Below are 55,469 nucleotides of genomic sequence, written 5' to 3' on the forward strand. Positions count from 1 at the left end.
GCAGGGCGTCGAACACGCTGAGCTCGGATGGGCCCAGGGGTTTTTCTTCGACGGTGCGTGCGTTTTCGAACAGCGAGTCGTAGGCAAAGTCTTCCCAAATCGTGCGGCTCGCGCCATTGCCGATCAGAATCCCACTGAAGGCGGTGCTGCTGCGCAGGGCGCTCCAATCTTCAAGGTGGGCGTCAATATCCTGGAAATCCTTCATTGCTGTGGGTCTACTCGAAATCGGCTGGATGGCGACTTTATCACGAGCCGGCGTTGATCCTGGTCAAGATGCCGCAGGCAGGTGAGGTTGATGCTGTAGGCATACACGTCATCCGAGGATTCGCCATGAGCAGCACCTTCTTCATTCCCGCCGTCAACATCATGGGCACCGACTGCCTCGACGAAGCCATGAATGCCATTCGCAACTACGGTTTTCGCAAAGCGCTGATCGTCACCGACGCGGGCCTGGCCAAGGCGGGCGTGGCCAGCATGATCGCCGAGAAGTTGGCGATGCAGGACATCGATTCGGTGATCTACGACGGCGCCAAGCCCAACCCCAATGTGGAAAACGTCGAGAAAGGCCTGGCGTTGCTGCAGCAGAGCGCCTGCGATTTCGTGGTGTCCCTGGGCGGCGGTTCGCCCCATGACTGTGCCAAGGGCATCGCCCTGTGCGCCACCAACGGCGGGCATATCAGCGACTACGAAGGCGTCGACCAATCCAGCAAGCCGCAGATGCCCCTGGTGGCGATCAACACCACCGCCGGCACCGCCAGCGAGATGACGCGTTTCTGCATCATCACCGACGAAACCCGCCACGTGAAAATGGCCATCGTCGACCGCAACGTCACGCCGCTGCTGTCGGTCAACGACCCGAGCCTGATGGTCGGCATGCCCAAGGGCCTCACCGCCGCCACCGGCATGGACGCCCTGACCCACGCCATCGAAGCCTACGTGTCCACGGCGGCCACCCCGATCACCGACGCCTGCGCGATCAAGGCCATCGAACTGATCAGCGCCAACCTGCGCCTGGCCGTACGCAACGGCAGCGACAAGGCCGCGCGGGAAAACATGGCCTATGCCCAGTTCCTCGCAGGCATGGCGTTCAACAATGCCTCCCTGGGTTTCGTGCATGCCATGGCCCACCAACTCGGCGGTCTCTATGACCTGCCTCACGGCGTGTGCAACGCGGTGCTGCTGCCCCATGTGCAAAGCTTCAATGCCAGCGTCAGTGCCAAGCGCTTGAGCGATGTCGGCCGCGCGCTGGGTGTCGACGCCAAGGGCACCACTGACGAAGAGGGCGCCCAAGCCGCCATCGCCGCCATTCGCAGCCTGTCCCAGGACGTTGAAATCCCTGCCGGCCTGCGCGAACTGGGTGCCAAGTTGCAGGACATTCCGCTGCTGGCGACCAATGCATTGAAGGACGCGTGCGGGCTGACCAACCCACGGCGCGCCGATCAGCGTCAGATTGAGGAGATCTTTCGTAGCGCGTTCTGACGGCGCAGCCTCAAGCTGCAAGCGTTAAGCTACAAGCTGTTAAGGTGCGAGTCTCGCACTGCATTCAACTTGAGCATGAAGCTTGCGGCTTGCCGCTGAGGTCCCCTTATGAGAGTTCTGTTATTCGGTGCCACCGGCATGGTCGGCCAGGGCGTCCTGCGCGAGTGCCTGCTGGCCGCTGACGTACAGGAAGTCGTCGCCGTCGGCCGCACGCCCCTGACCCGGGAACACGGCAAGTTGCATCAGGTGTTGCACAGCGACATGCTGGATTTCCAACCCCTGGAAAACCTGCTGCAAGGGTTTGATGCGTGTTTCTTCTGCCTCGGCGTGTCGTCTGCCGGCCTGAACGAAACCAAGTACACCCACCTCACTTATGACCTGACCCTCGTCGCCGCCAGCACCCTGGCGCGGCTTAATCCGCAGATGACGTTTATCTACGTGTCCGGCGCCGGTACCGACAGCTCCGAAGCGGGCAAGTCGATGTGGGCGCGGGTCAAGGGCAAGACCGAGAATGCCTTGCTGCGCCTGCCGTTCAAGGCGGTGTACCTGTTCCGGCCCGGGATCATTCAGCCGCTGCACGGTGTGCGTTCGAAGACGCCGTTGTATCAAGCCTTCTATTCCGTGCTCGGGCCAGTGCTGTCGTTGGTGCGTCGGGTCAAGCCGGGCTGGGTGGTGAGTACGGAGACTGTCGGCCGGGCGATGCTCGCGGCGGTGCGCCATGGCGCGCCGCAACCAGTGGTGGAACAGGCCGAGATCAATCGCCTGGCGTCCGAGCGCGCCTGATGTTGCACAAGAGCCTGGTGCGTCGCCTTGACTTGATCACCCTGCAGCTGTTCGTCGCGGTGTTCGAAGAGGGCACCCTGACCCGCGCCGCCGCCCGCGAAGCCATCGCCGTGTCGGCAGCCAGCAAGCGTTTGATGGAGCTGGAGCAGGTGCTGGGGGTGAGCCTGTTCGTGCGACGGGCCAAGGGCATGGACCTCACCGCCGCCGGCGAAACCCTGCTGCACCATGCCCGGCAGATGCTGTTCAACGTGGAAAAAATGGGCCTGGAACTGGGCGAACACAGCCACGGTGTTCGCGGTTATGTGCGGATGCTGGCCAATCTCTCGGCGATTATTCAGTTTCTTCCAGAAGACTTGCGGGATTTTTCCCAGCTGCATCCCGAAGTGAAAACCGACCTCGAAGAGCGCCCCAGCAATGGCGTGGTGCAAGGCGTGCTGGATGGGGTGGCGGACCTGGGGATCTGCTCCAGTGATACCGACACCAAGAGCCTGCCCAGCGTGACCTATCGCCACGACAAACTGGTGGTGTTGATGCCGGCGGATCACCCCTTGGCGCCGCGCGAAAGCCTGGCCTTCGCCGAGACCCTGGACAGTGACTACGTGGGCCTGCACGCCGCCAGCTCGATCAATATGCGCACCCACGCCGCCGCGCGCGAGGCCGGCAAGACACTGCGCCTGCGTATTCATGTGCCGGGCTTTGATGCGATGTGCCGGATGGTCCAGGCGAACATGGGCATCGGCATCCTGCCGCTGAAGGCCTATGAGTTGTTTGGCCGTGCCCTGGGCCTGCATGCCGTACCGCTGACCGATGCCTGGTCGGACCGCAGTTTGATCTTGGTGGTGCGCGATGAGGCGCAGTTGTCACCCGTGAGCCGGCTGTTGTTCGATTACCTGAGCGTTCGCATTCAGCGAACGCTCCTTGCCAACTGACGGTTGGATTTTTCCTGTGCCTGTCCTCTAGCCTTGGCTGCACATTCCAAGAATAAGAGGTACACCCCATGACGGCTCCCTTGAGCGGTATCAAGGTGATCGAGATCGGCACGCTGATTGCCGCGCCGTTCGCCGCCCGGCTGATGGCCGAGTTCGGTGCCGAGGTGATCAAGATCGAAGCCCTGGGGCAGGGCGATCCACTTCGTAAATGGCGAAAGCTGCATGAAGGCACCTCGCTGTGGTGGTACCTGCAATCGCGCAACAAGAAATCCCTGGCCCTGGACCTCAAGTCCGCTGAAGGCCTGGACCTGATCAAGCAGCTGCTCGGCGACGCCGATGTGCTGATCGAAAACCTGCGCCCCGGCGGCCTGGAAAAACTCGGCCTGGGCTGGGACGTACTGCACGCGCTCAACCCCAAGCTGACCCTGGTGCGTATCTCCGGCTACGGCCAGACCGGCCCGTACCGCGACCGCCCTGGTTTCGGTGCCATCGGCGAAGCCATGGGCGGGATTCGCTACACCACCGGCAACCCCGATTCGCCCCCGGCGCGGGTCGGCGTCAGCCTCGGCGACTCCCTGGCGTCGTTGCATGGCGTGATCGGCGCGCTGATGGCGTTGTTGCGGGTCAAGACCGGCCAAGGCGACGGGCAGGTTGTCGATGTGTCCCTGGCGGAAAGCGTGTTCAACCTGATGGAAAGTCTGGTGCCCGAATACGACATGCTCGGCCACGTGCGTGAGCGCAGCGGCGGTGCCTTGCCCGGTATCGCACCTTCGAATACCTACCTGACCGCCGACGGTGCCTATGTGGTGATCGCCGGTAACAGCGACCCGATCTACAAGCGCCTGATGACCACCATCGGCCGTGCCGACCTGGCCGAAGCCGCCGAATTCGCCCACAACGATGGCCGTGCGGCGAAAAGCGCTTTGCTCGATGCCGCCATCACCCACTGGACCAGCAGCCTGCCTATCGAGCAGGTGCTCAGCGCCCTGGAAGCCGCCGAAGTGCCGGCCGGGCGCATCTACTCCGTGGCCGATATCGTCAGCGACCCGCACTACCAGGCGCGCGACATGTTGCTCAATGCCGAGCTGCCGGGCGGTGTGTCGGTGAAGATGCCCGGCATCGTGCCCAAGCTCTCGGAAACCCCAGGCACCGTGAACTGGCAGGGCCCGAGCCTGGGCCAGCACACCGATGACATCCTCGGCAGCCTGGGCCTTACGGTTGCCGACATCCAACGCCTGAAAACCTCGGGAGTGGTGCAATGATCACTGACTATTCCGACCCGCTGATCGTGCAGGAAGTGTCCCCGCGCGATGGCCTGCAAATCGAACCGACCTGGGTCGAGACCGCTGACAAGATCGCCCTGATCGACCAGCTTTCCCTGGCCGGTTTTTCGCGGATCGAAGCCGGTTCCTTCGTGTCACCCAAGGCCATCCCTGCATTGCGCGATGGCGAACACGTGTTCCAGGGCATCGCGCGCAAAGCCGGGGTGATCTACGTTGCGCTGATCCCTAACCTCAAGGGCGCCCAGCGCGCCGTCGAGTCGCGCGCCGACGAACTGAACCTGGTGATGTCGGCCAGCCAGACCCACAACCTGGCGAATATGCGTATGCGGTGCGAGGCGTCATTGGCGGCATTCGGCGAGATCGTCAGCTTTGCGGCCGGGCACCCGGTACGCCTCAACGGCAGCATCGCCACCGCCTTTGGCTGCCCGTTCGAAGGCAGGATCGATGAAGACCGCGTGCTGCAACTGGTCGACGCCTATCTGCAACTCGGCATCCAGGGCATCAGCCTTGCCGACACCACCGGCATGGCCAACCCGCGCCAGGTGGAGCGCCTGGTCAAGCGCGTGTTGCAACGCGTGCCGGCCAGCGACCTGACCCTGCATTTCCATAACACCCGCGGCCTGGGCCTGTGCAATGTGCTGGCCGCCTACGAAGCCGGGGCCCGGCGTTTTGACGCGGCGCTGGGTGGCCTGGGTGGGTGCCCGTTTGCGCCGGGGGCGTCGGGCAATATCTGCACCGAAGACCTGGTCAACCTGTGTGAAGAGGTCGGCATTCACACCGGAGTCGACCTGCCGCACCTGCTGAACCTGTCCCGCCGCTTGCCGGCCTTGCTGGGCCATGAATTACCCGGCCAGGTGGCCAAGGCCGGGCGCAATTGCGACCTGCATCCGCCGCCGGACTACATCGCCGCCTTGTAACGCCATACCAGACAACAAAAACAATCGGACGCCTGTGAGCAGTCCGCTGGAGAGAAACCATGAGCACTCATACGTTGGAGGCCGGCGCGCGCCCGGCCGCTGAAATCGATGCCGAAAAAGCCCTGGTCAGCAAGGTCGCCTGGCGCCTGATGCCGCTGATCATGGTGTGCTACCTGTTCGCGTTTTTTGACCGCATCAACATCAGCTTTGCCAAGTTCCAGCTGCAGGCCGACCTCAGCCTGAGCGACACCGCCTACGGCCTGGGCGCCGGGTTGTTCGTGGTGGGGTATGTGATCTTTGAAGTGCCGAGCAACATGATGCTGTACAAGGTCGGCGCGCGGCGCTGGATTGCGCGGATCATGATGTCGTGGGGCCTGGCCACGGCGGCCATGGTGTTTGTCACCGCCGAATGGCAGTTCTATGGCCTGCGTTTCATCATCGGTGCGATGGAGGCGGGCCTATGGCCTGCGTTTCATCATCGGTGCGATGGAGGCGGGCCTATGGCCTGCGTTTCATCATCGGTGCGATGGAGGCGGGCTTCGCGCCGGGTGTGCTGTATTACCTGACGTTGTGGTTCCCGCAGCACTTCCGCGGGCGCATTACCTCGATGCTGTTCCTGGCGTCCGCCTTTGCCGGCCTGGTAGGTGCGCCGTTCTCCGGCCTGGTGCTGGAACACCTCGACGGCGTGCTGCAGATGCGCGGCTGGCACTGGCTGTTCCTGCTCGGCGGCTTGCCCTGCATCGGCTTGGGCTTGCTGGTGCTGACCCTGCTCAAGGACCGTATCGAAGATGCGCACTGGCTGACGCCGGCTGAGAAGACCCTGCTGTCGAGCCGCATTGCCCGGCATGAGCCGAACACACATGGCGGCTCACTGCTGTCGGCGATCCGCATTCCCGGCTTCCTGATGCTCGGGTTTATCTACTTCCTGATCCAAGTGGCGTCTTACGGCCTCAACTTCTGGGCGCCGCAGCTGATTCGCAGCGCCGGCACCCAAAGCCCGGTGATGATCGGCCTGCTCACCGCGATTCCCTATGTGTGCGGCGCGATCAGCATGGTGGTGATCGGGCGGCTGTCGGACGCGACCGGCGAGCGCCGCAAGTTTGTCTGCGGCTTGGTGGTGCTGGGCGCGGTGGGCTTCTTCAGTGCCGGGATCTTTGCCGATCACACCACCTTCCTGATCATCGCCCTGGGCATGTTGGGCGCCGGCATCATCGCGTCGATCCCGACCTTCTGGACCCTGCCACCCAAGTTGCTGGCCGGTGCCGGCGCAGGCGCGGCGGGCGGGATTGCGGTGATCAATACCCTCGGGCAGTTCGGTGGGATTGTCAGCCCGGTGATGGTGGGGCGGATCAAGGACCTTACCGGCAGTACCACCCCGGCACTCTATGTGATCGGCGTGTGCGCGCTGTTGGCGGCGGCGCTGCTGCTGTGGGGCCTGCCGCAAAAGCTGCGCACCCTCGACAAGGCCTGATCAGCCGGCGGTTGTCAGCGCTTGGGCCGGTGTGGCGCTGAACTGAATCAACGCCACGCCGCCCATCAACAACAACGCGCCAAGGATTCGGGGCGTTGTCAGTGGGCGCTCCGCCAAGCCAAACAGGCCGAAGTGATCCAGCAGCAGCGACGCGAGAATTTGCCCGGCCATGGCCAGGGCGATAAACCCCGACGCGCCCAGCTTGGGCAGCAGCGTCAACGCCAGCGCGATAAAGCACACGCCAAACGCGCCCCCGGCCCACATCCACAGCGGCGCCTTGGTGATAAATGCGAGACCGGGCAGCGGCAGGCGCAGCGCCACGATCACCGGCAGCAGCACGAGGATGCTTACCAGCAGCGACGCCAGGGTGGCCCACAGCGGGTGCCCAAGGCCGCGTCCGAGGTTGGCATTGATCGCACTTTGAAACGGTACCATCGCCCCGGCGATCACCGCCAATAGCAACAAACCGGCCCAATGCAACGTCGTCATGGCGAATCTCCCAGAGGTTTTGCTGGACTCTAGGCTATTCGTTGCGCAAATTTAAATTCCAAGTTTTTATACGGAACATGCAGCTTATGGATGATCTGCGCCGCATCGACCTTAACCTGTTGGTGGTCCTTGACGCTTTGCTCAGTGAGCAACACGTCACCCGCGCCGCTGAGCGTTTGCACCTCAGCCAGCCGGCAGTGAGCCACGCGCTGGCGCGCTTGCGCGATTTATTGGGTGACCCGTTGCTGGTACGCCAGGGCGGCACGTTAGTGCCCACGGCCCGCGCCCTGGAGTTGGCGGCGCCATTGGCCGAAGCCCTGGCCCAGGTGCAGGCGCTGCTGGCGCCGAATCGCTTCGACCCGGCATCGGCCAAGCGTCGGTTTCGTGTGGCGATGTCGGACTACAGTGCGGCGATTTTCCTGCCGGGTCTGGTTCGCGTCCTGCGGCGTGAAGCGCCCGGTATCGACCTGCAAATCATCCAGGCCAGCCGCGAAGGCATGGTGGATGGCGTGCTCAACGGTGATATCGACCTGGCTGCCGGCGTGTTCCCCGACATGCCCGCCGAGCTGCGCACCGCAGCGTTATTCGAAGAGCATTACACCTGCCTGCTGGACCGCAACAGCCTGCCGCAGAGCGGTGCGCTCGACCTGCCCACCTACCTGTCGCGCCCCCACGTACTGCTGGAAATGCGCGGCAGCGGTGCGCCGGAAATCGAGCGGGCACTGACCGCGATTCGCGAGCGACGGCATGTGGCGATCAGCCTGCCGCACTGGGGCGTGGCGCCGCAGTTGATCGAGGGTACGGACTTGATTCTCACCGTATCGTCGCGAGGCTTGCTGAATATTGATCACCCGCATCTGGTCGCCGTGGCGCCGCCGTTTCATATTCCGTCGTTTACCTTTGAACTGGCATGGCATGCGCGACGGGGCGGGGATTCGGGGTTGCAGTGGTTGATTGGGCAGGTGCAGGGAGGGTTACAGGGCTGAATGGTTGCTACCAGGATGTCGGTGGCTGGCGACGTGTATGAAAAATTCGCATCACTTGTAATCGTCCATCTCGAATCCGGTAGGGAACGATGTAAGGCCATCGAGGCACTACCCACTCCCGCGTTCCTGGCACTCGACCTTCCTTTCCCATTGCAGGAAATTCGGCGACATGTCCTAGCCCAACCATGATGGCCTGGACGAACTCATGGGCGGCTTTGGGGTTTTCCTGCGCAATGTACGCGGCTTCATCATCAAGGTTCTTGAGGGCTGTCCTCAGCCACTCAACCTGCATTGGTGCGCCATTTATCGGCAACGGCTTTTACCTCCGCAGCCGTCGCGAACTCGCCTGCGTCTGCTTCTTTCAATGCTTTTTGAATTTCTTCGATTTGCCACGCTTCGCGCGTCAAGTATTCGCGTAATGCATCGACTGCGAGAAAGGATTTGCTGCGCCCGGTCGCCTTGGCGAGACTGGCAAGCGTGGCGGCGATGTCTTCGGGTATGCGTAGGGACATAACAGACATGGGGAGCCTCGATGTAGTGATATGTAGTGCAACATACTACATTGTCATCTCTTCATGATTTACCCCCGTTCGTCAGGGGGATCCGATAAGGAAAATGCTCATGCTCTCAGGCCTCAATCACTTGACCCTGTCGGTCACCGATTTGCAGCGCAGCGTCGGGTTTTACCATGAGTTGTTGCAACTCAAGCTCGACGCCACCTGGGACACCGGCGCCTATTTGTCATTGCCGGGCCTATGGCTATGCCTGTCCCTTGATCCGCTGCGCGACTCGAAGCCGGCGGCCGATTACACCCACTATGGGTTCACTGTCGCTGCGAGTGATTTCGCTGCGCTGGTCTCGCGCCTGCGCTCCGCCGAGGTGCAAGCGTGGCGCGACAATCGCAGCGAAGGCGCCTCGTTCTATTTCCTTGATCCCGACGGCCATAAGCTCGAAGCCCATGTGGGCGACCTGGCTTCGCGCCTGCTGGCTTGCCGCGACCAGCCCTATGCGGGAATGCGGTTTTACCCATAGCGCAGGAACGTGCAGAATCCGTCCACCTTCCCATGCTTTGTCAGAGTCGCGACCATGACCCCCTCCTTGCTGCTTGCCGTCCTCGCTTCGGGTTTTATCTACGGTATTACGCCTGGCCCCGGGGTACTGGCGGTGTTTGGCATCGGCGCCGCCCGCGGCCGTCGTGCGGGGGCGGGGTTTCTGTGCGGGCACTTGCTCGGCGATGTGCTGTGGTGCAGTACGGCGCTGATCGCGATTGTGGGCGCGCGGGAAGTCGGCAGCAGCGCGTTCGATGTGCTCGGCGTGCTCAGTGGCCTGTACCTGTTCTGGCTCGGCTGGCGCGCGATTCGTACCCAGCGTCGCAGCAGTGAAGCCCCCCAGGGCGCGGCGCGGCATCCGTTCTGGCACGGCATCCTGTTCGGCTTGACCAACCCCAAGGCGTATCCGGTGGCCGTGGCGACATTTACTGCATTGCTGTCCAGTCGCTCCGAATTGCTGACCTGGTCGATGCTGCCGGCGTTGATCTTCCTGAGCTTCGTCGGTGGCCTGTTGGCCTACGCGATCCTGATCGGCGTGGTCGGTGCCCAGCGGGTGCGCACGGTGTATCAGCGCCATGAAATCCTCATCACCAGGCTCTGCGGCGTGATGTTTATCGGTTTCGCCATCAATGCCCTGGCCCATGCGTTGCCAGGCCTGTTCGGCAGTAAACCGGCCTGACTGGGCACGACCGTTCGTCGCGCGGGCAAGTTTTTTCTAAACCTTTGCCGCCCTGAAAATTCGAATTCAGGGCGAGGTGTCTTTCCCCGCACTTATTTTTGCCCTGGAGGAACCCATCATGAGCCGCATGGCTATCCGGTTACGCACCGCCAGTTTCGCGATGCTGCTGGGCCTCGGCGCCAGCAATGCTTTCGCCCAGTCGCCTGCTGAATTCATCGAGCAGGCTTCGGCCAAAGGCATGGCCGATATCGAAACCAGTCGCATGGCCCACGCCAAAACCTCGTCCCAGGAAATCAAGGACTACACCATCGAGGTGATCAACGAGCGCACCCTGGCCAACCAGCATTTGGCGGCGATCGCCAAGAAGCTCGACCTGCCCGTGGCCCCACGGGAGAAGATCGTCGACAAGGCCGAAACCCTGATGCCCGAACTCAAGGACGGCGACTCCTTCGACGCGGCCTACACCGCGCAGCAAGTGAAGGAAAACGAAGACGCCATTGCCCTGTTCAAGCGCGAAGGGGCGGCCTCGGATGTGCCGGAAATCAAGGCACTGGTGGATGAGACGCTACCCAAGCTGGAAGAGCGCCTGCAAAAGGCCCGAGCCCTGGCCTCGACCTACGGTAAGGGCCATCAAGGCGATGGTTGAGCCCTTCGCTTGATATGAAAAACGGCGGTTGGATCCTATCCAACCGCCGTTTTTTTACGCCTGGTTCAGGTCGGTTTTGTTCGGGGCTGCGTCATCGGCCGCGTGGCCGCAACTGCTGTTCAGGCTGACGGTGCCGGTGTTGCCGATGCTGCGGTATTCCTGGCGCAGTTTTTCCAGCTCCTTGCGGTCCAGGCCATCCAGGCTCAGCACGGCGTTCTGCGCATCCTTGGAGACGCGCAGCAGCTCGTCAATCTTGATGTGCAGGATGTCGTTATCGCGGTTTTGCGTGTTCTGGATCAGGAACACCATCAGGAAGGTAATGATGGTGGTCGAGGTGTTGATGATCAACTGCCAGGTGTCGTTATAGTGGAAGTACGGACCGCTCAAGCTCCACAGGAAAATCAACGCGACCGCCGCATAGAACGTCCGGGCACTGCCTGCCCAACGGGACAGGGATTGTGAGACTGCAGAGAATTTCATGACCGTTTTCCTTAAAGGTGAGTGATGAAAATACTGACCGCAGGTACGCTCTGAAATTTCTTTTTACATCTTGGGGTGTGAACAACGTTGTGCGTTTTTCTTCCGGACTTTTAGGAGTGAGCTTACGGCACGCCGATGGAGCGAGGGGCAAGACTGGGATTTTATCCGGGAACGCCCTATGCACGTTAACGCCGACTGTGACCTGACCGCGCTTTATCACCAGACCGAAGATCATTACTTCGCTGCCACTTGCTCGCTGCATCGTCGCTACAACGCCTGTATCAACGCTTATTTTACCGACGGGTATTTCGAGCCTGCGAACCTGTTGTTTATCCGTATAGGCAGCACCCCGATGGGGGATGCCATGGCGGCGCCCATGGAGCTGATTCGCTGTATCTTGATGAATACACGCATCGTGATTCATGAGGAAAAGGTCGCGCAGGTAGGTACGGTGCTGATGGGGCTCGGCTTTCAGGCAGCCGAAAAGACCACGGCGATGGCCCTCGATCTGTCGCGCCTTGTTTCATCGGAGCGTGACAGCGCTGTACAGGTCAGCTTGACTCGAAACCTGGAAGGCTGGGCGGCTCCCCTTGGCAATGCGTTTTTGCTCCCGCCTGAATGGGTTACGCGTTATCAGGCACGGCACCAGCGGGCGCTTGACGTGGGTCAAGCGCTTTACCACTTCACCTTGTCCACTGAGGGGCAGGTGAGGTGTTCGTTGACGCTGTCCATGTGCAATGGAGAGGCCCGGCTTAACGATGTCGGCACGATCACGGAGTTCCGCGCCAAGGGGTATGCCACGCAACTGATTCAAACCGCGCTGCTTCATGCTTCGAGCCTGGGGGCCCGGCGCTGTTTTCTTGAAGCAACGACGCAGGGTGTTTCGGTGTACCGCAAGTTGGGTTTCGAAGATTTATTCGACTACCAGTCTTTTGTCCGTGGCCCGGTCGCAGGCCAGTGATCAGAAGGTCATTTTTCCTTGACCACGGTCCTCGTGCGTCAACAGATACTGCTTGGCTTCGAGTCCTCCGGCAAACCCGGTCAAGGTGCCCGAGGCACCAATCACTCGATGGCACGGCGCAATGATCGAGATGGGATTGCGCCCATTGGCAGCGCCCACGGCTCGTACGGCTTTCGGGTTGCCAATTTGTCGGGCGATCTGGCTGTAGCTGCGGGTTTCGCCAAAGGGAATAGTCAGCAGCGCCTGCCAGACCTGTTTCTGAAAGTCGGTACCGGCGAAATCCAGTTCCAGGTCGAATGTGTGGCGAGTCCCCGCGAAGTACTCCTTCAACTGGCGCTCGGTTTCCAACAGCACCGGGCTGTCGTTGGCTTCGTGCAATTGACCCAGGCGCACGCGGTTGGCGCGCTCGACTTCCCACAGGATGGCACTGAGCTTGCCATCGCGCGCCACCAGGGTGAGTTCCCCGACAGGGGAGGGCATGAGCTTGTATTCGTAGGACATGAGCGGGCTCCTCGAAGGGCGGTTGTTAAACGCTACAGGCTTACGGTAATGCCATCCGCCGGACTGAACACTACGTTTCTTGCGGTGGAATTCTCACTGGCCCTGGAAATTCCAGTAAACCCAGTTGGAATAGTACGGGTACCAGTAGAACCAGGAAATCCTGTAGAGCCCCATGATGACTGAGGCCTCCCCGATGACGACCAGGGAAATCAGATTGAACAGCGTGACGATTGCAGCGAATGCGGTGACGCCTCGGCTGGCATGGCGCCTGGCAAACACTACGCCGTAGACGGATGCGGCGATGGATCCGAGCGCCAGCCCCAGCCCCAAGGGATACGGAAGCCGCACCAGCGCGACCAGCAGTGGTAACACCAGCACCCAGCCGAGCACTTGGCGCAATACGGGTGTGGATGTGTGTTGTTTGGGTTCAATCATGGCAATAACCTTGGCGCCGCAAGCTCAATGAAGCGACATCATCACGCTATGGATGCAGTGCCGCATTCAGACTTTGCTCCCGTTGCAGCTACCGATCCTGTTGCAGCACCTTGAGCGCCGCCGACGCGAGGAAGCCGGAGCGGCTTTTTTCCTCCGGGTGGTGCAGTACATATTCATCGATGCGGTTGAGCAGGTAGCCCGGCAGCGTGATGTTGAGTTTTTGCGCTTTGCCCAGGTACTTGGTGACATCGATGTCTACAACCGCCCAAGTGCAGCCGGCGTACTGAGGGTTGGCGGCATGCACGGTGACCTTCTGGGCGCTAGGGATCGGCGCGCCGTCTTCCGCGAGGATTTCGAAGTGCCCTTCGATGGCTTCGCGCGCCATGGCCATGGCGTCGTCCAGGTCGTCACCGGCAGAGTAGCAACCGGGAATATCCGGGACTTCCACGCCCCAGGCGTGGTCTTGGTCACCGGTTGAAATTGCGATGGGGTACAGCATGTTCGTTGTCCTCCAGGGACGATTAACTCAACAGAGCTTGTTTCAAAATGCTCTTGGCGGTTTTGTCCAACAGGTCTTTCTTTGGATGGGGGATCGTCACCAAGCCAGGCTTCGTCGGGTGCTTGAAGTGGTGATGACTGCCTCTGATGCGCACCAGGTACCAGCCGTCTGCGACGATGTGACCTATCAAGTATCGGCTATCCACAGCACCTCCTTGTGGTGTGTGTTGGTGGTGACTATAACCACTGAAAATAAATTATCAACACTCTACCTACCGGTCTTCGATGACCGGTATTTCGGCAGATGGTGAATGCAGTGTAAGAGCGAGTGGGATCGGCGCTCTGGGGAGGTATTGCGAGGTTTTTCGGATCATTGCCGGATGTGTAATGCCTCTTCGATAACGGCAAGAAACGCGTCAATCAACACACTGTGTCTTTCGGTCGGTGTCAGCACCAACAATCGCGCACACGCATCTGCCTCCACCAAAGGCCGATAAGTCACGCCCTTGTTCATCAAACTCCGGGTACAGGCCGGTACCAGCGCGACCCCTTGCCCGGCGGCCACCAGTGCAATGATCGAAGTGATCTGCCGTCCGGTCGGTCCGGCATGCAGGGGCACGCCATGGTGGCGGTAAAGCTGCTCGATGGACTGGTTCAGCCCCGAGCCGTAATCGGCTGGAAACAGAATCAAAGGATAGGCACTGAGCTGCGCCAGGCTGATCTCGGCCTGGCTGGCCAACGGGCTGTCACTCGACACCGCTGCCACCAAGGGTTCCTCGCCCAACGACAGCGTTTGCACTGCGTCGTTTTGTGGCAACAGCCGGCTCAAGCCAATATCCAGCCGTCCGTCGGCCACTTGCGCACCGAGACTGCCGGAGGCGCATTCCACCAGGGTCAGTTGCACATCGGGAAAGCGCTGGGCAAAGGCCTGGATTGACTGGCTGAAAAGGTCCGACAGGGCGATGGAACTCACATAGCCCAGAGCCAGTTGCCCGGCGGTGCCAGCAGCCAATTTACTGGCGATCACCTGTGCCAATTCAACCTGTTCCAGCACGCCACGGGCATAGGGCAGGAACGCGCGGCCCTGGGCGGTGAGCGTCACCGTGCGGCTGGTGCGATCGAACAGCTTGAAACCCAGCTCTGCTTCCAGTGCCGAAATCTGCCGGGTCAACGGCGGCTGGGCAAGGTGCAGGCGCAGGGCGGCGCGACCGAAGTGCAATTCTTCGGCGACCGTCAGAAAGTAACGCAGCTTGCGTAGGTCGAGCATCCTGATCCTTGGGTATCAATCGGTCCGAATTCGGTATTGGTTCAAGACCTGCCGGCCATTCTATAAAGACCTTTCAAAATAAAACGAGAGGTTTCATGAAACTGCGCCTGCATTGTGCCCGCCTTGCCCTGTTCCTGTGTGGCTGCGCGGCGTTTCTCAACCTCTATGCGACCCAAAGCATCCTCCAGACGTTTGCCGCGCACTTTCATATCAGTGCCAAGGAGGCGGGGTGGAGCATCACCGTCACCACCCTGGCGGTGGCGATCACGGCACCTTTCGTCAGTCGCCTGACCGGCGGCTTCGAGCAACGCAGCGTGATTGTCGTGGCGGCGATACTGCTGGCAGTGCCGGCGTTGATGACCGCCTATGCCGACAGTTTTGCCGAAGTGCTGGTATGGCGTTTTGTCGAGGGCATGCTGATCCCGGTACTGTTCGCCACCAGTGTGGCCTACATCGGCGACCGCTGGAGCGGCGGCACGGTCACAGAGGTGACGAGTCTCTACGTCGCGGGCACCGTGTTGGGCGGGTTCGCCGGGCGCTTCGTCACCGGAGTCATGACCGAGTATGTGGGCTGGCGCGAGGCCTTTGAAGTGCTCGCGGTGCTGAGCTTGATGGTGGGAGGATTCATCCAGTTTCTGTTGCCGGCCAACCGCCCGCGGACCGTGCAGGTTAAAGCCTCTTCGTCAGGTGTATTTCGCCGGCCGCTGTTGGCCGCATACGCCGTAGGCTTCTGCGTGTTGTTTTCGCAAGTCGCGGCGTTTACCTACGCAGGTTTGTACTTGGGCCTGCCGCCGTTCAACCTCGGGCCTGCGGCGTTGGGGACGCTGTACATGGTGTTCCTGTTAGCGTTGATCGTGATCCCCATCGCTGGACGCTTAAGCAAAGCCCGGCCCCATGCCCAACTGCTGGGTGTCGCCGCCGTGCTGGGCGTCAGTGGTTCGGCGTTGACCCTGATGCCCTCCCTCTGGTGCATCGTCGTGGGCCTGGCGCTCAGTTCCACCGGTGTGTTTCTCGCCCAAGCTGCCGCCAATGGGTTTATCACTTCCACCGCAGGCGATAACAAGACGGGTGCTGTCGGGGTGTATCTCACCTGTTATTACCTGGGCGGCAGCGGCGGCGCCATTGTCCCGGCGCTGATCTGGGAACGCTGGGGCTGGGTCGGGTGCGTGGTGCTGATCATCGGTTTCCAGCTGCTGACCTTGTTGATCGCCTTGACCGGCTGGAAGCCCCTTAAACCTGAGCTGATTCCTGCACCATGAACGACACCGTCGCTGTGCCTTCGCCCGAATCATCGACGCGCCGTCGCGCCTTGTTCGCCGGTTGCAGCGCCCATGCCGTGCATGATGGGCTCACTGACGTGATCTACGTTTTGCTGCCTGTCTGGCAGGCTCAGTTCGCCTTGTCCTACGCCCAGATCGGCCTGCTGCGTGGTGCCTATTCCGGGATGATGGCCGTGTTCCAATTGCTGGCCAGCCGCGCCGCCAGACGCTGGGGCCGCACACCGATGCTGGTGGGCGGCACGGCGCTGGCGGGTGCTGCCTACTTGTTGGTGGGGCAGGCAACAGGGCTGGCTGTGTTGCTGGTGGCGCTGCTGCTCGGCGGCCTGGGCGCCAGCACCCAGCATCCATTGGCCTCGTCGATGATCACCGACGCCTACGAGGACGGGGGTGGGGTCAAGCAGGCGCTGTCCCAGTACAACTTCTCCGGCGACATCGGCAAAACCTTGATTCCTGGTCTGGTCGGGCTGCTGCTCACCGTCATCAGTTGGCAGGCCAGCGCCACGTTGCTGAGCCTGCTTGGCCTGGCGGCGGCGGGGCTGTTGTGGTGGCTGATTCCTGCTCAAGCATCCGAATCCACCGCCGCAAAAACAGCCAAGCCCCTCAGGGGTAGCGGCTCCGCCACGGGCCTGCACGCGCTGATCCTCACCGGCACCCTCGACAGCGCCGTGCGCATGGGATTTCTCACTTTCCTGCCGTTCCTGCTGCAAGCCAAGGGCGCCGGTACTGCTGGCATCGGCCTCGCCCTTACCTTGCTGTTCATCGGTGGTGCCTTCGGCAAACTGTTCTGCGGCTACCTCGGCGCGCGCATCGGCATGATGAAGACCGTATGGATCACGGAAACCAGCACTGCAGTGCTGATCGTGGCGGCGGTGTACCTGCCGCTCAACGGGTTGATGGTGATGCTGCCGCTGTTGGGCCTGGTGCTTAATGGCACCTCCTCGGTGCTGTACGGCGCCGTGCCCGACCTTGCCGGCGCGGGCAAGCGCGAGCAGGCGTTTGCGCTGTTCTACACCGGCACGATTGGCGGTGGCGCGTTGGCGCCGGTGGTGTTTGGTGCAGTGGGGGATGTGCTGGGCGTGCCGGTGGCGGTGATGGTGTTGGCGGGGATGTTGGGGGTGACGTTGCCGTTGGCGTGGGTGGTGCAGAGGAGTGGGGTTGAGGCTTAAAAGGCTCACTCTCGGGTACTTGGAATTTTTTGCTTAAATGCTACGGAGTCGAACGGCTGAGGTTCTCGGCTGGACTCAACCATCGCCAGTTCTGCCCGAATTTTCTCACGGGCTTTGGCCGCAAAATCGACAGCCCTTAGGAACTCTGATTTATCACCCTCTGCAATAACCTGAGAAAGGTATTCGTGGATGGCTTCCTGGCTGTCGAGCAGGTCAACAATATCGAAAGCGGTCAATGGCTGAGTCATGATCAAACCTGCGTATGCATTTCTGGTGGGCTGGGGCCATGGACAATGATGTGAGTGGTAGGTTGAATTCAAACGTTCTTCAACGGCTATTTGTTGCCAAAAGCTTCGATTTCTTCACGCTTCGAGCATGGGTCTGAACCTTGCGGCATTTCCCACACAACGATCAGACTCGTCCGAGTTGTGCGCCTTGGACGACCTCTTTAAGGTTCGTCAGCCGCTGCTCATCAGCGGTCGGGTTTAGTAGCCCGATATAGTTCTTGGCGTGTAGCTGTTCGTTGAGTTAGGCACTTTAGTGCCCGTGCTTGACGGTAGCTGTATGCAGGGCGCTTTCGAGCGCGCCGGTTCTAAGAACTTCCCGGTCTACTAACCTGCGTACAGCTGCCACCCTTACCCTGTGGGTGGTGGTCCTTACCGAGGATCAACAGATGTGTACTGACTCATGCAATCCATCCGTAAAACTGTTCAGCGTCCGTCCCGAAATCGACACTCAAGCGCTGCTCGCCAACGCCTACGAAACCATCGCCGGTGCAGGTGCCATGACCCACGAGTTCGTTGAAAGCCTGCCCTCCCAACAGCGCTACCTGGCCCTGGCCATTCAGCAGATGATTGAACTGGGCCTGCTGCTGGTCGAGGCTGTTCAGGACCGCGTGGACCGAGCCGCGTAGGTCATCCGTACGGTGTAAACGGCTTGCCTTCCCAGGCCGCCCATACCACGGGGGAGGGGAGCCAGGATTTACAGTGTCGCCGCCAGCGAAAACGGAATGCGCAACGCACCGATAGGCCCTTCACGCGTACCGCACATTTCATCGTGAACGCAGTGCTGCACCAGTACGCAAGGAAACGGCGGAACCCGCTGCAACAGGTCGCGTAAATGCGTGGTGGAACCGATGCGCATCGGCTTGCCGTGATCGTCCAGTAACGTCGCCTCGACGTGCTCCAGCCTGACGCGAGCGATATAGAAACCACCCTCCAGGGACAGCAACTCCAGCTCACGTATTTCGCCTTTCCCGGCCAGCTCGGTCAGCATTTGCATATTCATGATTAACCCTCGCTTAGGGCTCATTGGTGACGAAAAACAACGTGACCTGGCCCCACTCATGGCCTGACTCTTCGAAGGTGCGGGGCGAAGTGCCGCCGCTCGAAGCATGATACTTGTACAATAAATAAAATTTGTACAGGTTTGTGCGCGCTCTATTTTTGAATCTCAAATCCCACCCATAAAAAAACCGGCCACCAAGGACCGGTTTTTTTATGCATTCCCCGCCAAAACCCTGCCGGCGTGGAATCTATGTCTGAGTGGAGCGGGTGAAGGGAATCGAACCCTCGTTATCAGCTTGGGAAGCTGGAGTAATGCCATTATACGACACCCGCTCAGAGCGGCTGACTTTGTACCAGATGTGCGCCGGGATTTGAAGTTTTTCTTCGGAATTTGTGCAGCTTTCCGTGGCGAGCAGGTCCGTTCGCCACGGCAAGCCTTCATTTCAGATGGCGAATGCATGCTGCGTCTGGCCCTGGTGATAACGCAATCGGCTGGCCTGCCGTTCCGGTTTCAAAAAGCCCACCACCGCGTCCCGGCTGTCCCGGCAGGCGGCCTTGTGCTCCATATCCAGGAAATGCCCCGTCGCCTGGATGGTGCTGAAGCTGCTCTTCGTCACGTACTGCCCGAACTGCCTGGCGTCTTCGGCGCTGGTGTATTCGTCCCATTCGCCGTTCAAAAACAGCACCGGCACATCGATCTGCCGCGCGGCCTTGAGGTAGCACAGGCGGTCGTTGTGCAGTACCTGGCTGATGTGAAAATGCATCTGCCCGTATTCGTGCTCGGCCAGGCTGCTCACATGCTTGTAGTTGAAACGCTTGAACAGCGACGGCAGGTGTTTGCCGATGGTGCTGTTGATCAAGTGCCCGACGCGGTCGCGGTCGAGGTTGCCGAGGTAGTCGACGCCACGCTCGAGGTAGTCGCGCATCGGCGCGTTGATCACCGGCGAGAACGAGCTGATCACCGCCTTTTCCACACGCCGTGGCCGCTGGGCGAGGGCCACCAGGGTGGCGGCGCCGCCCCAGGAGAAGGACAGCACGTGCTCGGCGGCGAAGTGGTCGATCAGCTCCAGGAGGATCTGGCCTTCGACTTCCTTCGTCAGCATTTGCTCATGACGGTTATGGATTTTGGAGCGACCGGCGTAGGGCTGGTCGTACAAAACCACATTGAATTGCGGGTACAGGCTTTTCACGGTTTGGGCGAAGGAGGCCGTGGTGGCCAGCGAGCCGTTGACCAGGATGATGGTCTTTTCAGCAGCATCCGCGCGGTAGAACTCCGTGTAAACCCGATACTGACCCTGTATATCCAACACAGCGATTTCTGGCCTCATGTCGTAAGACTCCTGGCAAGCGGGTAGGGCGCGCAGATCACTCTGCACGAGCTTTATGACAGGTAGGCATACGCCTGGAAGATGAGAGCCCATGTCGGTCCGATGACGGCTGGCCGACGGCTGTTGTCAGGGCGGGCTGTTTGCCTGGGAGGCCCGTAGATCAAGCGCGGGCGGGGCAAGGTGTTTCTTGGAGGTTATAGGCGACTCGTCAGTCATAATTTGGCTGACGGTTTGATTCAAGCAGTAGACCGGGGATGCCGCAAGTCGCTCAAATGGGTTTTTGCCATCACCGGCCGAACGGTCGTCAGACCTGTCGGATTTCTTCCTCGGACAGCGCCCGATATTTGCCCGGCTCCAGGGCTGTATCCAATTCCAATGGGCCCATTCGCTCACGGTGCAGGCCGATCACTTTGTTGTTGAAGTGTCCGAACATGCGCTTCACCTGGTGATAGCGGCCTTCGGTGATGCTCAGTCGGGCCAGGCGTGGCCCCAGCAGCTCCAGCTCGGCGGGTTGCGTCGTCAGGTCTTCAAAGGCGAAATAAAGGCCCGCTGCAAAGGTTGCCGCGTATTCGGGGCCGATGTCCTGCTCCGTTTCTACCCGATAGACCTTGGGCAACTTGGTCTGCGGTTGCGTCAGGCGCCGCGACCACTGGCCGTCGTTGGTGATCAGCATCAGGCCGGTGGTGTTGAAATCCAGGCGACCGGCGATATGCAGCTCGCCTTTGTCCGGCTCATCCAGCAGGTCCAGGACGGTCGGGTGTTGCGGGTCCGAGGTCGCGCTGACGCAGCCCTGGGGTTTGTGCAGCATGAAGTAGCGCGCCGCTTTACCCGCCTGCAGTACGTCATCGTCCACGCACACGCGGCTGAATTCGCGCACTTCATGATGTGGGTCGCTGACTGCCGTGCCATCCACCGTCACCCGCCGCTCCACCAGCAACACGCGCACTTGCTGGCGATTGAAACGCGGCAGGTTGCTGAGGAAACGGTCAACGCGCATTGCGAAGCTGCTCATCCACCTGAGCACAGCGCGGGCACAGGCAGGCCGTGTTGCGCAATGCATCGGGCAGCGCTTCAAGCACCGCCGGGTCGATGGTGACGCTGTAGCACCAGCACGGCTGGTCGGCGGTGCGTGGGTCGGCCAGGGTGCAATCGTTGCGGGCACCGCAGGCGGGGCAAAGGGTTGGCGTGGTCATGGTCGCTGGGGCAGGGCCTCGGAAGTCCCTGCACGATACAGCGCCGGTCAGTCCCGTTCCAGCACCACGACCCGTTGGCCGGCGCCAATGCCGCTGCCCGGCTGCACCGGGATTTCCCGCACCACCCCGGCAAAGGGCGCCAGCACCGGGATCTCCATTTTCATCGACTCCAGAATCACCAGCATATCCCCGGCGGCAACACGCGCACCCACGGCCACCGGCACCTGCCAGAGGTTGCCGGCGATAGGGCTGTCGATGCTGTATTCATTGGCCTTGAGCGGCGTGTCTTGCGCCGCTGGCGCCGCGAGTTCTTCGCTGTCGAAATGCGCCTGGCCGCTGGCGATCCAGCGTTCGCGCTCGGCATTGAAGGCGTGCTGCTGGTGCTCACGAAACGCGCCGATGCTCGCGGCTTCCCGCGTAAGAAACCCTTGGTAATCCGCCAGGTTCAGCGTGCTTTGCTCAATGCTCAGTTCGAAGCGTCCCAGGGGGAAATCCCGACGAATCCGTACCAGTTCATCCGCGCTCACGGGATAGAACCGAATCTGATCGAAGAAGCGCAGCAGCCACGGCTTGCCGTCAAACGCCGCCACTTCGCGATAGCGGTTCCACATCTGCAAGGTGCGCCCGACAAACTGATAACCGCCGGGCCCTTCCATGCCGTACACGCACAAATACGCCCCGCCGATGCCCACCGAATTTTCGGCGGTCCAGGTGCGGGCCGGGTTGTATTTGGTGGTCACCAGGCGATGACGCGGGTCCAGCGGCGTGGCCACCGGCGCGCCGAGGTAGACGTCGCCCAGGCCCATCACCAGGTAGCTGGCGTCGAACACGGTGTGGCGCACGTCATCGAGGTTGGCCAGGTCGTTGATGCGACGGATGAACTCCAGATTGCTCGGGCACCACGGGGCGTCCTTGCGCACGGTGGTCATGTATTTTTCGATGGCCAGCTGGCACGCCGGGTCGTCCCAGGACAGCGGCAGGTGCACGATGCGCGAGGGCACTTGCAGGTTTTGCCGGGTGCACACGGCGGTCCACTCGTGGCTGATCAGTGCGATCAGGTCGGCGAGGGGCAGTTGTTCCGGCTGGTAGTGGATCTGCAACGAGCGGATCCCGGGCGTCAGGTCGATCACGCCCTTCAGCGCTCGGGTTTCCAGGGCCTGCATCAGGGCATGGGCGCGAAAGCGCAGCACCAGGTCCAGTTCCGGCGCGCCGATTTCCAGCAGCAGGTGGGTGTCGCCGGCGAGGCGCGCGACCAGGCGGGTGTCGGCGTGGCCGATGTCCAGGATGATGGGGGATGCCAATTGCTCGATGCGGGCGGCTGACCGAGTTGATCCCATCGCGAGCAAGCTCTGCTCCCACAGGGTTTCGGCATCCTTTTGATCCCAGTTCAGGGCAAGGTCGCGGGCGGTCTTGAGGTCCACCGGTTCAAAGCGAATCTTGTCACCGGCCTTGAGCTGGCCGAGTTGCCAAAGGTCCGCCTCGATCACCGTCACCGGGCATACGAAACCGCCCAGGCTCGGCCCGTCCGGTCCCAGGATCACCGGCATGTCACCGGTGAAATCCACGGCGCCGATGGCATAGGGGTTGTCATGGATGTTCGATGGATGCAGCCCCGCTTCACCGCCATCGGTACGCGCCCACAATGGCTTGGGCCCGATCAGCCGAACACCGGTGCGGCTGGAGTTGAAATGCACTTCCCACTGCGTGGCGAAGAACGTGTCGATGTACGCCGGCAGGAAGTATTCCGGCGCGCCGTGGGGGCCATAAATCACCCGCAGTGTGCGGACCTCCGGCAGCGGTTCAGCGACTGATTGTTGCCCGGCGTTCCGGTCTTCCAACGGCAACAGATGCAACACATCGCCCGCTCGCAAGGCGCGCCCGCCATGCCCGCCAAACTGGCCGAGGGTGAAGGTGCTTTTGCTGCCCAGGTAGTCCGGGACTTGCAGCCCGCCACGCAGGCACAGGTAACTGCGCGCCCCGGCGCCGGCGAGGGTGCCCAGGCTCAGGACCGACCCGGCCTCAATCAACAACGCGGTGTTCATTGGCACGGCTCGATCATTCAACCGCAGCGGGATTTCAGCGCCGGTCACGGCGACCACCGCCGCGCAATTGAAGCGCAGCAGCGGCCCGCTCAGGGTGATTTCCAGCGCCGCTGCTCCCTCGTCGTTGCCCAGCAGGCGATTACCCACGCGCAGCGCGCGGCTGTCCATCGGCCCCGACGGCGGCACGCCCACGGCCCAGTAGCCGAGGCGGCCGGGATAGTCCTGCACGCTGGTTTGGGTGCCTGCGCTGATCACTTCAAACGTGTTGGCCACGTAGACCAGGTCTTCCAGGCACCGCGTCCACGGCCGGCCATTGGCAAAGGGCGCGGCCAGCAGGATTTGGCGCAGGTAATCGCGGTTGGTTTCCACGCCGTACAACCGGCTGTCACTCAACGCCCGGTGCAGATCCAGGCGCGCCTGTTCGCGGGTGGGCGCCCAGGTGATGAGCTTGGCGATCATCGGGTCGAAGTACGGCGGGATCTCGCAGCCGGCTTCCACCCAGGTGTCGATCCGCAGGCCTTCGGCCAGCGGGAAATCCACACAGGTCAGCAAGCCGGGGCTGGGCTGGAAATCGCGGCCCGGGTCTTCGGCATACAGGCGCGCCTGGATCGCGTGGCCCCGGGGGGTTAACTCGAGTGTGTTCAGCGGCGGCATTTCCCCGGCCGCCAGTTGCACCATCCAGCGCACCAGGTCCACGCCCCATACCTGTTCGGTGACGCCGTGTTCCACCTGCAAGCGCGTGTTCACTTCGAGGAAGTAGAAGCGCCCGTCAGCGCTGTCATAGATAAATTCCACGGTGCCGGCGCTGCGGTAGTTCACGGCCTTGGCCAGGGTGATGGCGGCGGCGCACAGGGCGTCGGCCATGCCTTCGGGCAGGTTCGGCGCCGGGGTTTCTTCGAGGACTTTCTGGTTGCGCCGTTGCACCGAGCAGTCGCGCACGCCGAGGGCGATCACTTCACCGGCGCCGTCGCCGAACACCTGCACTTCCAGGTGGCGTGCGTGCTCGATGTACTTCTCGATAAACACGCCGGCATCGCTGAAATTGTTCTGCCCCAGGCGTTTGACCGCCTCGAAGGACTCGCTCAACTCCACGCTGCTGCGGCATACGCGCATGCCGATACCGCCACCGCCGGCGGTGCTTTTGAGCATCACCGGGTAGCCCACGGCGTCGGCGGCCAGCAACGCAGAGGCGAGGCTGTCGAGCAGTTCGGTGCCTTCCAGCAGCGGGATCTTGTGTTGCTTGGCCAAGGCGCGGGCGGTGTGCTTGAGGCCGAATACCCGCAGCTGTTGCGGCGTCGGCCCGACAAAGGCGATGCCCGCGTTTTCACAGGCTTCGGCAAACGCTGCGTTCTCCGACAGGAAGCCGTAGCCGGGATGGATCGCCTTGGCCCCACAGGCCTTGGCGGTGGCGAGGATTTTGTCCACCGCCAGGTACGTACTGGCCGCTGCGCCTTCACCGATGCTGTAGGCCTCGTCGGCTTGCTGGATATGCAGGCTCGCCGCATCGGCCTCGGCGTACACGGCGATGCCCTTGACCTGCAGCTCGCGCAAGGTGCGCAGGATGCGGCAGGCGATGGCGCCACGGTTGGCGATCAACAGTTTTTCGAACATGGCAAAACCCTGCGGGCCGTCCCGCAAAGTGGGGGAGCACTGCGGTCGTCCGCAGTGCGTGCAGTCAGTGTGGATCCCACATCGGCGCGCTATTGATTGCGGATGCACTGCCCGGCTCGGGATTGGCACAGGGCAAACAGCCAACGGCGCAGGCGCTTGAGTTTCAGTTCCATACCAGCAGCTCCGCAGGGGTGGGGTTGTAGGCGTTGCATGGGTTGTTCAACTGCGGGCAGTTGGAGATCAGCACGATCACATCCATCTCGGCGCGCAGGTCGACGTACTTGCCGGGGGCGGAAATGCCGTCTTCGAAGGTCAGCCCGCCGTCGGCCGTCACTGGCACATTCATGAAGAAATTAATGTTCGGTCCGATGTCGCCTTTGCCCAGGCGGCCGTCGTGGGCACAGGCGCGCAGGTAGTTGTCGCGGCAGCTGTGCATGTAGCGTTTTTCCAGGGCGTAGCGCACGGTGTTGCTCTCTTGGGCGCAGGCGCCGCCGAGGGTGTCGTGGCGCCCGCAGGTGTCATCGACGATGGTCAGCATCGGCTGGCCGAGGTTGGAATACAGCACGCTGCCGATGCCCAGGTACACGCTGTTCTGCCGGCGCAACGTGCGCTGCACGTCGTAGCGCTCACGGGGGGTTTTCACGCTGTAGAACAACGTGTCGACGGCCTGGTTGCCCTCCAGGTCGAGGATGCGCAGGGTCTGCCCGGCCTTGACCTCCATCAGCCACGGTTCGCCGGCGGGGATGGTTGCGCGGTACACGGCCGCGTCCGGTTGTTTCAGTGCGATAGACATGGCAGCTCCTCAGGCGAACAGGCGGTCGGTGTTGATAAAGCCGCGCTCGTTTTCCGGGCGAGAGGTGCGGCAGTGTTCTGCGACGCTTTTGTCGGCGTTCATCCAGCTCAGTTTCAGCGGTTGCGGGGCGTATTGCGGGTTCGGGTCCATGGGGTGTTGCAGTGCAGTGAGCACCACCAGGGTGTCCATCGGCGCATAGAGTTCGATGTAGTCGCCGGCCCTGGAATTACCCGGTACAAAGTGCAGGCCACCGTCGCTGTCCACCGTGACTTTGCTGAACAGGTTGAGGGTCATCAGCAGGTCGGACAGGCCCAGGCCCCACTTGCCCAACTCCACCAACAGGTTGTCGGTGCCGTTGCGGAAGAAGCCATTGCGCAGTTCCTGATAGCGGCCCTGGCCGTATTTCTCGGCGACTTCGGCGGCGCACAGCACGCCGCCGATGCTGTCGCTCCAGCCGCAGGTGTCGGCGGTGATCGCGGCCAGCACGCGGCCCATGTCCGAGTACAGGCAATGGCCGGTGGTGAGCTTGGCGGTGTGTTGGCATTTGAGGCTGTCGGGCAGGTTCAGGCGCTCGGTTTTTTCGTTGGCGTTGAGCAGGGTCAGGCTGACGTTGGCGCCGCCGCGCAGGTCGGTCAGGCGCAGCAGTTGGCCGCGCTTGAGCACGAACGAACGGTGGCCGCCACCGGGCAGCATTTCTTCGGCGAAGGGTGGGAACAGTTGGGTGGAATCGGTCATTTGGACGTGGCTCCAAGTTCGGCGGCGAGCGCCTTGCGGCGTTCGCTGTTCAAAGGGATGTCGTAGGTGATGCGTGCGCCATAGGCGCCGGGGGCGTGGGGATCGACGCGAACCTTGTCGAACACCAGCAGGCGCGTGCCGAGGCTGAAGCCTTCGCTCAGGTCATGGGTGACCATGAACACCGTCAGCCGGGTTTCGCGCCACAGTTCCAGCAGCAGTTGGTGCATGTCTTTGCGAATGCCCGGGTCGAGGGCGCCGAAGGGTTCGTCCAGCAGCAACACGCGGGGTTTCATGATCAGGGCCTGGGCGATGGCCAGGCGTTGTTGCATGCCGCCGGAGAGCTGCGCGGGGTACTTGTCCAGGGCGTGGCCGAGGCCGACCTTGTGCAGCAGCACGGCAGCCTGTTCGCGAGCGTCCTTCCTGGCTTTACCGAACAGCCGGCCCAGCAGGCGAGAACGTGGCAGTTCCAGGCCGAGGGCGACGTTGTCGAGCACAGTCAGATGTGGGAACACCGAATAGCGCTGGAACACCACGCCACGGCTGGCATCCGGCTCGGCGGCGAGGGCCTGGCCGTCCAGCAGGATCTGACCCTTGCTTGCGATTTCCTGGCCCAGCAGCAAGCGCAGGAACGTCGACTTGCCACAGCCGGACGTGCCCACTAGCGTGCAGAATTCACCCTCGGCGACCTGCAGGTTGAGGCCTTCGAGCACCACTTGGTCGCCATAGCGCTGCCACACATTATTGACGCTGATAAAGCTCATGCCCGCGCTCCTTCGTACCAGGGGAACGCACGCCGGGTCAGGGCCTTGAGGCCCCAGTCCATCAGCCACGCCAGCAGCGTGATCCACACCACGTAAGGCAGGATCACGTCCATCGCCAGGTAGCGTCGTACCAGGAAGATCCGGTAGCCCAAACCGTCGGTGGAGGCGATGGCTTCGGCGGCGATCAAAAACAACCACGCCGAGCCGAGCATCAGCCGCAGCGAGATCAACAGGCGCGGCAGCAATTGCGGCAATACCACACGCAGCATCAGGGTCCAGGTGGAGGCGCCGAGGGTCTGCGCTTTCACCAGCAGCTCGACCGGAATTTCCCGCGCGCGCTGTTCCAGGTCTCGGGCCAGGCACGGGGTGACTCCGATGACGATCAGCATCACCTTGGACAATTCCCCCAGCCCGAACACGATGAACAGGATCGGCAGGATCGCCAGCGGTGGCACCATCGACAGCACCGTCAGCAACGGTGACAGCGGCGCGCCAAACAGCGGCAGCGTGCCGGCGGCGATCCCCAGGCACAGGCCGGCGAGGGCGCTGATCCCCAGGCCGATGGCGAGGCGCCGCAGGCTGGCGGCGCTGTCCTGCCACAGCACGTATTCGCCGGTGCGGGTGTCGGCGTTGAAGGCCAGGCGCTTTACCGCGTCAAGCATTTGCCCGGCACCGGGCAGCAGCTTGTCGTTGGGGTTGTCCGCCAGGCGCTCGGCCGAGCCCACGAAGTAGGCGAACAGCAGCAGGGCGAACGGCAGCAGCACCAACAGCAGGCGGCTGGAGCGGTCCGGGTGACGGTTGATCAGGCGCATGGCCGGGTCCTCTTACAGCTTGCCGTCGGCGGCCATCTGTACGTAGCTGGGGTCGAACTGCAGCTTGAGGTTGGCCTTGTCGCCGCTGGTCACACCGTTGGCGAAGCGCATGCCCACGGCGCTGGCGTCCTTGGCGCCTTCACCCAGCAGGCCGTGTTTAAACGAGAACTCGGCGACTTTGCCCATGGTGGCGGGCAACTGTGGGCTGGTGGCGAAGGCCAGGGCTTCCTGGGGCGTGACGAACAGCTTGGTAGTGTCCAGTTGCGACTGGAAACCCTTGAGATCCGTGCCGGAGGCCTTGGCCATATGTTCGAGGGCTGCGGTGCTGGCGGGGCCCTTGGCGTTCATCAGCGCGACCACTTCGAACCAGGCGCCGGTCAGCGCTTTACCCAGCTTGGGGTTGTCTTTGAGGACCTGGGTGTTGACCACCATCATGTCCATGATTTCGCCGGGCACTTTGCTGGAGTCGAACACCTGGCTCACCCCAGGCTTGGCCTTGATCTCCGAGAGCATCGGGTTCCAGGTGGTGACCGCCTGGACCTGGTCGGTATTGAAGGCCGCCGCGATGTCGGCATCGGAGGTGTTGACCACCTTCAAGTCTTTTTCCGTCAAGTCCGCCGACTCCAGCGCGCGGGCCAGCAGGTAGTGGGACACCGAGAGTTCCACCAGGTTGACGTTCATACCCTTGAGGTCGGCCACAGTCTTGCCGGCGCCCTTGATCACCACGCCGTCGTTGCCGTTGGAGAAGTCGCTGACCACCAGCGCGGTGCTGTCCACGCCACCGGCGGCGGGGATGGTCAGGGCGTCCATGTTGGTCATGGTGCAGCCGTCGAACTGGCCGGCGGTGTATTGGTTGATGGATTCGACGTAGTCGTTGAGCTGCACCATGTCGATGGTGATGCCGTATTTCTTCGCCCACTTGTCGAGGATGCCTTGGCTGCCGGCGTACTCCCACGGCATCCAGCCGGCGTAGATCGTCCAGCACACGCTGAAGTGTTTTTTGGGGGCGGCTTGGGCCTGGACGCTCAGCACGGCGGCAAAGACGACGGCGAGCAGGGCGGGTAAACGGATTGAGGGCATGGGGCTTCTCCAGTTGATCAAGGGCGAGCAGGAGCAACGCGGCACCGTGAGCGGTGGCTTGTCTCCCGGGCTTTTATCCCGCCGTGTAACCTCAACTGGAGGTCGCCAACTCTCGGACCAGCCACTCGCTTTCGGCGAGCCGGAACCCTAGTCGGCCATTGCAAATTGTGGTGCCGCGAACCTGTGATGAATCCTGCACGCAAGAGACAAAGCGAGAGTCGTGCCAAGTGGCTTCGATGCCCGGCGGTTCAGCCGGGCTGGCGGGAGAGGAGGGTATAGAAGAGGGCGTTGTGCGCCACGCGGGTGCGTCGGCGCACTGCTATGAGGCGCTTACAGCTGGAACTTGCTGACCAGCACATTGAACGAGGTGGCCAGGAGCGACAGGTCCTGGCTGGAGGCGTTGGTCTGGTGCGCACCGGCGGCGGTCTGGGTGGACAGGTCCTGGATGTTGAGCAGGTTGCGATCCACTTCGCGGGCCACCTGGGCCTGTTCCTCGGACGCCGAGGCGATCACCAGGTTGCGCTCGTTGATGCTGGCCACGCTGGCGGTGATGCGCTCCAGCGCCTGGCCGGCATTTTGCGCCAGGGTCTGGGTGTTGTTGGCCCAGGTCAGGCTTTTGTTCATGGCGGCCACAGCGCCATCGGCACCGGCCTGGACTTCACCGATCATCTTCTCGATGTCGACCGTGGAGGTCTGGGTGCGGTGGGCCAGCGCCCGCACCTCATCGGCCACCACCGCAAAACCACGGCCTTGTTCACCGGCTCGGGCAGCTTCGATGGCGGCATTGAGGGCCAGCAGGTTGGTCTGGTCGGCAATGCCGCGGATCACATCGATCACCTTGCCGATTTCACGCACCTGGCCGGCGAGGTCGGCGACCGATTGGGTCGAATCGTTGATCTCGACCACCATCGATGACATGCCCGACACGGCCTGCTCCACCTGCTGGCGGCCGTCCTCGGCTTCGGTGGTGGCCTGGCGCGACGCCTCGGAGGTCGACACGGCGTTGCTCGCCACTTCGTCGACCGCTGCGGTCATCTGGTTGACGGCGGTGGCGGCTTGCTGGATCTCGTCGTTCTGGCGGGTCAGGCTACGGCTGCTTTCGTCGGTGACCGCGCTCAGCTCTTCGGCGGCCGACGCGAGCTGGTCGGAAGCGTTGGCGATTTCCACCAGGGTGTTTTTCAGGCCGCCCTGCATATCGGACAACGCCATCAACAGTTGCCCGGCTTCGTCGGTGCGGTTGGTAACGATGGCTTGGGTCAGGTCGCCTTTGGCAATGCGCTGCGCGCCTTCCACCGCCTGGGCGATGGGGCGGGTGATGAGCCGCGTGATCAGCACGCCAATGATGATTGCAATGATGAAAGCCAGCACGATGCCGGCAATCATCCAGGTCATCGCGCTGTTGCGCAGCTCGTCGGCGGCGGCGGCACCTTCCTTGATCTGGCGGTTATTGGAGTCGACCATCACGCGAATCAGCTCACGTGCCTGGCGGAACAGTTCATTGTTACTGGTGTTGAGCTGCGTACGGGCTTGCGCAAGCTGGCCGGCATCGAGCATCGCGATGATGCCTTCGGAGTTACTGACGTAGGTGGGCCAGATCTGGTCGAACTTGTCGCCGGCTGCCCGTTCGTCATCTTCCAGCGGTGTGGCGCGATAAATGGCGTAGGCGGTCTGGCTGCGTTTGAGTTCGTTGGCGATGTCCTGGCGCACGCGTTCGCGGTCCTGCTGGGCCACATCGCCATTGCTGGCATCCACCAGGCGATACAGGCCACGGTTGTGGGCGACCATGCCATTGAGGGTGGCGGCGGTATTGCTCACCGAGACCAGGTTGTTCGAGAAGGTCAGTTCAAGCGCCGAAGCCAGCCGTGTCACGCCCTTGATACCCAAGGCGCCCACGACGAGGGTGATGAACGCGCACAATACAAATGAGAGCAGCAGTTTGGTTGAAATCTTCATGACTGGAATCCGGGGATGAGGGGAGGAAGCTCGCGCTAGAGCCTCCCTGGCATTGTGCGATGTCGTAATGACATCATGCAAATCCGGAAAGTTTCAGTTCGTACAAAAAAGCCCTGTTCATGACGGTTACACACATGTTTCAAACTATTGCGAAAACGCACCAGTTTCGTTTTTTGATGTCAGATACTTCGTCATTCAGTGAAAGCTGAATGCCGCCCCCCAGCGTCGCTGGAGGTGCTCTTCCGCGGTCCAGGAGGCCGCCATGTATCGACGACTGCTGCTCAGCGCTTTACTCGGTCTGACCCTTTCCGCTTGTGTGCCCTACTACGATGGAGGCCAGAGCTACTACCGTTCCGAGGTCTACACCTCACCGGCGCCGGCTTATTACTACGGCGGCGGCACGGCGTATCAATATCGCCGTGATTACTACCCGTCGCCGCGCTATTACGCTCCGGCACCGCGTTACTACTCGGCACCGCGTTATTACCAGCCGGCGCCTCGCTATTACCCGTCAGGGCCAAGGGCCGGTTACCGGCCATACCCGAACCAAGGCTGGGGGGATCGTTGGAACAATGGCGGGCATGGACGCGGTGGCGATCATGACCGTGGAGGTGGCCGCGGCGGTCACCGTTGACCGGCCTGTATGACAAGCGGCGCATGAAGCGCCGCTTTTTTATGGGCGCAAAACCTCAGTAATCGGACAAGTCCGCCAGCGGGTGCCGGCCTTCCCACGCCTTGGTGAAGTGCGCCTGCACCACGGCGTCCGGGACCGTATTGATGTCAGGCCAATGCCAATGGGGCTTCTGGTCCTTGTCGATCAACCGCGCGCGCACCCCTTCGCTGAATTCCGGATGGCGGCAGCAGTTCAGGCTCAGGGTGTATTCCATCTGGAACACCTCGGCCAGGGACAGGTGGCGGGCCCGCTGGATCTGTTCCCACACCAGGTGCGCGGTCAGCGGGCAGCCTTCGCTCAATGTCTTGCCGGCGCGATTGAACAGTGGGTCCGCGTGGTCGCGCAGCGGGCTCAAGGCGCGCCAGGCGCTGCGCACATCACCGACGTCCAGCCATTCGTCGATCTGTGCCCGGCGCGGCAGCCATTGCGCCTCGGGTTGCTGGGCCACGGCTTCCTGGGCCAGGGCCTTGAACAGGCTGTTGAGCTGTATCGCGGTCTGTTCCTGCCAGTTCAGTTGCAGCAAGCCATCGAGCAACTCGTCTTGTTGATCGTCGCGCAGGAAACGGTCGGCCAGGCCCAGGTCCAGGGCGTCACGGCCGTTGATATGGGCACCGGTAAGGCCAAGGAATAAGCCCAGCTTGCCCGGCAGGCGCGACAGGAACCAGCTGGCGCCCACGTCCGGGTACAGGCCGATGCTGATCTCGGGCATGGCCAGGCGGCTGCTCGGCGTGACAATCCGTATGGCCGCACTTTGCAGCAGGCCCATGCCCCCGCCCAGCACGTAACCGTGGCCCCAGCAGATCAGCGGCTTAGGGTAAGTGTGCAAGCGGTAGTCGAGGCGATATTCCGCAGCAAAAAACTGTGCGGCCAGGGCCGGCACTTCACCCGGCTGCTCGCGGCAGGCCTGGGCCAGGCTGCGCACTTCGCCGCCGGCGCAAAAGGCCTTGGGCCCGTTGCCACGCAGCAGCACACAGACGATGTTCGGGTCTTTGGCCCAGGCCTCCAGGCGATCTGTCAGGGCCAGGATCATCGGCAAAGAGAGGGCATTGAGGGACTTTTCAGCGTCGAGGCTGGCGATGCCGACGCGGGCGCCGCCACTGCCGGTCAGTTCTTCGAAGTGCAGATTCATCGTGACCTCAATCGAGAAGGTGAAGGATCAGTATGATCGCTTCGTGGGAAAGTGCCGGTGGTGTGTCAGATCAATTGACAAGCAGGGCCGGCTTTCCTAGGGTTCGCCTCATTCTTTTCTACAAGACATTTCAACTATGACCGAAGGCGACCGTATCAAACTCGAACCCAGCTGGAAACACGCCCTGCGTGATGAGTTCGATAAGCCCTACATGGGCCAGTTGCGCGAGTTCCTGCGCCAGGAACATGCCGCCGGCAAAGAGATCTACCCGCCCGGACCGCTGATCTTCAATGCGCTTAATTCAACGCCGCTGGACAAGGTCAAGGTGGTGATCCTCGGCCAGGACCCGTACCACGGCCCCGGCCAGGCCCACGGCCTGTGCTTTTCGGTACAACCGGGCGTACCGGCGCCGCCGTCCCTGGTCAATATCTACAAAGAGCTCAAGCGCGACCTGAACATCGACATCCCCAACCACGGCTGCCTGCAAAGCTGGGCCGACCAGGGCGTGTTGCTGCTCAACACCACCATGACCGTGGAACGCGCCAACGCCAATGCCCATGCCGGCAAGGGCTGGCAGTTCTTTACCGATCGCATTATCGAGGTGGTCAGCGAACACCAGCCGCACCTGGTGTTCCTGTTGTGGGGCGCCCATGCCCAGGGCAAACAGAAGCTGGTCGATGCCACCAAGCATTTGGTGCTGACGTCGGTGCATCCGTCGCCGTTGTCGGCGTATCGCGGATTCCTGGGCTGCGGACATTTCAGCCGCACCAACAAGTTTCTTCAGCAAAACGGAGAAACCCCCATTGATTGGGCGCTACCACCGGTCTGACTGGAGCGTCCTACCTGTTATTTCCGACAGTATCGGGTAGGTCGTTTTGCGCATTTAATAATCTCCTTGGCCTTGTCGATCTGGCGAACACCAGAACGGTAGTCAATGGTCGATCATCGATTGATTGCTCAAGGAGATTAAACATGTCCGAGTCGAATCTGCCCTCTGACGCCCAGCCCGTTGACCCGCGGCAGCCGGCTGGCGATAAGCGCCCCCCGCGCAAACGTTCCGAGTCGATCATGAGCCTGGACAACCCCATCCCGAGCCAGGCACTGCCGTTGCTGTGGGATGAGGCGGCGTACACCCTGCCAGTGAGCCTGCAGGACCAGGATTTGCTGGTGACGATCGAGAGGGTCTGGCCGGTCCATCATTCCAACTTCGCAGTTCCCACGTTGGTGGAGTACCTCTGGCAGGGGGAGGTCGAACATAGGCACACGATCCCGGGGCCGTACGACCCCGACGTGGTGTTTCCATTGACTCAGGCATTACCCGCTCACCTCCTGTCTACCGGGGGCATTCGGCGTTTGAATTATCGAGTCAGCTCGGCGTTTGTGCCGCTGACTGAATCCTTCCCGACGTTTATCAATATCGACAAGACTGCGCCCAATTTTGATAACCCCGGCCTGCCGCTGGAGTTTGAGGACGAGGTCCTGGTTGAAGTGACAGATGACTATCTGGTCCGCAATGGCGGGGTGCCGGCCATCGTACCGCGGTGGCTGGATATTCGGACTGAAGATGTCGTCAGGTACTACTGGGGCGAATTTCCCGACGTCAACCTGGTGGGTGTCGTTGTTATCGAGCGGTCGCATGTTGAAGGTGCGCCTATCGAGTTCACCTTTCCCGAGGCATTTGTGCGTACCAGCGGCCCGGGGCAACGTTTTGCTTCCTACACCCTGACTGATCGAGCCGGTAGGGTGGGGCCGTTTTCCGAGCCGGTGACGCTGAACGTGTCACTGGCAACGCTGCCCGACCTGCCGCGGCCGTTGGTGCCCTTGGCCGAGGCGGATGGCTTGATCAACCTGGAGGACGTGCGCCAAGGTGTAACCGTGTCGATTCCACAGATCACCGACGCAGCCCCTGGGGACCGAATTTTTCCGTTCTGGAACACCCATGCCCTTGGACCGATTACCATCGGCGCGGTGCAGCAGTGGCCCATTCCAGTGCCGGTGCCCTGGCCGATTCTGGCTGACGGCGGCTTCGACAATACTTACCCGGTACGGGTGCGCTATCTGTACCGGCGGGGTACGGCATCGAAGAACTCTCCCGACAGCTTCTACCTGGTCGACCTTTCGGTTGCAGGCGTTTCGCCCATTGGCCCTGACCCGATCAATCCCGGTTTGGAGAGGGTCACCGTAAAAGGCCGTTCTGGGGATAATGTCGTTACGGCTGTCGATGAGCCGGGGCCAGTCCCGGTGGAGGTTCCCCTGTTTTTTAACCCTGTCGTGGGTGAGAGGCTGGAGTTGTATTGGGGCAATGATGACACTTATGCCGGCGAGTATGTGGTGCAGCCAGGCGATGTTGCAGGGCAGTTGGTCACGATCCAGGTGCTCTGGACAGTGGTGTCGACCGGCTCCAATCCAGCGCTTGAGGTCTACTACTGGACTGACAATGGCGTCAATCGTCAACGCAGCCCGTTCACGCCGGTACGGGTGGAGTTCGATACGTTGATTGGCTTGCAGCGGCCTCGGTTGCTCAATGACAGTACCCGCGACTTTGTGGCCTGCGACACCACTCCGGAGCCTTGGGAGGGGGTGTTCCTGGGAATAGACTGGAACTCGCAGCATTTCGAGGTCGGCGACACGGTTCGGCTGTATTGGAAAAGCTACCCGAGCAAAAATGGCAATGGGGAGCATTTTGACGGCACGGATGTGTGGTTCGATCACCTACTGACGAGTGATGATCGTGACATCGGTGTGGCGCAAATCCAGATCCTGCCCTTCAATCCGTTGATTACCCTTCCAGGTCTCGTTGCCGAATGGGGGTCTGCAGTTGTTTCTTACCGACTGTACAAGGCCACGGGGCCTACAGGGCTATCGTTGAGGAAGCTGATTTACATCGATCTGAAACGGCCGGGTGGGCGCACCTGCCTGGGGCCGTCGAGTAAAATGTGACCTGTGCAAGCAATGACAAAGAAGAGGGCGCAAGCCCTCTTTTTTTACCTTGATTTTCGACCAATGGCGCAGCGCTATTGGCTATGAGGGACTTCCAAGTCGCGAGGCTATGTCGGGTTAGATTTTATGTTACTAGCCGATTATGTTTGCGCATGAGTGAGTTATTAAAAACAACCAATCGCAGGTTGTTATTTTCAAGCACACTTTTTCATATTGTGCATCTGTCAGATTTGACAGGCTGTGCCTCGAAGTTAAAAGGCGTTTAATTAATCTGTCCTTGGTTCAATTGCATTGGGCGAGCACAGTCCTTAACCTTTCGAGTACATACCGATGGCAAACTCAAATAACCAAACCCCACCCACTCAGCCGACGGATGCTCTATTGAAACGACATCCGCGAGGTTATTCGCCGGGTGGGGCGTATGCGGTCGACGACTTGCGCGTCGTCAATACGCTCCCTGATATCCCCGGTGGGCAGCCTAACTTGATGCGGCTGGCCACGCTTTATCAACAGGGTGTCCAGTGTGAAATTGATAGCTGGACCGATACCTTTCCGAATCCGGGTTCCAACCCGGATAATCTGCAGCTCTACATTAATGGAACGCCCTATGGCGCGCGTATTCCCTTTACGAAACCGTTGTCCGCGCATACTTGGCCTTATACATTTTCGATTCCGGAACAGGACATTGGCGAGCACGGCGAGAAAAGGCTGAGTTATGAGGTGTTTCTGGGGGTGGGCGCCGATGAGCGTTCGGGCAATACGCGAGTGACGATCGACCGCCTCGATCCCAACGCCCGAATCATCCCCGAAGCTATTGGCCTACCAGCCTGGGTGGTGGACGGTTTAATCACACTGGAGGGGTTGGCGGAGCACGATGATAAAATTGACTTGACCGTCCCCGGCCGCCTTGACCCCCAAGAGGGTGATATGGTGATGGTGTACTGGGGGTTCCCTACCCCGACTCCCATTTTCAATGCGCCTTTAACCAGAACCACCGCACCGTTTATTCTTACGTTGACCACCGCTCAGATTGTGGCGCAAGGCGCCGGCATGAAATATCTTGCCTACCGATACACGGACCGTGCTGGCAACAACACTTCTTGGCCGCCGGAACTGACGCATGTGACGGTAGTGACGGACCCCTTCCCAGCCAACCTGCAACCCCCTCGCATTCCAGAAGCGCCTCTTGACCTCACCGATGTGCAACTGGGAAGGGCGGAAGTCTTTATCGATGGCTATGACAATGCCCAAGTGGGTGATGATATCCAGATTGACTTCAACGGCCTGGTGATCACCTATACCTTGCCGTCAGTGTCCTGGCCGCAGAGGGTCCCCATTCCGTGGGATATCCTCAGGGACGCGGGTGGACTGGACGCTCCCTATCAGGCAGACGTCCGTTACCGGGTGGTTCGTGCGGGGGGCGCTTCGCCCTATTCAACCACCCTCACGGTGGATGTGGACCTGACCTCGGCGGGTGGGATTCCTGAGGACCCAGGCCCTGTCAATCCTCACCTGGACCTGATCGAGATAGAGTCTTCGGAAGGCCTGAACAACGAGATCGGGCCGGGAGACACGGGCAATGCTACCGCACGCTTTGCTGTCTACCCCGGAGCGCGCGAAGGGCACAGGATTCAGATCTTCTGGAGAGGCATACCCGCCCTCACGCCGCCCTACACCGTGACATTGGCGGACGAGAGCGCCGCAGAGTTCGTAATTACCGTTCCGGCCAACGTGATTGCCCTGGGCGGTAACGGCGAAAAACTACCGGTGTGGTACGAGCTCAATAACGGGGTCAATGGCAACATTATCTTCTCGTTGGAGAGGCCGGTTGATGTGTTTGCCAGCCAACTCACCGACCTTGCGCCCATCGTATTTCCTGATGCGCTATCTGCAGGCGAAGGATTATTCGTCATCACCTGCGACCAGGGTGTTACCAATGGCATCAGCACGAAGATCCTCGACCCTGAGAACCTGCGTACCGGTGATAAGGCCACTCTGGTGTGGGTGGTCTACGGTCCTGATGATCTCAATTCCCCGATCATCACGGTTGAACATGCCTTTGATCCAGTCACGGTCACGGGGGATCACAACGTGCCGGGGCACCCAGGCGAGCTTCGTACCGTGCCTTTCCCGGTGTTTATCCAACCCGTTACGCTAGGCCGTATCGAAGCCTACTATCGAGTTCTCAAGGCTGATGGCGTAACACAGGGAGAGTCCGCCCCCACAGTGGTGTATTTAACTCGTCGTAGAGGCGATGGGACTATCTGCGGATAATCCATTACTCGCTGTTTGAAATGCACGAACCGGTGAGGGTTGCCTCAACGGTTCGTGTGGTTTTATCACCCGCCCTATTTTCCTTTCTATCAAGTCTCCTTTACTGGTGCGTGATTAGGATAAGTCCTACGCGCTCTTGGAATCGGCTGACATGCATCGCCCTCTTCGTTCCGTACTCTTTGCGCCTCTGAAAGCCTGAGTCGATGGTCCTGTAATCGATTGGCTTGTTCAGTCATCCGAATAGAGGTACTGCCCTTGAGTAACGAAACGTCTTTTCCTTTATCACGACTCGCCACTGCAATTAAGGTCATGGCGGTCATGCCGTTTTCCCTGGTCGCCACACAAGCCTTGGCTGTGGATATTCATCCTGGTCAGAACGTGGTTATCGATGAGAGCTCGCAGCGTGACCGCTATAAAGTCACCGATGCCACGCTGACCGCCAACGGCGCGGATATCGTGAGCGTTACGGCCTACGGCTCGACGTTCAACATGACCGGTGGGCAAGTGAAAACGACCCTCGACGGTGAGGTGGGTGTTGCCCTCTACGGCAGCCAGGCCAACATTGACGGGGCGTATATTTCCAGTGCCGGCGGCGCCGGCATGATTGTGGGTTCCCTGAGCACCCAAGGCTCCAGCGTCCAGGTCAGCAACAGCCTGATTGAAGGCGCGACCGACGGCATCCTGCTCAACGGTTCCAGCACCTTGACGCTGGACCGCACCAATGTCTATGGCGGCAAGACGGGTTTGTCGTCGTATGACGGCCAACTGACGGCCAACAACAGCCTCATTGTCGGGGGCACCAACGGCATTGTGGCCTACCGCCTGCCTACTCAGGACAACCCCTCCGTATTGACCCTCAATAACACCGACGTGGTGGGTGAAACGGGCGCGGCGATCCTGGTGGACTACCCGGGGGGGACCCAGATCAACGTCGCCAACGGCTCTACCCTGGTGGGCGGCAACGGCAATATGCTGGAACTGACCAACGGCGGCTCCGCTGACATGCGCGTCAGTAGCACGACCCTCAGCGGCAACATTCAAGTCGGCACGTCGAGTGTGCTGGACTTGAGCCTGGACCGCGCGATCATGAATGGCGACGTTATCAACAACGGCGGCACGGCCAGCGTTGGCCTCGACAACGGCTCGATCCTGACTGGCCGCCTGGAGAGTGTCGATAAGCTGGCCATCAACAATGACGCGACGTGGGTGATGGTCGACAACCAGCAACTGGGCGACCTGTCGCTGAGCGGCGGTAACGTCAAGTTCGGTGACACCGGTACGTTCTACCAACTGGATGTGAACAACCTGTCGGGCAACGGCACCTTCCACATGAGTGCGGATTTCTCCACGTTGACCGGCGACTTCCTCAACGTTACCGGTACTTCGTCGGGTGACCACAAGCTGTTGATTTCCAGCAGCGGCGCCGACCCATTGCGCGATGACCGTCTGCACGTGGTGCATACCGCCGATGGCGGCGCGAGGTTCAGCCTGTTGGGCGATCGTGTGGATGTGGGCACCTACTCCTACAGCCTGATCGACGATAACGAGAGCAAGGACTGGTACCTCGACCCGGACAGCAAAGTCATCAGCCCGAGCACCAACTCCGTGCTGGCGTTGTTCAACGCCGCGCCGACCGTGTTGCTGGGCGAGATGACCACCCTGCGCACCCGTATGGGCGAGTTGCGCTTCAGCGACGGCAAATCCGCAGGCCTGTGGACCCGCGCCTATGGCAACAAATACGAGGTGTCCAACGACACGACCGGCCTGGGTTACAACCAGACGCAACGTGGTTTCACCCTGGGTGCCGATGTACCGGTAGAGGGTGGCGACGGACAGTGGTTGATCGGTGCCATGGCCGGTCACAGCAGCTCGGACCTGGATCTGAACCGAGGCAGCAGTGCCACCATCAACAGCTACTATGTGGGCGGCTATGCCACTTGGATGGATGCCGAGAGCGGCTTTTACTTCGACGGTGTACTCAAATTCAACCGCCTGCACAACGAGTCCAAGGTGGCCATGAGCGACGGCAAGAAAGCCAAGGGCAATTACACGCAAAACGCGGTAGGTGCATCGGCGGAAGTCGGCCGGCACATCAAGCTGGACGATGATTTCTTCGTCGAGCCTTACGGCAAGGTGGACGCGGTGATTACCCAGGCCCAGAGCTACACGCTGGACAATGGCCTGGATGCCAAGGGGGATCGTTCGAGCACGGTGATTGCCGAATTGGGCACCACGGTTGGGCGCAATATCCAGCTGGAAAGCGGCAGTGTGCTGCAACCGTACCTGAAGGCTGCGGTAGCCCATGAGTTCGACCAGAGCAACAAGGTGTTCGTTAACGATAATGCCTTCAACAACGACCTGTCCGGCTCGCGCTTCAAGGTCGGCGCGGGTGTGGCGATGTCGGTATCGCAGAACCTGAAGCTGCATGCGGACATGGAGCACAGCGTCGGCAAGAATATCAAGCAGCCTTATGGGGTGAACGTGGGGTTGCGGTACGATTTCTAAGTCGGTGAATGCAGGGTTTGGTGGCAGTTCAAACTGTACCGGTAATAAAAAAATGCCCCCGCTCGAAAGAACGGGGGCATTTTTTATGGCTTAAAGGCTGACGATAATGACATTGTTATTTCCGGAGTTGGCAACGTACGCCACCCCGCCATCAGAGCTGATAACAATTTCTTTTGGACGATCCAGCGGGTGGGTGGTGGTATTGATTTCTCCAGTGATGAGTCGGGTTGTCGTATCGATGATTTTTATCGAGTTGTCTGCATGCAGGCACATATAGGCTTTATCGCCGTTTGGTGCGAATGCTATTCCCCAAGGCTGGTGAAGGCTCTCGATCTTCTTGATAAGAGAGGGCGGGGTGGTCGTTGCTGAAAGTATATTAAGGGTGCCATTGGTAGGCGTCGAACCATAGGTTGTCACGTAGAGGACTTCTTCAGTAGGGCTGTAGGCAATACCTCTGGATTCTGTAGATCCATTGTGATAACTGCCTAAAAGCGTGCCGTTAGATTGATTGAACTCACTTACATAGTAACCCGTTGTGTAAACTCGACTGCCAGAACGGTTAGTTGTAATCGCATTTGCATAATAGTAGCTGCCGGAGAGATATCTCACGGATGTGTTAGTTGATGTTTCGATTTCTTGTGGGAAGGGGTAGTAATCATTGCCTACATATAGGCGTGAACCTGTAGGGTTCAGGCGCATTGCTGAACAAAAAGCATATCCACTAATGGTTTTGATTGTCTGGAAGTTATCAGTCTCAATGGCAAGCGTCGCCCAAGCCGTTTCAACGGTGACATACAAGGTTTGGCCGTTCGGATGAATGGCTATGCCGCGAGGTGCTGTTGCGAGCGAGATCGTGTGTGTCACTTTCCGTGTAGCGGTATCGATGACAGATACCGTCTTACTGCCAAAGTTGGCCACATAGAGTGTCGAATTGTCAGAACTCAGCGCAAGGTGGTTGGGTGTGTTGCCCACCGCGATTGCCCCTTCAACCACTCCCGATGCCTTCTTCACCCTGTACGCCGGCGAAAGTGTCAACGGCGTAGCCGAAGACTTGTAGCCGGTGCCATCCAGCGACACCAGCACCTGGGCTCTGAGCGTGTCACCTTCGTGCAGGCTTCGCAGGTAACTGGCCGGTATCGGTGCCCGGATGCGTTTGTCCGTGAACTCCTCGCTGCTGACCGGCACTGCGATCCGTAAGTCCAGATGACTGCTGCTGAACAGGTCGATCCAAACCGCCTGGCCCTGGCGCATGAACGGCCATCCTTGTACCAGCACGGTGTAGGACTTGCCGGTCTCCACCTGGTTGCCCACCGCTTCTGGAATGGTCACCAGGTCCAGTTCCTGCGGCGCCAATGCTTCGATTTTCAGCGTCAGGTCATCGGACTTGCTGGTCTTGCCGATTTCAATCAGGTTGTAAAACACCGTGCATTCCCCACCCAGGTACGCGCCGACAAAGTCGCTGGGCACGGTAAAGCTGGTGTAGTTTCCGCCGGGTTCGGGCCGCGCCGGTTTAATCGGGATATCCGGCGAGCCGACCCCCGGTTTGCCGATGATGTACACCTTGATATCCGCACTCGGTGGCAGCGTGTCAGTGATCACGCGGATGGTCACGATTTCTGGGCGCGGCGGCAGCACGTGCAGTGGGTTGAGCGTGGCGATATCGGTGCCTGTCACCGTGGCCTCGACGACTGTCGGTGCGCGCAGCAGCAGCCTGGAACCGACCCCCATGTTCACCGGCAGCGAGAAGCGCGTCAGTGTGTTATCGCGTTCGCGGGTGTAGTAGATGCGCATGCTCTGGCCCAGGTTGGGCGTAATGAAGCGGCGCTCAAGTGTGAAGGGCAGGTCGCGGCCGACCCAGAAACTCTGGATAGGGAAGCGTTTCGGTGGCTGGGTACCGCCGGGGGCAGTGCCTTCGCAGTGCAGGACGACGGTGTCGCCTACGTGGAAGTCGGGATTGCTCTTGACCAGGATCTGGGCATCGCCGAGTGACACGGCCGGGTCGAATTGATACAGCGGTGGGGGCGCTTCTTCTACCAGAGGTTCGGGCAACGAGGCGACCGGGCTGCCGACGTTGAACGTCGCATCCAGCGAGGTGCGGCTGCCCTCGGCGTTGGTTACCTTATAGAGGACCCGCAACGTGCCCCCTTCCAGTTTGGCGATGTCGCCGTTGGGGCCGTTGTTGAGTCGGAACAGGATAGCGCCGGTGCCCGCCGGCTTGTCGATTTCCCGGTAGTAGCGACTGCCATTGGCGTAGGTGCCGTCGAGGATCAGGGTAATCAGGTCGAACGGATCCCGACCGTCATACGCCAGCACTTCGACGTTGACAGCCAGCAGTTGTGGGTCGATCACATCCCCATTGGCTTCGATGACGATGGGCGCACGTAGGTCGGTTTCGATGGGCGTACCGATCACCTGCACGATGCTGCTTTCGGATGGCCGGTTCGGCACGCCGCTGCGCACGCGTTCGTAGGACAGCTGGAAGCGTCCTCCGATCAGCTTGCGCAAGTCTTCGTTAGGGCAAGGGATGATGACAAAGCTGGGAGCTGTCAGGGGCGGGGAATCATACGTGGTGATAATGAGGTTTCCGCTGACCGTACGACCCACGACGGTGGCTCGCACGATGTCACCGGCCATGAAGTTCGGAGACGGAGTGGATACAAAGATGCTCGCATTCGCGCCATTGAGTCCATCGTGGTTGAGCGTGCCCGCGGGTGCTTCCAGGACAAACGCCGCCGGCAGCAAGGGCTCGGCGCCATCGTTGAGACGGACATTGAGCAACTGGGGCGGCGACCATCCTTGAGAGGCGTTGCCCACTTCATCGATGACCTCGTATTCGCACACATGCGAACCGCTGCCGACTTGCTGCCAGAACCCGTAATAAAGTGTGACGGTGATATCGCCACGGCCAGCCGCCTGGGCGTCGGAGAGGGGCGGAATGGGTGCAAATGCCCCGCCAATGCTCAGGCGAATACGGTCGCGTGTTGCGCGGTAAGTGTTGGCGGGCTGGCCGTCATCGACCGGGTAGAATCTGAATGTAACAGGCACGCCGTGCTGTGCATCGGCATCGGTCACGCCGAAATCAACGATTGCCTGTGGAAATATCGGCATGGGCAGGTTTTCATTCTGCAGGGTGCTGGCAATCGGATTACGGCCAGCAGGCGGGACGGTATCGACCTTCAATCTTAACCGAGTGGTTTCTTCGGAGCCCCCTCCAGTGAACGTGGCTCTCATGAACACCGGGGTGACCGTGCCGTCGGTCAGACGTGAACGACGGATATAGAGCGGAATTGCCCGGCCTTTTGCGACATCATCACTGGTCACGTTGTAGATAGCGGCCGGCACGACCGTGTCAACGCAAAACAACTCGATGAAATCGCCATCAGCCATATCCAGGTAAGGCAAGAGGATGCATCCCAGGCCCGCCTCACGGTGCACTTCCAGTGCCGCTTTGTTGATGCCGCCATCAAAGCCTTGAACACCGGATGTCAGCCCCGGAATGTAAAGGGGCAGGCTGGAAAACGGCACTCTGGCGAAGTCTGCCGGGGTCAGCACGTCTTGAGTTGACTGGGGGGGAGCGAAGTATTGGGGGAGCAGGCGTTGGGGGGCGGACAGGTCCACATCCAGCTCGTCTTCATCGTCGGCATTCGGAGGTGCTGGAGTCACGGCAGGAAGGTGGGTGGATTGCAGATCGGTACTAAGATCAATATCAAGACTCATGATAGCTAATCCTTTGTCATGCACGAGGGATACGACTGGAATGTCGATTGCGCATTCGTCGTTTCAGCAACTTAGCGCCGTCCCAGGCAGCGTGGATAGCTGTGAGAAATGACAGTGCCGACCAATGGTCAGTGGCCCGGAACGGGCCTTTGAAACAGGAGGGTTATGGCTGCCGGTTCCAGTGCCGGAAGAGTGGCTCCGCCAGGAACAGCACAAACAACAAGCGCATCACCTGCATCGCCGTCACCAACGGCACTGACAGTTGCAGGGTCTCGGCCGTGAGGCTCATCTCGGCAATCCCGCCGGGCATCATGCCCAGGGTCAGCGAGCGCAAATCCAGATGGGTGAGGGCGCTCAAGCCCACTGCCGCCAACGTTGCCAGCGCCATGGTCAAGGCCGTGCCGATCAAGGTGCGGCCCATGAACGACGGCGCTCGACGGAAGAACTGCCGATTGAAGTGACAGCCCAACCCGCTGCCGATCAACCACTGGCCGATCTGGCTGCCGCCGTCGGGCAGGCCGATATGCAGGTCCCACACCACGCTGGCCGTCGCACTGACCAGCAATGGGCCGAACAACCACGGGTTAGGCTGGCGCAAGCGCTGCCAGCCCCAGGCCACCAGTGCGCCGAGTGGAAACAGCAGCGCCAGCCACGCCCAACTGACAGGCGCCGGATGAAACTGCGGCGCACCGCCGCCCAGCAAATATTTGAAGATCGCCGGCACACACAGCACCACCACCAGCACGCGCAGACTTTGCCCAGCCGCGACACGGCTGAGTACCGCGCCATTGCGCGAGCCGAGGTTGACCATCTCCCCGGAACCGCCCGGCATGCTCGAGAAAAACGCGGTGGCGCGGTCTTCACCACTGCGGCGCATCAACCACACGCCCACCACGCTCGACAGGCTGGTGACCAGCGCTCCGAAGAAAATCAGGCCGAAGTGGCTCATCACCTGTTCGATCACCACCGGGGTGAAGTGCAGGCCGATGCCGATGCCCACCACCCATTGGCCGCATTTGCGCCCGCCGGGAATCTCCGCCAACTGCCACGGCGTGAGGCAACGCACGAGGATGATCGCCAGTAAGGAACCGACCATGTACGGCAAAGGCCAGCCGACCAGGCTGGCCAGGTAACCGCCGGCCAGGCCGACCAGCGGTGTTCCCCACCAATGTTTAAAGGTGACCTCAGACATCGGCCGCGGCACGACGCTGCAGGGCACGTTTGCGGTAGATGCGCACCAGCGGGAAGGCCAGCATCAACGCGGTCAGTACCCACACACCGAAGGTGATCGGGCTTGACCAGAGAATCTGCAGGTCACCGTTGGAAATCGACAGCGCGCGGCGCAGGTTCTGCTCCATCAGGCCGCCGAGGATAAAGCCCAGCAGCACCGGCGACAGCGGGAAGTCCAGCTTGCGCAGGATGTAGCCGAAGATGCCGATGCCGACCATCAGGAACAGGTCGAAGGTGGTGGCGTGCACCGCGTACACACCGATCGCGGTGATGATCGCGATCACCGGCACCAGCGCCCAGTTCGGCACGGCGAGGATGCGCGTGAAGATGCGGATCATCGGGATGTTGAGGATCACCAGCATGATGTTGGCGATAAACAACGAGGCGATCAGCCCCCAGACGATGTCCGGTTGCTGTTGGAACAGCAGCGGGCCGGGGGTGATGTTGTACAGCGACAGGGCGCCGATCATCACGGCGGTGGTGCCCGAGCCGGGAACGCCGAGGGTCAGCATCGGCACCAGGGCACCGCAGGCGGACGCACCGATGGCGGTTTCCGGTGCCGCCAGGCCGCGCATGTCGCCCTGGCCGAATTTGCCGCTGGCACCGGCCAGGCGTTTCTCGGTCATGTAGGCCACGGCCGAGGCCAGGGTCGCGCCCGCGCCGGGCAGCACGCCCATGATGAAACCGAGCAGGCCACAGCGAATGTTCACCACGAACACCGAACCTGCTTCCTTCAGGTTGAACATCATCCGCCCGGTAGCCTTTACTGCTTCCTGGCCTCGGTGGGTTTTTTCCAGCAGCAACAGGATCTCGCTGATGGAGAACAAGCCCAGCACCAACACCACAAACTGGATGCCGTCGGTGAGGTGGATGTTATCGCCGGTAAACCGGTACACGCCGCTGTTGGCGTCGATGCCCACGGCGGAAAGGAACAGGCCGATCAGCGCCGCCACGAAGGTCTTCAGCGGTTTGTCACCGGCCATGCCGCCCAGGCAGACAATCGCGAACACCATCAGCACGAAGTATTCCGCCGGGCCGAAGGCAATCGCCCATTTGGCCAGCAGCGGCGCGAACAGTACCATGCCGCAGGTGGCGATAAACGCGCCGATGAACGAACTCCACGCGGACAACGACAGCGCCACGCCGGCCAGGCCTTTGCGGGCCATCGGGTAGCCGTCGAGGGTGGTCATCACGGTGGAGGCTTCGCCCGGGATGTTCAGCAGGATCGAGCTGATACGGCCGCCGTATTCGCAGCCCAGGTACACGGCCGCCAGCAGGATCAGCGCCGATTCCGGCGGCAGGCCCAGGGCGAACGCGATGGGGATCAACAGCGCCACGCCGTTGATCGGGCCCAGGCCCGGCAACAGGCCGACCACGGTGCCGATCAGGGTGCCGCACAGGGCAGTCACCAGGTTGTAGGGGGACAGTGCAACGCCGAAGCCCTGGCCCAAATAGCCGAAAGTATCCATATCAGTTCTCCAGAACGTCGAGCAGGCCGAGGGGCAGCGGAACATCCATGGCCTTATCGAACAGCAGATAAAGACCGATGGCCATCAGGCTGACGATCACCACGCTGGGCACCCAGCGGCCGCCATACAGGCGCGCCATGGGGATGCCGATCAGCATGCTGCTGAGGATGAAGCCCAGGGGCTCGAAGGTGCCGGCAAATACGATCAACAGCGCCACGCAGATGCCGATCTTGACCAGGGTCTGGCGGTCCAGCGCCGGTTCTTCTTCGGTGTGCTTGGTGGGTTGCGGGCGGAACAGCATGTAGATCAGCGCCAGGCTCATCAGCCCGAGCATCAGCAATGGGTAGGCGCGGGGCCCTACGGGTTCGTAGGAAAACGACGCCTGGTAGGGCCAGGCCATCAAGGCCAGGATGGCGCAGGCCAGCAACAGTACGGCGGCGAAAATGCGTTGTAAGAGCATGTTGAACTCCTGGGCCATGCCTGGGGTTTGCCAGGCATGGCCGCGCGACAGAGGTGCGATTACTGGATCAGGCCGAACTCTTTGGCCAGCACTTTGTAGTCAGCCACCTGTTTCTTCACGTAGGTGTCCAGCTCCGGGCCGGTCATGGCGAACGGGAACAGTTCGCGCTGGTCACGCAGCTTGGCGAACTCGTCGGAGGCCAGCAGTTTGTCGAAGGCCTCCTTCCACCAGGCGTAGTCGGCATCGCTGACTTTTGGCCCGAGGTAGAAACCACGCACCACCGGCCAGACGATGTCGTAGCCTTGCTCTTTGGCGGTCGGAATATTCTTCATTTCCGGCTCGTCCAGGCGCTCCTCGGAGAACACCGCCAGCAGGCGCATGTCACCGCTGAGGATGTGCGGCATGGAGTCGGAGATGTCGGTACTGCCGACCTGGATATGTCCGCCGAGCAGGGCGGTGGCGATTTCACCGCCGCCTTCGAGCGCCACATAGCGCAGCTCGCGCGGGTTGATCCCGGCGGCCTTGGCGATCAGGGCGGTTTGCATCCAGTCCTGGCTGCCGACGGTGCCGCCGGAACCGATCACCACGCTGCCCGGATCTTTCTTCAGGGCTTTAACCAGGTCGTCGAGGGTCTTGTAGGGCGAATCGGCTTTCACCGCGATGGCACCGTAGCTGGTACCCACGGCGGCCAGCCAGCGTACGGCGCTCTCATCGAAGCGCCCGAACTTGCCCTGGGCCAGGTTCAGCAGCGAACCGCTGGACCAGGCCACGAGCGTACCGCCGTCCGCAGGACGCTGGGCCACCACGGCGTTGTAGGCCACCGCGCCCACGCCACCCGGCATGTAGGTCACGCGCATTGGTTTGCTCAGCAGTTTCTCGTTGACCAGCGCGCTTTGCGCCAGTTTGCAGGTCAGGTCAAAACCACCGCCGGGGGAGGCCGGGGCGATGCATTCCGGGCGCTTGGGTTCGTCGGCGGCCAACAGTTGGCCGGCGAACAGCATGCAGCCGGCGGCGAGGGCCAATTTACGCAATGAAGGGGTCATGGTGATCTCCGTCTTTGTTGTTATGAGTGGCTTACCAGAGCGCAACGCTGTAGCTGACCAGCAGGCGCATTTCATCCGCATCACGGGCTGAATAGTTGGAACGGTAGGTGGCATTGCGCAGGCGCACGGCGACATCCTTGAATGTGCCGCTTTGCACCACGTACTTGATCTCGCTGTTGCGCTCCCATTCCTTGCCGGTGTCGCCGTTCCTGAGCTTGATATTGTCACCCGAGAGGTAACGGCTCATGAAACTCAGGCCGGGAATGCCCAGCTTGGCGAAGTCATAGTCGTAGCGCGCCTGCCAGGATCGCTCTTCGGCGCCGGCAAAGTCGTTGATCTGCACGAAGTTGACCAGGTACGGGTCGCTGCCATCCACGTACGGAAAGGCGCTGTCGCCGGACATATGCTGGTAGCCGGCGCTAAGCTTATGGCCATTGAGGGCATAGCTGAACAGGCCGTTGAGAGAGGTGTTGTCGATCTTGCCGCCACGGGCTGCACCTGCGTCATCGCTGATCGCCAGGCGCAGGTCGGTGGCGAAGGTGCCGGGGCCCATCGGGCGTGCGGCGACCAGGCCGAGGAAGTGCTGGCGGTACACGTCGTCGAGTTGGGCGAAGTGGTAGCTGCCGGTGATCTTGTCGGCGAACTTGTAGTCGACCCCGCCGAAGTTGAAATGCTTGCCGGTGGCACCGCTGAGGAAGCGGCTGTTCTTGTTGTTGAGGGCGATGTCCTCGTAGTTGCTGTCGTCGCGGTCCTTGGCCTTGTCGAGACGGCCGCCGGTGAAGACCAGGTTCTTGAATTCCTTGGAGGTGACCAGGCCACCGTTGAAGGTCTGCGGCAGGATGCGCCCGTCATTGGGCTTGAGGATCGGCAGTTCAGGCATCAGCGAGCCGATCTTGAGCTCGGTGGCGGAAATCTTCACTTTGCCGGTCAGGCCCAGCTTGGAGTACTCGTTGGCGGCGCGGCCATCGTCGTGGGTGGGCAGCAGGCCGGTGCCGGTGCGGTCGGGGCTGGAGTCGAGCTTGACGCCGAGCATGCCCAGCGCATCCACGCCAAAGCCGACGGTGCCGTCTGTGTAGCCCGATTGCAGGTTGAGCATGAAGCCCTGGGCCCACTCGTCGCGCTTGGATTGCTGGGCGCTGGTGCCGTCGCGAAAGTCGCGGTTGAAGTACATGTTGCGGGTTTCCAGGGTCGCGCTGCTGTCTTCGAAGAAGGCAGCCTGGCCAAGCGGCGAAAAGCCGGCAAGGGCAGCGGCACTGGCAAGGGCGGTGTGGCTCAGGCGGGAAATACGAACAGGCGGGCAAGCCTGTGGCTGTGTCGACAGCATCGTGGTGCACTCCGTTATTGTTCTTATTTTGGCGAAAACGCTTCGAGGCGTTTTTCGGGCGCGACCCATCAGGTCGCTCGGCAGGCATGACCTACCGTGGCTGGATGCTAAAGGGCGAAGCTTTCACTAACCTTTCAGCTGCCTTTCAATGTTTTCAGGCTTCACAGGGCAGTCGGCGCCTGTAAACTGCCGGGCAAAGCGTGGCGCCGACCACGTCCGAATAAGGTAGAAATCCATGCGTGTCCTTCTGGTTGAAGACCATCTGCAACTCGCCGAAAGCGTCGCCCAAGCGCTCAAGAGCACAGGTTTGACCGTTGACGTATTGCATGACGGCGTGGCCGCCGACCTGGCCTTGGGCAGTGAGGATTACGCGGTGGCCATCCTCGATGTGGGCCTGCCGCGCATGGACGGTTTCGAGGTGCTGGCGCGCTTGCGGGCGCGTGGGAAAAACCTGCCGGTGCTGATGTTGACCGCGCGCAGCGATGTGAAGGACCGCGTGCATGGCCTGAACCTGGGCGCCGATGACTACCTGGCCAAACCGTTCGAACTGACCGAGCTGGAAGCCCGGGTCAAGGCGCTGCTGCGCCGCAGCGTATTGGGCGGCGAGCGCCAGCAGGCCTGCGGGGTGCTGGTCTATGACCTCGACACCCGACGTTTCACGGTGGGCGGCGAGTTGATGACGTTGACCTCCCGCGAGCAAGCCGTGCTTGAAGCGCTGATTGCCCGCCCAGGCCGGGTGATGAGCAAGGAGCAACTGGCTTCCCAGGTGTTCGGCCTGGACGAAGAGGCCAGCCCCGACGCCATCGAAATCTACGTGCACCGCCTGCGCAAGAAGCTCGATGGCCAACCCATCGCCATCGTGACGTTTCGCGGTCTCGGCTACCTGCTGGAAGCCCGCGATGCATAAGCCCAGCAGCCTGCGCTGGCGCCTGCTGTGGAACCTGGCGCTGCTGCTGGTGCTGTTGATGCTCGCCAGTGGCATGAGTGCCTACTGGAACGGTCGCGAAGCGGCCGACACCGCCTATGACCGCACGCTGCTGGCCTCGGCGCGTACCATCGCCGCCGGCCTGACCCAGGTGGACGGCACCCTCAGCGCCAACGTGCCCTATGTCGCCCTGGACACCTTTGCCTACGACAGCGCCGGGCGCATCTATTACCAGGTCAATGACATTGATCAGAAGCTGATTTCCGGCTACGAAAACCTCCCCGGCCCGCCCCCCGGCACACCGCGCACCGACGACTACCCGGCGCTGGCGCGCTTCTACAATGCCAAGTACCAGGGCCAGGAAGTGCGGGTGGTCAGCCTGCTCAAGGCGGTCTCCGAACCGAACATGAACGGCATGGCGGAAATCCGCGTGGCCGAAACCGATGAGGCACGGGTGAGCATGGCCCGCAGCCTGATGGCCGACACCTTGCTGCGCCTGGGCATGCTCGCCATTGGCGCCTTGTTGCTGGTGTGGTTTGCCGTCAGCGCCGCCTTGCGCCCGCTGGAGCGCCTGCGCACGGCGGTGGAAGAGCGCCAGCCCGACGACTTGCGGCCGTTGCCGTTGGTGGAAGTGCAGCATGAGTTCGGCCCGCTGGTGCGTTCCCTCAACCATTTCACCGAACGCCTGCGCGGCCAGTTCGAGCGTCAGGCGCAGTTTATTGCCGATGCATCCCATGAGCTGCGTACCCCCTTGGCAGCGCTCAAGGCGCGCTTGGAACTGGGCCTGCGCGCCGAAGATCCCGCAACCTGGCGCAGTACCCTGGAAACCGCCGCCCAAGGCACCGATCGGTTGACCCACCTGGCCAATCAGTTGCTGTCCCTGGCGCGCATCGAAAACGGTGCCCGGGCGATTGCCGAAGGCGGCGCGCAGCTGCTGGACCTCAGCCAATTGGCCCGTGAACTGGGCATGGCCATGGCGCCGCTGGCCCATGCGCGTGGCGTGGCACTGGCGCTGGAGGCGGATGAACCGGTGTGGTTGCGTGGCGAGCCGACGCTGCTCAACGAGCTGTTGAGCAACCTGGTGGACAACGCCCTGGCGCACACGCCACCGGGCGGCAACGTGATCCTGCGGGTGACGGCGCCGGCGGTACTGGAGGTGGAAGATGATGGCCCGGGTATTCCGCAGGATGAGCGCGACCGGGTGTTCGAGCGCTTCTACCGCCGTAGCCAGCAAGGTATGGGCTCAGGCCTGGGGTTGGCGATTGTGGGCGAAATCTGTCGTGCACATCTGGCCCAGATCAGCCTGCATGACGGCGAGCACGCGGGGTTGAAGGTGCGGGTGAGTTTTATCGCCGGTTGATCAATCGAACATGGCGCGCGCTTCATCCAGCTCTGCGCGCAGTTTTTCGCTGTAGGGGTCAACCCGCAGTTTTTTCATCGCAGGCACGCTGGAGACGTCCACCTTGGCCAGGGGGTGGTCGGTGCCGTGATGGCAATACAGCATGGCAATCTGCACCAGGTCGATGTAGTCGAGGCAGGCTGAATCCCGTTCCAGGTTCAGGTACTGGCCCGGCAGTTTCGCCAGCATTTCCGGGAAGTCCCAGCCACTCAGCAACTTGTCGCCCAGCACCGGGTGGATGCTGTCGATCACGTGGTTGAGGCTGACCGGGTCTGACAGCAGTTCGTAGTGGTCCTCGGCATAGGTCAGGATCGGCAGCACGCCGATCTGATGCACCAGTCCGCCCAGCGCTGCCTGGTCCGGCTTGAGCTGGCTGTGGTTGCGGCACAGGGCGTAGCTGACGCCCGCCACTTCCAGGCTGCGGCGCCACACATCGCGCATTTTCTGTTCGACCACTTCGGAACGGGCGTGGAAGATCTGTTCCATCACCAGGCCGATGGCCAGGTTGCTGCTGTAGTTGGTGCCCAGCCGGGTGATGGCGGTGTGCAGGTCGGTGACTTCCTGGGTAGCGCGCAACAGTGGGCTGTTGACCACTTTAATCAGGCGCGCCGACAACGCAGTGTCGCGGCCGATCACTTTGCTCAAGTGGCTGATGCTGATTTCCGGGTCTTCGGCGGCCTGACGGATGTTCAGGGCCACTTCCGGCAATGTCGGCAGAACCAGGTCATCGTTGTCGATGGCCTTAACCAACGCCTGTTGGACTTTTTCCGCCAGTTTGTTCATTCATGCTCTCTAGGGTGTTGCAGGAAAATACGGCGACTAACGCTGGATCTCACGATCACGGTCAAGGCTGTAAGGCAGGTCAAGCAGTTGCAAACCGGGGCCTTCCAGTGTGCCTAGGTGCACATCGCCACTATCGGCAGCTTCGGCTTGCAATACCGCCAGAAGTTCAATCACCTGGTCAGCTTTTGCTGCAATCACCACTTCGCCGATGGAGCTGTTGTGGCTGGGGGAAAACAACGGGGTGCCTGGCTCGGGCATTTGCGCCGCGTTCAGGCTCAAGCGGTACAGGCGACGCTTCAGTTTGCCCAGGTACTGCATGCGCGCGACGATTTCCTGGCCGGTGTAGCAGCCTTTCTTGAAGCTGACGCCGCCCACGGCCTGCAGGTTGAGCATCTGCGGGATGAACAGTTCGCGGGTCTGGGGCATGACCTGGCCGATACCGGCGCGGATCTGGCCCAGTAGCCAGTGATTCAAGTCGGTTTGTGTCAACTGTGCGGCCAATTGGCTGCGCACGCCGTCGGCTTGCTCGGCCGGTACCCAGAGTTCGGCGCGGGCGGGAGACACGCGGACGGCGATCAGGTGTTCGGTACGGGCAACGCTGTCCGTTTCGGTGGGCAGCTCAAGGCCAAGGCCGGTCAGCGCCTGATCGCCATCGATCACACCGAAACGCACCCAGGCGGCGCTTTCGTCGGTGAGCTTGGACTTGGAGAACACCGCATATTTCTTCAGGTCCGCCAGTTGCGGTTCGAGCAGTTCGCTGGCCATGGCCAGGAGTACGCCGTCGCCCTGCAACAGGATGCGGAAGCTCGACTGCATGCGGCCTTTTTGCGTGCAGCGCGCACCGAGGCTGGCCTGGGTGTCGCTCAGGTAATTGAGGTTGCAGGTGAGTTGTCCCTGCAGGAACTTGGCAGCGTCGGAGCCGCGGACGGCGAGAACGCCTTCGTGGGACAGGGGGCAGAAGAAAGCAGAGTCAGCCATGGGTCATCGCAGGTCAAAAAGTCATGGGTGCATCATAGAGGGGCGCCCGGCAAATGGATAGTTTCCGTAGGGGGCGACCAAAGCCGACTGTTCCGGTGCCGTCGGGCCTGTATACTTGCGCTCTATTTGAGGAGCGCTCCATGGTCGAAGATGTAGAAATCAATCGTCTCTACTGGCACAGCCGTCGTGGCATGCTTGAGCTTGATGTGTTGCTGGTGCCTTTTACCAAAGAGGTGTATGCGACGCTCAATAAGGAAGATCGCGATCTCTACGTCAGGCTGCTGACTTGCGAAGATCAGGACATGTTCGGCTGGTTCATGGAGCGGGCCGAATCCGAAGATCCTGAACTGCAGCGCATGGTCCGGATGATCCTGGATCGTGTCCAGCCCAAGTAATCGTTTTGAATGCCGCTGGCAGGCCTCACGGCTGCTGCTGGCGGCGTATCTCCTTGCCCTGCTGTTCGCGCTGGGTGCGCTGATGGTCCTCGACTCTCCCTTTGCTGTCCTCGGCGTGCTGGCGTGCCTGGCCCAGGCTGCCTGGGTATTGCCGCGTTATGTCCTGCTGACTCACCGTTCGTCGATTCGTGGCCTGCGACGGGATGAAGAGGGCTGGCAATTATTCAGCGGTGAGCGCGGCTGGCATCGCGTGCAGCTGCGCCCCGACAGTCTGGCGCTGCCGCTGATTGTGGTGTTGCGCTATCGCGTGCCGGGGGAATGGCGGGTGCGCTCGGTCTGCGTGCCGACGGATTCGCAGGCCGCCGATGTGCACCGGCGCCTGCGGGTTCGCTTGAAGTTCAGCCGCCGTAGGTGGTTGGCACCAGAATAGTGTCGCGGGCGTCGGGCAGCATCTGCGGGTAGTCGAGGGTGTAGTGCAGGCCCCGGCTTTCCTTGCGTTCCATGGCCGAACGGATCATCAGCTCCGCGACTTGGGCCAGGTTGCGCAGTTCGATCAGGTCACGGCTGACCTTATAGTTGCTGTAGAACTCATCAATCTCATCCAGCAGCAATCGCACCCGGTGCTGTGCCCGTTGCAGGCGCTTGTTGGTGCGCACGATCCCCACGTAGTCCCACATGAAGCGCCGCAGCTCGTCCCAGTTGTGGGCGATGATCACGTCTTCGTCCGAGTCGGTAACCTGGCTGGCATCCCAGCGGGGCAGGGCGGCCGGCACCGGGATGCGCGGCAGTTGTTCGAGAATGTCGGCTGCGGCCGAGCGGGCGTAGACGAAGCATTCGAGCAGCGAGTTGCTGGCCATGCGGTTGGCACCGTGCAGGCCGGTGAAGCTGGTTTCGCCAATCGCGTACAGGCCGGGGACATCGGTACGCCCATGCTGGTCGACCATCACGCCGCCGCAGGTGTAGTGCGCCGCCGGCACCACCGGGATCGGGCCTTTGGTGATGTCGATGTTGAACGCCAGGCAGCGCTCGTAGACGGTCGGGAAGTGGGTCTTGATGAACGCTTCGGGCTTGTGGCTGATGTCCAGGTAGACGCAGTCGATGCCCAGGCGCTTCATTTCATGGTCGATGGCGCGGGCGACAATATCCCGTGGGGCTAGCTCGGCGCGCGGGTCGAAACGCTGCATGAAGCGCTCACCGTTCGGCAGCTTGAGGTGTGCACCTTCGCCACGCAGGGCTTCGGTGATCAGGAAACTCTTGGCCTGAGGGTGATACAGGCAGGTGGGGTGGAACTGGTTGAATTCCAGGTTGGCCACCCGGCAGCCTGAGCGCCAT

General features: G+C 61.3%; 54 protein-coding genes, 1 tRNA gene, 1 pseudogene and 1 riboswitch (2 of these 57 cut by a window edge). Of the genes and pseudogenes, 23 read left to right on the forward strand and 33 right to left on the reverse strand.

Annotated features, from left to right (window positions below):
• Positions 1-205 carry the beginning of a DUF4917 family protein gene (locus BB029_RS08435; RefSeq protein WP_065938853.1) on the reverse strand. Its footprint begins 812 nt before the window's first position, so only the first 205 of its 1,017 coding nucleotides appear in the window; the start codon lies at positions 203-205; its stop codon lies beyond the left edge, outside the window.
• A gap of 125 nt (positions 206-330) precedes the next feature.
• Here BB029_RS08435 and yiaY point away from each other — a divergent pair, with 125 nt between their 5' ends.
• The 6 genes and pseudogenes from yiaY to BB029_RS08465 all read left to right on the forward strand — a co-directional run bounded on the left by yiaY (position 331) and on the right by BB029_RS08465 (position 6,862).
• Positions 331-1,479, forward strand: coding sequence for an L-threonine dehydrogenase (gene yiaY, locus BB029_RS08440; RefSeq protein ID WP_065938854.1), 1,149 nt, complete (start codon positions 331-333; stop codon positions 1,477-1,479).
• 108 nt (positions 1,480-1,587) lie between these two features.
• Positions 1,588-2,262, forward strand: a complete 675-nt coding sequence (locus BB029_RS08445) for an NAD(P)H-binding protein (RefSeq protein WP_065938855.1) — start codon at positions 1,588-1,590, stop codon at positions 2,260-2,262.
• Positions 2,262-3,191: a LysR family transcriptional regulator gene (locus BB029_RS08450; protein WP_065938856.1), complete on the forward strand. Its 930-nt coding sequence runs from the start codon at positions 2,262-2,264 to the stop codon at positions 3,189-3,191. The genes BB029_RS08445 and BB029_RS08450 overlap by 1 nt, the downstream gene beginning before the upstream one ends.
• A 68-nt stretch (positions 3,192-3,259) precedes the next feature.
• Positions 3,260-4,453 (forward strand): CaiB/BaiF CoA-transferase family protein, encoded by a 1,194-nt coding sequence (locus BB029_RS08455; protein ID WP_065938857.1) that lies wholly within the window; start codon positions 3,260-3,262, stop codon positions 4,451-4,453.
• Complete coding sequence (locus BB029_RS08460; protein ID WP_065938858.1) at positions 4,450-5,391, forward strand: hydroxymethylglutaryl-CoA lyase; 942 nt, start codon at positions 4,450-4,452, stop codon at positions 5,389-5,391. Before BB029_RS08455 ends, BB029_RS08460 begins: the two co-directional genes overlap by 4 nt.
• A gap of 59 nt (positions 5,392-5,450) precedes the next feature.
• Positions 5,451-6,862 (forward strand): annotated as a pseudogene (locus BB029_RS08465) (MFS transporter).
• Here the strand turns inward: BB029_RS08465 and BB029_RS08470 are convergent.
• Complete coding sequence (locus BB029_RS08470; protein WP_065938859.1) at positions 6,863-7,351, reverse strand: DMT family transporter; 489 nt, start codon at positions 7,349-7,351, stop codon at positions 6,863-6,865.
• A 77-nt stretch (positions 7,352-7,428) separates the two neighbouring features.
• Here BB029_RS08470 and BB029_RS08475 point away from each other — a divergent pair, with 77 nt between their 5' ends.
• Positions 7,429-8,337, forward strand: coding sequence for a LysR family transcriptional regulator (locus BB029_RS08475; protein ID WP_256558137.1), 909 nt, complete (start codon positions 7,429-7,431; stop codon positions 8,335-8,337).
• Positions 8,338-8,344: 7 nt separating this feature from the next.
• Here BB029_RS08475 and BB029_RS31900 read toward each other — a convergent pair whose 3' ends face one another.
• Both BB029_RS31900 and BB029_RS08480 read right to left on the reverse strand, forming a co-directional pair.
• Positions 8,345-8,629, reverse strand: coding sequence for a type II toxin-antitoxin system RelE/ParE family toxin (locus BB029_RS31900; RefSeq protein WP_083236353.1), 285 nt, complete (start codon positions 8,627-8,629; stop codon positions 8,345-8,347).
• Complete coding sequence (locus BB029_RS08480) at positions 8,619-8,858, reverse strand: CopG family ribbon-helix-helix protein (protein ID WP_065928241.1); 240 nt, start codon at positions 8,856-8,858, stop codon at positions 8,619-8,621. Before BB029_RS08480 ends, BB029_RS31900 begins: the two co-directional genes overlap by 11 nt.
• A 100-nt stretch (positions 8,859-8,958) precedes the next feature.
• Between BB029_RS08480 and fos the strand changes: the two genes are divergently transcribed.
• From fos to BB029_RS08495, 3 genes are all read left to right on the forward strand, one after another.
• Entirely contained in the window at positions 8,959-9,369 is a 411-nt protein-coding gene (gene fos, locus BB029_RS08485) for a fosfomycin resistance glutathione transferase (RefSeq protein ID WP_065938860.1), read from the forward strand.
• A gap of 54 nt (positions 9,370-9,423) precedes the next feature.
• Entirely contained in the window at positions 9,424-10,065 is a 642-nt protein-coding gene (locus BB029_RS08490; protein ID WP_065938861.1) for a LysE family translocator, read from the forward strand.
• A gap of 118 nt (positions 10,066-10,183) precedes the next feature.
• Positions 10,184-10,711, forward strand: coding sequence for a DUF4142 domain-containing protein (locus BB029_RS08495; protein WP_027604356.1), 528 nt, complete (start codon positions 10,184-10,186; stop codon positions 10,709-10,711).
• Between the two features lie 54 nt (positions 10,712-10,765).
• On the opposite strand, the gene BB029_RS08500 is transcribed toward BB029_RS08495, so the two are convergent.
• Complete coding sequence (locus tag BB029_RS08500) at positions 10,766-11,191, reverse strand: low affinity iron permease family protein (RefSeq protein WP_027604355.1); 426 nt, start codon at positions 11,189-11,191, stop codon at positions 10,766-10,768.
• A gap of 178 nt (positions 11,192-11,369) precedes the next feature.
• Here BB029_RS08500 and BB029_RS08505 point away from each other — a divergent pair, with 178 nt between their 5' ends.
• The gene (locus BB029_RS08505) at positions 11,370-12,152 is read left to right on the forward strand and encodes a GNAT family N-acetyltransferase (protein ID WP_065938862.1); all 783 of its coding nucleotides are present in this window, start codon (positions 11,370-11,372) and stop codon (positions 12,150-12,152) included.
• On the opposite strand, the gene BB029_RS08510 is transcribed toward BB029_RS08505, so the two are convergent.
• The 5 genes from BB029_RS08510 to BB029_RS08530 form a co-directional block, all read right to left on the reverse strand.
• Positions 12,153-12,653 (reverse strand): methylated-DNA--[protein]-cysteine S-methyltransferase, encoded by a 501-nt coding sequence (locus BB029_RS08510; protein WP_065938863.1) that lies wholly within the window; start codon positions 12,651-12,653, stop codon positions 12,153-12,155.
• Positions 12,654-12,746: 93 nt separating this feature from the next.
• Entirely contained in the window at positions 12,747-13,088 is a 342-nt protein-coding gene (locus tag BB029_RS08515) for a hypothetical protein (protein ID WP_065938864.1), read from the reverse strand.
• Between the two features lie 88 nt (positions 13,089-13,176).
• On the reverse strand, positions 13,177-13,587 hold the full coding sequence (locus BB029_RS08520) for a type II toxin-antitoxin system HicB family antitoxin (protein WP_053136883.1): 411 nt from the start codon (positions 13,585-13,587) through the stop codon (positions 13,177-13,179).
• 22 nt (positions 13,588-13,609) lie between these two features.
• The gene (locus BB029_RS08525; RefSeq protein ID WP_003189411.1) at positions 13,610-13,792 is read right to left on the reverse strand and encodes a type II toxin-antitoxin system HicA family toxin; all 183 of its coding nucleotides are present in this window, start codon (positions 13,790-13,792) and stop codon (positions 13,610-13,612) included.
• Between the two features lie 164 nt (positions 13,793-13,956).
• Complete coding sequence (locus BB029_RS08530; protein ID WP_065938865.1) at positions 13,957-14,853, reverse strand: LysR family transcriptional regulator; 897 nt, start codon at positions 14,851-14,853, stop codon at positions 13,957-13,959.
• 95 nt (positions 14,854-14,948) lie between these two features.
• Between BB029_RS08530 and BB029_RS08535 the strand changes: the two genes are divergently transcribed.
• Both BB029_RS08535 and BB029_RS08540 read left to right on the forward strand, forming a co-directional pair.
• Complete coding sequence (locus BB029_RS08535; protein WP_065938866.1) at positions 14,949-16,112, forward strand: MFS transporter; 1,164 nt, start codon at positions 14,949-14,951, stop codon at positions 16,110-16,112.
• Positions 16,109-17,299, forward strand: a complete 1,191-nt coding sequence (locus BB029_RS08540) for an MFS transporter (RefSeq protein ID WP_065938867.1) — start codon at positions 16,109-16,111, stop codon at positions 17,297-17,299. Before BB029_RS08535 ends, BB029_RS08540 begins: the two co-directional genes overlap by 4 nt.
• A gap of 5 nt (positions 17,300-17,304) precedes the next feature.
• Here BB029_RS08540 and BB029_RS33460 read toward each other — a convergent pair whose 3' ends face one another.
• A complete protein-coding gene (locus BB029_RS33460) occupies positions 17,305-17,547 on the reverse strand; it encodes a DNA-binding protein (RefSeq protein WP_051429321.1) in 243 nt (80 codons plus the stop codon).
• Between the two features lie 425 nt (positions 17,548-17,972).
• On the opposite strand from BB029_RS33460, the gene BB029_RS08550 reads away from it, so the two are divergent.
• A complete protein-coding gene (locus tag BB029_RS08550; protein ID WP_027604347.1) occupies positions 17,973-18,212 on the forward strand; it encodes a DUF6124 family protein in 240 nt (79 codons plus the stop codon).
• Between the two features lie 68 nt (positions 18,213-18,280).
• Here BB029_RS08550 and BB029_RS08555 read toward each other — a convergent pair whose 3' ends face one another.
• The 12 genes from BB029_RS08555 to BB029_RS08610 all read right to left on the reverse strand — a co-directional run bounded on the left by BB029_RS08555 (position 18,281) and on the right by BB029_RS08610 (position 30,893).
• Positions 18,281-18,586: a DUF6482 family protein gene (locus BB029_RS08555; RefSeq protein ID WP_065938868.1), complete on the reverse strand. Its 306-nt coding sequence runs from the start codon at positions 18,584-18,586 to the stop codon at positions 18,281-18,283.
• A gap of 258 nt (positions 18,587-18,844) precedes the next feature.
• A tRNA-Gly gene (locus BB029_RS08560) sits at positions 18,845-18,918 on the reverse strand.
• A 110-nt stretch (positions 18,919-19,028) separates the two neighbouring features.
• Positions 19,029-19,913, reverse strand: a complete 885-nt coding sequence (locus BB029_RS08565) for an alpha/beta fold hydrolase (protein WP_027604342.1) — start codon at positions 19,911-19,913, stop codon at positions 19,029-19,031.
• A gap of 304 nt (positions 19,914-20,217) precedes the next feature.
• Positions 20,218-20,910: a pseudouridine synthase gene (locus BB029_RS08570; protein ID WP_065938869.1), complete on the reverse strand. Its 693-nt coding sequence runs from the start codon at positions 20,908-20,910 to the stop codon at positions 20,218-20,220.
• Positions 20,900-21,106 carry a cysteine-rich CWC family protein gene (locus BB029_RS08575; protein WP_065938870.1) on the reverse strand — a complete coding sequence of 69 codons (207 nt, stop codon included), beginning with the start codon at positions 21,104-21,106 and terminating at the stop codon, positions 20,900-20,902. Before BB029_RS08575 ends, BB029_RS08570 begins: the two co-directional genes overlap by 11 nt.
• Positions 21,107-21,153: 47 nt before the next feature.
• Entirely contained in the window at positions 21,154-24,759 is a 3,606-nt protein-coding gene (gene uca, locus BB029_RS08580; RefSeq protein WP_065938871.1) for an urea carboxylase, read from the reverse strand.
• Positions 24,760-24,922: 163 nt separating this feature from the next.
• On the reverse strand, positions 24,923-25,552 hold the full coding sequence (locus BB029_RS08585) for an urea amidolyase associated protein UAAP2 (protein WP_065938872.1): 630 nt from the start codon (positions 25,550-25,552) through the stop codon (positions 24,923-24,925).
• Between the two features lie 9 nt (positions 25,553-25,561).
• Positions 25,562-26,287, reverse strand: a complete 726-nt coding sequence (locus BB029_RS08590; RefSeq protein ID WP_065938873.1) for an urea amidolyase associated protein UAAP1 — start codon at positions 26,285-26,287, stop codon at positions 25,562-25,564.
• Complete coding sequence (locus BB029_RS08595) at positions 26,284-27,048, reverse strand: ABC transporter ATP-binding protein (protein ID WP_065938874.1); 765 nt, start codon at positions 27,046-27,048, stop codon at positions 26,284-26,286. The genes BB029_RS08590 and BB029_RS08595 overlap by 4 nt, the downstream gene beginning before the upstream one ends.
• Positions 27,045-27,860, reverse strand: coding sequence for an ABC transporter permease (locus BB029_RS08600; RefSeq protein ID WP_027604335.1), 816 nt, complete (start codon positions 27,858-27,860; stop codon positions 27,045-27,047). Before BB029_RS08600 ends, BB029_RS08595 begins: the two co-directional genes overlap by 4 nt.
• Positions 27,861-27,872: 12 nt before the next feature.
• The gene (locus BB029_RS08605; protein WP_065938875.1) at positions 27,873-28,940 is read right to left on the reverse strand and encodes a putative urea ABC transporter substrate-binding protein; all 1,068 of its coding nucleotides are present in this window, start codon (positions 28,938-28,940) and stop codon (positions 27,873-27,875) included.
• Positions 28,941-29,000: 60 nt separating this feature from the next.
• A riboswitch (guanidine-I (ykkC/yxkD leader) is annotated at positions 29,001-29,102 on the reverse strand.
• Positions 29,103-29,270: 168 nt separating this feature from the next.
• Positions 29,271-30,893 carry a methyl-accepting chemotaxis protein gene (locus BB029_RS08610; RefSeq protein ID WP_065938876.1) on the reverse strand — a complete coding sequence of 541 codons (1,623 nt, stop codon included), beginning with the start codon at positions 30,891-30,893 and terminating at the stop codon, positions 29,271-29,273.
• 262 nt (positions 30,894-31,155) lie between these two features.
• Here BB029_RS08610 and BB029_RS31905 point away from each other — a divergent pair, with 262 nt between their 5' ends.
• Positions 31,156-31,527 carry a hypothetical protein gene (locus BB029_RS31905; RefSeq protein ID WP_081744398.1) on the forward strand — a complete coding sequence of 124 codons (372 nt, stop codon included), beginning with the start codon at positions 31,156-31,158 and terminating at the stop codon, positions 31,525-31,527.
• 55 nt (positions 31,528-31,582) lie between these two features.
• On the opposite strand, the gene BB029_RS08615 is transcribed toward BB029_RS31905, so the two are convergent.
• Complete coding sequence (locus tag BB029_RS08615) at positions 31,583-32,695, reverse strand: enoyl-CoA hydratase/isomerase family protein (protein ID WP_065938877.1); 1,113 nt, start codon at positions 32,693-32,695, stop codon at positions 31,583-31,585.
• 136 nt (positions 32,696-32,831) lie between these two features.
• Between BB029_RS08615 and ung the strand changes: the two genes are divergently transcribed.
• The 4 genes from ung to BB029_RS08635 all read left to right on the forward strand — a co-directional run bounded on the left by ung (position 32,832) and on the right by BB029_RS08635 (position 40,414).
• Complete coding sequence (gene ung, locus BB029_RS08620) at positions 32,832-33,524, forward strand: uracil-DNA glycosylase (protein WP_065938878.1); 693 nt, start codon at positions 32,832-32,834, stop codon at positions 33,522-33,524.
• Positions 33,525-33,667: 143 nt separating this feature from the next.
• The gene (locus BB029_RS08625; RefSeq protein WP_065938879.1) at positions 33,668-35,635 is read left to right on the forward strand and encodes a hypothetical protein; all 1,968 of its coding nucleotides are present in this window, start codon (positions 33,668-33,670) and stop codon (positions 35,633-35,635) included.
• Positions 35,636-36,016: 381 nt separating this feature from the next.
• Positions 36,017-37,909 carry a hypothetical protein gene (locus BB029_RS08630; protein WP_065938880.1) on the forward strand — a complete coding sequence of 631 codons (1,893 nt, stop codon included), beginning with the start codon at positions 36,017-36,019 and terminating at the stop codon, positions 37,907-37,909.
• A 318-nt stretch (positions 37,910-38,227) separates the two neighbouring features.
• Complete coding sequence (locus tag BB029_RS08635; RefSeq protein WP_083236359.1) at positions 38,228-40,414, forward strand: autotransporter outer membrane beta-barrel domain-containing protein; 2,187 nt, start codon at positions 38,228-38,230, stop codon at positions 40,412-40,414.
• 90 nt (positions 40,415-40,504) lie between these two features.
• On the opposite strand, the gene BB029_RS08640 is transcribed toward BB029_RS08635, so the two are convergent.
• From BB029_RS08640 to BB029_RS08665, 6 genes are all read right to left on the reverse strand, one after another.
• Entirely contained in the window at positions 40,505-44,131 is a 3,627-nt protein-coding gene (locus tag BB029_RS08640; RefSeq protein WP_083236354.1) for a YncE family protein, read from the reverse strand.
• A gap of 163 nt (positions 44,132-44,294) precedes the next feature.
• On the reverse strand, positions 44,295-45,323 hold the full coding sequence (locus tag BB029_RS08645) for an AbrB family transcriptional regulator (RefSeq protein WP_065938882.1): 1,029 nt from the start codon (positions 45,321-45,323) through the stop codon (positions 44,295-44,297).
• On the reverse strand, positions 45,316-46,830 hold the full coding sequence (locus tag BB029_RS08650) for a tripartite tricarboxylate transporter permease (RefSeq protein WP_065938883.1): 1,515 nt from the start codon (positions 46,828-46,830) through the stop codon (positions 45,316-45,318). The genes BB029_RS08645 and BB029_RS08650 overlap by 8 nt, the downstream gene beginning before the upstream one ends.
• A 1-nt stretch (position 46,831) precedes the next feature.
• Positions 46,832-47,290, reverse strand: a complete 459-nt coding sequence (locus BB029_RS08655; protein ID WP_065938884.1) for a tripartite tricarboxylate transporter TctB family protein — start codon at positions 47,288-47,290, stop codon at positions 46,832-46,834.
• Between the two features lie 59 nt (positions 47,291-47,349).
• On the reverse strand, positions 47,350-48,333 hold the full coding sequence (locus BB029_RS08660; protein WP_027604327.1) for a tripartite tricarboxylate transporter substrate binding protein: 984 nt from the start codon (positions 48,331-48,333) through the stop codon (positions 47,350-47,352).
• 31 nt (positions 48,334-48,364) lie between these two features.
• Positions 48,365-49,657, reverse strand: a complete 1,293-nt coding sequence (locus BB029_RS08665) for an OprD family porin (protein ID WP_065938885.1) — start codon at positions 49,655-49,657, stop codon at positions 48,365-48,367.
• Positions 49,658-49,892: 235 nt separating this feature from the next.
• On the opposite strand from BB029_RS08665, the gene BB029_RS08670 reads away from it, so the two are divergent.
• The gene (locus BB029_RS08670) at positions 49,893-50,564 is read left to right on the forward strand and encodes a response regulator (protein ID WP_065938886.1); all 672 of its coding nucleotides are present in this window, start codon (positions 49,893-49,895) and stop codon (positions 50,562-50,564) included.
• Positions 50,557-51,942, forward strand: coding sequence for a sensor histidine kinase (locus BB029_RS08675; RefSeq protein WP_027604324.1), 1,386 nt, complete (start codon positions 50,557-50,559; stop codon positions 51,940-51,942). Before BB029_RS08670 ends, BB029_RS08675 begins: the two co-directional genes overlap by 8 nt.
• Here the strand turns inward: BB029_RS08675 and BB029_RS08680 are convergent, their stop codons facing one another.
• Complete coding sequence (locus BB029_RS08680; RefSeq protein ID WP_065938887.1) at positions 51,943-52,764, reverse strand: HDOD domain-containing protein; 822 nt, start codon at positions 52,762-52,764, stop codon at positions 51,943-51,945. It abuts the gene before it with no gap.
• A 36-nt stretch (positions 52,765-52,800) separates the two neighbouring features.
• Complete coding sequence (locus tag BB029_RS08685; RefSeq protein ID WP_065938888.1) at positions 52,801-53,742, reverse strand: folate-binding protein YgfZ; 942 nt, start codon at positions 53,740-53,742, stop codon at positions 52,801-52,803.
• 140 nt (positions 53,743-53,882) lie between these two features.
• On the opposite strand from BB029_RS08685, the gene BB029_RS08690 reads away from it, so the two are divergent.
• On the forward strand, positions 53,883-54,137 hold the full coding sequence (locus BB029_RS08690; RefSeq protein WP_027604321.1) for a succinate dehydrogenase assembly factor 2: 255 nt from the start codon (positions 53,883-53,885) through the stop codon (positions 54,135-54,137).
• Positions 54,121-54,567, forward strand: a complete 447-nt coding sequence (locus BB029_RS08695; RefSeq protein WP_065938889.1) for a protein YgfX — start codon at positions 54,121-54,123, stop codon at positions 54,565-54,567. Before BB029_RS08690 ends, BB029_RS08695 begins: the two co-directional genes overlap by 17 nt.
• Here the strand turns inward: BB029_RS08695 and nadB are convergent.
• Positions 54,536-55,469 carry the 3' portion of an L-aspartate oxidase gene (gene nadB, locus BB029_RS08700; protein WP_065938890.1) on the reverse strand. Its footprint extends 683 nt past the window's final position, so 934 of the gene's 1,617 nt are visible here — the last part of the coding sequence; its start codon lies off the right edge, out of view; the stop codon is at positions 54,536-54,538. The genes BB029_RS08695 and nadB overlap by 32 nt on opposite strands.

The sequence above is a fragment of the Pseudomonas sp. S3E12 genome, assembly GCF_001702295.1.
GTDB lineage: Bacteria > Pseudomonadota > Gammaproteobacteria > Pseudomonadales > Pseudomonadaceae > Aquipseudomonas > Aquipseudomonas marginalis.

What these genes read in the sequence shown, in the direction of transcription:
- BB029_RS08600 (WP_027604335.1), bottom strand. Translation starts at nt 27,860, where the DNA reads ATGCGCCTGATCAACCGTCACCCGGACCGCTCCAGCCGCCTGCTGTTG.
- BB029_RS08455 (WP_065938857.1), top strand. Translation starts at nt 3,260, where the DNA reads ATGACGGCTCCCTTGAGCGGTATCAAGGTGATCGAGATCGGCACGCTG.
- BB029_RS08500 (WP_027604355.1), bottom strand. Translation starts at nt 11,191, where the DNA reads ATGAAATTCTCTGCAGTCTCACAATCCCTGTCCCGTTGGGCAGGCAGT.
- BB029_RS08590 (WP_065938873.1), bottom strand. Translation starts at nt 26,287, where the DNA reads ATGACCGATTCCACCCAACTGTTCCCACCCTTCGCCGAAGAAATGCTG.
- BB029_RS08625 (WP_065938879.1), top strand. Translation starts at nt 33,668, where the DNA reads ATGTCCGAGTCGAATCTGCCCTCTGACGCCCAGCCCGTTGACCCGCGG.
- yiaY (WP_065938854.1), top strand. Translation starts at nt 331, where the DNA reads ATGAGCAGCACCTTCTTCATTCCCGCCGTCAACATCATGGGCACCGAC.
- BB029_RS08555 (WP_065938868.1), bottom strand. Translation starts at nt 18,586, where the DNA reads ATGAATATGCAAATGCTGACCGAGCTGGCCGGGAAAGGCGAAATACGT.
- BB029_RS08655 (WP_065938884.1), bottom strand. Translation starts at nt 47,290, where the DNA reads ATGCTCTTACAACGCATTTTCGCCGCCGTACTGTTGCTGGCCTGCGCC.
- BB029_RS08665 (WP_065938885.1), bottom strand. Translation starts at nt 49,657, where the DNA reads ATGCTGTCGACACAGCCACAGGCTTGCCCGCCTGTTCGTATTTCCCGC.
- BB029_RS08475 (WP_256558137.1), top strand. Translation starts at nt 7,429, where the DNA reads ATGCAGCTTATGGATGATCTGCGCCGCATCGACCTTAACCTGTTGGTG.
- BB029_RS08610 (WP_065938876.1), bottom strand. Translation starts at nt 30,893, where the DNA reads ATGAAGATTTCAACCAAACTGCTGCTCTCATTTGTATTGTGCGCGTTC.
- BB029_RS08585 (WP_065938872.1), bottom strand. Translation starts at nt 25,552, where the DNA reads ATGTCTATCGCACTGAAACAACCGGACGCGGCCGTGTACCGCGCAACC.
- BB029_RS08595 (WP_065938874.1), bottom strand. Translation starts at nt 27,048, where the DNA reads ATGAGCTTTATCAGCGTCAATAATGTGTGGCAGCGCTATGGCGACCAA.
- BB029_RS08650 (WP_065938883.1), bottom strand. Translation starts at nt 46,830, where the DNA reads ATGGATACTTTCGGCTATTTGGGCCAGGGCTTCGGCGTTGCACTGTCC.
- BB029_RS08470 (WP_065938859.1), bottom strand. Translation starts at nt 7,351, where the DNA reads ATGACGACGTTGCATTGGGCCGGTTTGTTGCTATTGGCGGTGATCGCC.
- uca (WP_065938871.1), bottom strand. Translation starts at nt 24,759, where the DNA reads ATGTTCGAAAAACTGTTGATCGCCAACCGTGGCGCCATCGCCTGCCGC.
- BB029_RS08640 (WP_083236354.1), bottom strand. Translation starts at nt 44,131, where the DNA reads ATGAGTCTTGATATTGATCTTAGTACCGATCTGCAATCCACCCACCTT.
- BB029_RS08540 (WP_065938867.1), top strand. Translation starts at nt 16,109, where the DNA reads ATGAACGACACCGTCGCTGTGCCTTCGCCCGAATCATCGACGCGCCGT.
- BB029_RS08575 (WP_065938870.1), bottom strand. Translation starts at nt 21,106, where the DNA reads ATGACCACGCCAACCCTTTGCCCCGCCTGCGGTGCCCGCAACGATTGC.
- BB029_RS08480 (WP_065928241.1), bottom strand. Translation starts at nt 8,858, where the DNA reads ATGTCTGTTATGTCCCTACGCATACCCGAAGACATCGCCGCCACGCTT.
- BB029_RS08450 (WP_065938856.1), top strand. Translation starts at nt 2,262, where the DNA reads ATGTTGCACAAGAGCCTGGTGCGTCGCCTTGACTTGATCACCCTGCAG.
- BB029_RS08680 (WP_065938887.1), bottom strand. Translation starts at nt 52,764, where the DNA reads ATGAACAAACTGGCGGAAAAAGTCCAACAGGCGTTGGTTAAGGCCATC.
- BB029_RS08645 (WP_065938882.1), bottom strand. Translation starts at nt 45,323, where the DNA reads ATGTCTGAGGTCACCTTTAAACATTGGTGGGGAACACCGCTGGTCGGC.
- BB029_RS08550 (WP_027604347.1), top strand. Translation starts at nt 17,973, where the DNA reads ATGTGTACTGACTCATGCAATCCATCCGTAAAACTGTTCAGCGTCCGT.
- BB029_RS08490 (WP_065938861.1), top strand. Translation starts at nt 9,424, where the DNA reads ATGACCCCCTCCTTGCTGCTTGCCGTCCTCGCTTCGGGTTTTATCTAC.
- BB029_RS08615 (WP_065938877.1), bottom strand. Translation starts at nt 32,695, where the DNA reads ATGAATCTGCACTTCGAAGAACTGACCGGCAGTGGCGGCGCCCGCGTC.
- BB029_RS08515 (WP_065938864.1), bottom strand. Translation starts at nt 13,088, where the DNA reads ATGATTGAACCCAAACAACACACATCCACACCCGTATTGCGCCAAGTG.
- BB029_RS08535 (WP_065938866.1), top strand. Translation starts at nt 14,949, where the DNA reads ATGAAACTGCGCCTGCATTGTGCCCGCCTTGCCCTGTTCCTGTGTGGC.
- BB029_RS08685 (WP_065938888.1), bottom strand. Translation starts at nt 53,742, where the DNA reads ATGGCTGACTCTGCTTTCTTCTGCCCCCTGTCCCACGAAGGCGTTCTC.
- BB029_RS08460 (WP_065938858.1), top strand. Translation starts at nt 4,450, where the DNA reads ATGATCACTGACTATTCCGACCCGCTGATCGTGCAGGAAGTGTCCCCG.
- BB029_RS08690 (WP_027604321.1), top strand. Translation starts at nt 53,883, where the DNA reads ATGGTCGAAGATGTAGAAATCAATCGTCTCTACTGGCACAGCCGTCGT.
- BB029_RS31900 (WP_083236353.1), bottom strand. Translation starts at nt 8,629, where the DNA reads ATGCAGGTTGAGTGGCTGAGGACAGCCCTCAAGAACCTTGATGATGAA.
- BB029_RS08495 (WP_027604356.1), top strand. Translation starts at nt 10,184, where the DNA reads ATGAGCCGCATGGCTATCCGGTTACGCACCGCCAGTTTCGCGATGCTG.
- BB029_RS08445 (WP_065938855.1), top strand. Translation starts at nt 1,588, where the DNA reads ATGAGAGTTCTGTTATTCGGTGCCACCGGCATGGTCGGCCAGGGCGTC.
- BB029_RS31905 (WP_081744398.1), top strand. Translation starts at nt 31,156, where the DNA reads ATGTATCGACGACTGCTGCTCAGCGCTTTACTCGGTCTGACCCTTTCC.
- BB029_RS08505 (WP_065938862.1), top strand. Translation starts at nt 11,370, where the DNA reads ATGCACGTTAACGCCGACTGTGACCTGACCGCGCTTTATCACCAGACC.
- BB029_RS08635 (WP_083236359.1), top strand. Translation starts at nt 38,228, where the DNA reads ATGCCGTTTTCCCTGGTCGCCACACAAGCCTTGGCTGTGGATATTCAT.
- BB029_RS08530 (WP_065938865.1), bottom strand. Translation starts at nt 14,853, where the DNA reads ATGCTCGACCTACGCAAGCTGCGTTACTTTCTGACGGTCGCCGAAGAA.
- BB029_RS08605 (WP_065938875.1), bottom strand. Translation starts at nt 28,940, where the DNA reads ATGCCCTCAATCCGTTTACCCGCCCTGCTCGCCGTCGTCTTTGCCGCC.
- BB029_RS08565 (WP_027604342.1), bottom strand. Translation starts at nt 19,913, where the DNA reads ATGAGGCCAGAAATCGCTGTGTTGGATATACAGGGTCAGTATCGGGTT.
- BB029_RS08570 (WP_065938869.1), bottom strand. Translation starts at nt 20,910, where the DNA reads ATGCGCGTTGACCGTTTCCTCAGCAACCTGCCGCGTTTCAATCGCCAG.
- fos (WP_065938860.1), top strand. Translation starts at nt 8,959, where the DNA reads ATGCTCTCAGGCCTCAATCACTTGACCCTGTCGGTCACCGATTTGCAG.
- BB029_RS08670 (WP_065938886.1), top strand. Translation starts at nt 49,893, where the DNA reads ATGCGTGTCCTTCTGGTTGAAGACCATCTGCAACTCGCCGAAAGCGTC.
- BB029_RS08520 (WP_053136883.1), bottom strand. Translation starts at nt 13,587, where the DNA reads ATGCTGTACCCCATCGCAATTTCAACCGGTGACCAAGACCACGCCTGG.
- BB029_RS08675 (WP_027604324.1), top strand. Translation starts at nt 50,557, where the DNA reads ATGCATAAGCCCAGCAGCCTGCGCTGGCGCCTGCTGTGGAACCTGGCG.
- BB029_RS08660 (WP_027604327.1), bottom strand. Translation starts at nt 48,333, where the DNA reads ATGACCCCTTCATTGCGTAAATTGGCCCTCGCCGCCGGCTGCATGCTG.
- ung (WP_065938878.1), top strand. Translation starts at nt 32,832, where the DNA reads ATGACCGAAGGCGACCGTATCAAACTCGAACCCAGCTGGAAACACGCC.
- BB029_RS08510 (WP_065938863.1), bottom strand. Translation starts at nt 12,653, where the DNA reads ATGTCCTACGAATACAAGCTCATGCCCTCCCCTGTCGGGGAACTCACC.
- BB029_RS33460 (WP_051429321.1), bottom strand. Translation starts at nt 17,547, where the DNA reads ATGACTCAGCCATTGACCGCTTTCGATATTGTTGACCTGCTCGACAGC.